The organism is Bradyrhizobium sp. BR 1433 (assembly GCF_051547665.1).
Classification (GTDB): Bacteria; Pseudomonadota; Alphaproteobacteria; order Rhizobiales; family Xanthobacteraceae; genus Bradyrhizobium; species Bradyrhizobium australafricanum.
Genome location: NZ_JBPUGG010000001.1, coordinates 1,238,526 through 1,294,330, shown reverse-complemented (window position 1 = coordinate 1,294,330; position 55,805 = coordinate 1,238,526). Strand labels below are relative to the sequence as shown.

The 55,805-nt window shown below is 64.5% G+C and carries 47 protein-coding genes, 2 tRNA genes, 10 pseudogenes and 1 riboswitch (2 of these 60 cut by a window edge); of the genes and pseudogenes, 32 read left to right on the top strand and 27 right to left on the bottom strand.

The window, feature by feature from the left end; translation table 11 throughout:
* Window positions 1-477, top strand: partial view of a PAS domain S-box protein gene (locus ACSKB9_RS06580; RefSeq protein WP_438072107.1) — the end only. 2,205 nt of this gene lie to the left of the window's left edge; only the last 477 of its 2,682 coding nucleotides appear in the window; its start codon lies off the left edge, out of view; it ends in the stop codon at window positions 475-477.
* Window positions 478-583: 106 nt separating this feature from the next.
* Here the strand turns inward: ACSKB9_RS06580 and ACSKB9_RS06575 are convergent, their stop codons facing one another.
* On the bottom strand, window positions 584-934 hold the full coding sequence (locus ACSKB9_RS06575; RefSeq protein ID WP_057015832.1) for a GrlR family regulatory protein: 351 nt from the start codon (window positions 932-934) through the stop codon (window positions 584-586).
* Between the two features lie 235 nt (window positions 935-1,169).
* Here ACSKB9_RS06575 and ACSKB9_RS06570 point away from each other — a divergent pair, with 235 nt between their 5' ends.
* On the top strand, window positions 1,170-1,601 hold the full coding sequence (locus tag ACSKB9_RS06570; protein WP_076831290.1) for a hypothetical protein: 432 nt from the start codon (window positions 1,170-1,172) through the stop codon (window positions 1,599-1,601).
* Window positions 1,602-1,616: 15 nt separating this feature from the next.
* On the opposite strand, the pseudogene ACSKB9_RS06565 reads toward ACSKB9_RS06570, so the two are convergent.
* A pseudogene (locus ACSKB9_RS06565) lies at window positions 1,617-2,000 on the bottom strand (VOC family protein).
* A 262-nt stretch (window positions 2,001-2,262) separates the two neighbouring features.
* Here ACSKB9_RS06565 and ACSKB9_RS06560 point away from each other — a divergent pair.
* A complete protein-coding gene (locus ACSKB9_RS06560) occupies window positions 2,263-2,898 on the top strand; it encodes a hypothetical protein (protein ID WP_233475693.1) in 636 nt (211 codons plus the stop codon).
* A gap of 215 nt (window positions 2,899-3,113) precedes the next feature.
* A complete protein-coding gene (locus ACSKB9_RS06555; protein ID WP_438072104.1) occupies window positions 3,114-3,638 on the top strand; it encodes a hypothetical protein in 525 nt (174 codons plus the stop codon).
* A 120-nt stretch (window positions 3,639-3,758) separates the two neighbouring features.
* On the opposite strand, the gene ACSKB9_RS06550 is transcribed toward ACSKB9_RS06555, so the two are convergent.
* Entirely contained in the window at window positions 3,759-4,166 is a 408-nt protein-coding gene (locus tag ACSKB9_RS06550; RefSeq protein ID WP_438072102.1) for a hypothetical protein, read from the bottom strand.
* A gap of 217 nt (window positions 4,167-4,383) precedes the next feature.
* Window positions 4,384-4,463: riboswitch (ZMP/ZTP riboswitch) on the top strand.
* A 15-nt stretch (window positions 4,464-4,478) separates the two neighbouring features.
* Here ACSKB9_RS06550 and ACSKB9_RS06545 point away from each other — a divergent pair.
* From ACSKB9_RS06545 to ACSKB9_RS06520, 6 genes are all read left to right on the top strand, one after another.
* Entirely contained in the window at window positions 4,479-5,342 is an 864-nt protein-coding gene (locus tag ACSKB9_RS06545; protein WP_438072100.1) for a bifunctional 5,10-methylenetetrahydrofolate dehydrogenase/5,10-methenyltetrahydrofolate cyclohydrolase, read from the top strand.
* A 129-nt stretch (window positions 5,343-5,471) separates the two neighbouring features.
* Complete coding sequence (locus ACSKB9_RS06540; protein ID WP_076831284.1) at window positions 5,472-5,924, top strand: MaoC/PaaZ C-terminal domain-containing protein; 453 nt, start codon at window positions 5,472-5,474, stop codon at window positions 5,922-5,924.
* A gap of 58 nt (window positions 5,925-5,982) precedes the next feature.
* Window positions 5,983-6,570 carry a zinc-ribbon domain containing protein gene (locus tag ACSKB9_RS06535; RefSeq protein WP_438072098.1) on the top strand — a complete coding sequence of 196 codons (588 nt, stop codon included), beginning with the start codon at window positions 5,983-5,985 and terminating at the stop codon, window positions 6,568-6,570.
* Between the two features lie 224 nt (window positions 6,571-6,794).
* Window positions 6,795-7,088 carry a hypothetical protein gene (locus ACSKB9_RS06530; protein WP_016846480.1) on the top strand — a complete coding sequence of 98 codons (294 nt, stop codon included), beginning with the start codon at window positions 6,795-6,797 and terminating at the stop codon, window positions 7,086-7,088.
* 244 nt (window positions 7,089-7,332) lie between these two features.
* On the top strand, window positions 7,333-7,830 hold the full coding sequence (locus ACSKB9_RS06525) for a hypothetical protein (RefSeq protein ID WP_438072097.1): 498 nt from the start codon (window positions 7,333-7,335) through the stop codon (window positions 7,828-7,830).
* Between the two features lie 53 nt (window positions 7,831-7,883).
* On the top strand, window positions 7,884-8,666 hold the full coding sequence (locus tag ACSKB9_RS06520) for a hypothetical protein (protein ID WP_438072095.1): 783 nt from the start codon (window positions 7,884-7,886) through the stop codon (window positions 8,664-8,666).
* A gap of 26 nt (window positions 8,667-8,692) precedes the next feature.
* Here the strand turns inward: ACSKB9_RS06520 and ACSKB9_RS06515 are convergent, their stop codons facing one another.
* Complete coding sequence (locus ACSKB9_RS06515; protein ID WP_438072093.1) at window positions 8,693-9,838, bottom strand: alkane 1-monooxygenase; 1,146 nt, start codon at window positions 9,836-9,838, stop codon at window positions 8,693-8,695.
* A gap of 161 nt (window positions 9,839-9,999) precedes the next feature.
* On the opposite strand from ACSKB9_RS06515, the gene ACSKB9_RS06510 reads away from it, so the two are divergent.
* Complete coding sequence (locus ACSKB9_RS06510) at window positions 10,000-11,010, top strand: helix-turn-helix domain-containing protein (protein WP_438072091.1); 1,011 nt, start codon at window positions 10,000-10,002, stop codon at window positions 11,008-11,010.
* A gap of 981 nt (window positions 11,011-11,991) precedes the next feature.
* Here ACSKB9_RS06510 and ACSKB9_RS06505 read toward each other — a convergent pair.
* A tRNA-Arg gene (locus ACSKB9_RS06505) sits at window positions 11,992-12,068 on the bottom strand.
* A 102-nt stretch (window positions 12,069-12,170) separates the two neighbouring features.
* Window positions 12,171-12,443 (bottom strand): hypothetical protein, encoded by a 273-nt coding sequence (locus ACSKB9_RS06500; RefSeq protein ID WP_076831273.1) that lies wholly within the window; start codon window positions 12,441-12,443, stop codon window positions 12,171-12,173.
* A gap of 212 nt (window positions 12,444-12,655) precedes the next feature.
* On the opposite strand from ACSKB9_RS06500, the gene ACSKB9_RS06495 reads away from it, so the two are divergent.
* On the top strand, window positions 12,656-13,102 hold the full coding sequence (locus tag ACSKB9_RS06495) for a hypothetical protein (RefSeq protein WP_438072089.1): 447 nt from the start codon (window positions 12,656-12,658) through the stop codon (window positions 13,100-13,102).
* Between the two features lie 76 nt (window positions 13,103-13,178).
* Here the strand turns inward: ACSKB9_RS06495 and ACSKB9_RS06490 are convergent, their stop codons facing one another.
* From ACSKB9_RS06490 to ACSKB9_RS06470, 5 genes are all read right to left on the bottom strand, one after another.
* The gene (locus tag ACSKB9_RS06490; RefSeq protein WP_438072087.1) at window positions 13,179-15,443 is read right to left on the bottom strand and encodes a cation:proton antiporter domain-containing protein; all 2,265 of its coding nucleotides are present in this window, start codon (window positions 15,441-15,443) and stop codon (window positions 13,179-13,181) included.
* A 773-nt stretch (window positions 15,444-16,216) separates the two neighbouring features.
* On the bottom strand, window positions 16,217-16,519 hold the full coding sequence (locus tag ACSKB9_RS06485; RefSeq protein WP_050385697.1) for a hypothetical protein: 303 nt from the start codon (window positions 16,517-16,519) through the stop codon (window positions 16,217-16,219).
* Window positions 16,520-16,532: 13 nt separating this feature from the next.
* A complete protein-coding gene (locus tag ACSKB9_RS06480; protein WP_057015855.1) occupies window positions 16,533-16,751 on the bottom strand; it encodes a hypothetical protein in 219 nt (72 codons plus the stop codon).
* Between the two features lie 85 nt (window positions 16,752-16,836).
* Window positions 16,837-17,052 carry a hypothetical protein gene (locus ACSKB9_RS06475; protein WP_438072085.1) on the bottom strand — a complete coding sequence of 72 codons (216 nt, stop codon included), beginning with the start codon at window positions 17,050-17,052 and terminating at the stop codon, window positions 16,837-16,839.
* 100 nt (window positions 17,053-17,152) lie between these two features.
* A complete protein-coding gene (locus ACSKB9_RS06470; RefSeq protein WP_438072084.1) occupies window positions 17,153-17,974 on the bottom strand; it encodes an AraC family transcriptional regulator in 822 nt (273 codons plus the stop codon).
* A 767-nt stretch (window positions 17,975-18,741) separates the two neighbouring features.
* On the opposite strand from ACSKB9_RS06470, the gene ACSKB9_RS06465 reads away from it, so the two are divergent.
* Together ACSKB9_RS06465 and ACSKB9_RS06460 are read left to right on the top strand one after the other, a co-directional pair.
* Entirely contained in the window at window positions 18,742-19,275 is a 534-nt protein-coding gene (locus ACSKB9_RS06465) for an MFS transporter (RefSeq protein ID WP_438072082.1), read from the top strand.
* 140 nt (window positions 19,276-19,415) lie between these two features.
* Window positions 19,416-19,790, top strand: a complete 375-nt coding sequence (locus tag ACSKB9_RS06460) for a hypothetical protein (RefSeq protein ID WP_438072081.1) — start codon at window positions 19,416-19,418, stop codon at window positions 19,788-19,790.
* Window positions 19,791-19,820: 30 nt separating this feature from the next.
* Here ACSKB9_RS06460 and ACSKB9_RS06455 read toward each other — a convergent pair whose 3' ends face one another.
* The gene (locus ACSKB9_RS06455; RefSeq protein WP_438072079.1) at window positions 19,821-20,648 is read right to left on the bottom strand and encodes a YkgJ family cysteine cluster protein; all 828 of its coding nucleotides are present in this window, start codon (window positions 20,646-20,648) and stop codon (window positions 19,821-19,823) included.
* Window positions 20,649-21,193: 545 nt separating this feature from the next.
* Between ACSKB9_RS06455 and ACSKB9_RS06450 the strand changes: the two genes are divergently transcribed.
* Window positions 21,194-22,066, top strand: coding sequence for a DMT family transporter (locus ACSKB9_RS06450; protein WP_438072077.1), 873 nt, complete (start codon window positions 21,194-21,196; stop codon window positions 22,064-22,066).
* On the opposite strand, the pseudogene ACSKB9_RS06445 reads toward ACSKB9_RS06450, so the two are convergent.
* Both ACSKB9_RS06445 and ACSKB9_RS06440 read right to left on the bottom strand, forming a co-directional pair.
* Window positions 22,063-23,529 (bottom strand): annotated as a pseudogene (locus ACSKB9_RS06445) (cryptochrome/photolyase family protein). The gene ACSKB9_RS06450 and the pseudogene ACSKB9_RS06445 sit on opposite strands and share 4 nt — an antisense overlap.
* A 21-nt stretch (window positions 23,530-23,550) precedes the next feature.
* Window positions 23,551-24,211, bottom strand: a pseudogene (locus ACSKB9_RS06440) (peroxiredoxin).
* Window positions 24,212-24,600: 389 nt separating this feature from the next.
* Between ACSKB9_RS06440 and ACSKB9_RS06435 the strand changes: the two are divergent.
* The gene (locus tag ACSKB9_RS06435) at window positions 24,601-25,182 is read left to right on the top strand and encodes a hypothetical protein (protein ID WP_438072075.1); all 582 of its coding nucleotides are present in this window, start codon (window positions 24,601-24,603) and stop codon (window positions 25,180-25,182) included.
* 78 nt (window positions 25,183-25,260) lie between these two features.
* Here the strand turns inward: ACSKB9_RS06435 and ACSKB9_RS06430 are convergent.
* The 5 genes and pseudogenes from ACSKB9_RS06430 to ACSKB9_RS06410 form a co-directional block, all read right to left on the bottom strand.
* Window positions 25,261-27,103, bottom strand: a pseudogene (locus ACSKB9_RS06430) (alkaline phosphatase family protein).
* A 139-nt stretch (window positions 27,104-27,242) separates the two neighbouring features.
* Complete coding sequence (locus ACSKB9_RS06425; protein WP_438072073.1) at window positions 27,243-30,467, bottom strand: efflux RND transporter permease subunit; 3,225 nt, start codon at window positions 30,465-30,467, stop codon at window positions 27,243-27,245.
* The gene (locus tag ACSKB9_RS06420; protein WP_438072071.1) at window positions 30,460-31,680 is read right to left on the bottom strand and encodes an efflux RND transporter periplasmic adaptor subunit; all 1,221 of its coding nucleotides are present in this window, start codon (window positions 31,678-31,680) and stop codon (window positions 30,460-30,462) included. Before ACSKB9_RS06420 ends, ACSKB9_RS06425 begins: the two co-directional genes overlap by 8 nt.
* A gap of 247 nt (window positions 31,681-31,927) precedes the next feature.
* The gene (locus tag ACSKB9_RS06415; RefSeq protein WP_438072069.1) at window positions 31,928-32,149 is read right to left on the bottom strand and encodes a hypothetical protein; all 222 of its coding nucleotides are present in this window, start codon (window positions 32,147-32,149) and stop codon (window positions 31,928-31,930) included.
* A gap of 92 nt (window positions 32,150-32,241) precedes the next feature.
* Complete coding sequence (locus ACSKB9_RS06410; protein WP_018272058.1) at window positions 32,242-32,469, bottom strand: hypothetical protein; 228 nt, start codon at window positions 32,467-32,469, stop codon at window positions 32,242-32,244.
* A 94-nt stretch (window positions 32,470-32,563) separates the two neighbouring features.
* Here ACSKB9_RS06410 and ACSKB9_RS06405 point away from each other — a divergent pair, with 94 nt between their 5' ends.
* The 4 genes and pseudogenes from ACSKB9_RS06405 to ACSKB9_RS06390 all read left to right on the top strand — a co-directional run bounded on the left by ACSKB9_RS06405 (window position 32,564) and on the right by ACSKB9_RS06390 (window position 36,818).
* The gene (locus ACSKB9_RS06405) at window positions 32,564-33,058 is read left to right on the top strand and encodes an ArsI/CadI family heavy metal resistance metalloenzyme (RefSeq protein WP_438072067.1); all 495 of its coding nucleotides are present in this window, start codon (window positions 32,564-32,566) and stop codon (window positions 33,056-33,058) included.
* A gap of 123 nt (window positions 33,059-33,181) precedes the next feature.
* Window positions 33,182-35,885, top strand: a pseudogene (locus ACSKB9_RS06400) (bifunctional diguanylate cyclase/phosphodiesterase).
* Window positions 35,886-35,966: 81 nt separating this feature from the next.
* Window positions 35,967-36,416: a PPC domain-containing DNA-binding protein gene (locus tag ACSKB9_RS06395; protein WP_438072065.1), complete on the top strand. Its 450-nt coding sequence runs from the start codon at window positions 35,967-35,969 to the stop codon at window positions 36,414-36,416.
* 105 nt (window positions 36,417-36,521) lie between these two features.
* Window positions 36,522-36,818 (top strand): septal ring lytic transglycosylase RlpA family protein, encoded by a 297-nt coding sequence (locus tag ACSKB9_RS06390; protein WP_016840471.1) that lies wholly within the window; start codon window positions 36,522-36,524, stop codon window positions 36,816-36,818.
* 19 nt (window positions 36,819-36,837) lie between these two features.
* On the opposite strand, the pseudogene ACSKB9_RS06385 reads toward ACSKB9_RS06390, so the two are convergent.
* A pseudogene (locus ACSKB9_RS06385) lies at window positions 36,838-39,305 on the bottom strand (PAS domain-containing protein).
* Between the two features lie 80 nt (window positions 39,306-39,385).
* The gene (locus ACSKB9_RS06380) at window positions 39,386-40,165 is read right to left on the bottom strand and encodes a thermonuclease family protein (RefSeq protein ID WP_438072063.1); all 780 of its coding nucleotides are present in this window, start codon (window positions 40,163-40,165) and stop codon (window positions 39,386-39,388) included.
* A 342-nt stretch (window positions 40,166-40,507) separates the two neighbouring features.
* Between ACSKB9_RS06380 and ACSKB9_RS06375 the strand changes: the two are divergent.
* The 4 genes and pseudogenes from ACSKB9_RS06375 (at window position 40,508) to ACSKB9_RS06360 (ending at window position 44,191) form a co-directional block, all read left to right on the top strand.
* Window positions 40,508-40,710: pseudogene (locus tag ACSKB9_RS06375) on the top strand (hypothetical protein).
* A 197-nt stretch (window positions 40,711-40,907) separates the two neighbouring features.
* Window positions 40,908-42,923 (top strand): acetyl-CoA carboxylase biotin carboxylase subunit, encoded by a 2,016-nt coding sequence (locus ACSKB9_RS06370; protein ID WP_438072061.1) that lies wholly within the window; start codon window positions 40,908-40,910, stop codon window positions 42,921-42,923.
* 106 nt (window positions 42,924-43,029) lie between these two features.
* Entirely contained in the window at window positions 43,030-43,896 is an 867-nt protein-coding gene (locus ACSKB9_RS06365; protein WP_438072059.1) for an isocitrate lyase/PEP mutase family protein, read from the top strand.
* A pseudogene (locus tag ACSKB9_RS06360) lies at window positions 43,893-44,191 on the top strand (acylphosphatase). Before ACSKB9_RS06365 ends, ACSKB9_RS06360 begins: the two are co-directional and overlap by 4 nt.
* Window positions 44,192-44,200: 9 nt before the next feature.
* Here ACSKB9_RS06360 and ACSKB9_RS06355 read toward each other — a convergent pair.
* Window positions 44,201-45,013, bottom strand: coding sequence for a class I SAM-dependent methyltransferase (locus tag ACSKB9_RS06355; RefSeq protein ID WP_438072057.1), 813 nt, complete (start codon window positions 45,011-45,013; stop codon window positions 44,201-44,203).
* A 97-nt stretch (window positions 45,014-45,110) separates the two neighbouring features.
* On the opposite strand from ACSKB9_RS06355, the gene ACSKB9_RS06350 reads away from it, so the two are divergent.
* The 4 genes from ACSKB9_RS06350 to ACSKB9_RS06335 are packed head-to-tail and all read left to right on the top strand — an operon-like array spanning window position 45,111 to window position 48,229.
* On the top strand, window positions 45,111-45,668 hold the full coding sequence (locus ACSKB9_RS06350; RefSeq protein WP_092088931.1) for a GbsR/MarR family transcriptional regulator: 558 nt from the start codon (window positions 45,111-45,113) through the stop codon (window positions 45,666-45,668).
* A 26-nt stretch (window positions 45,669-45,694) separates the two neighbouring features.
* Window positions 45,695-46,360: a DUF4166 domain-containing protein gene (locus ACSKB9_RS06345; RefSeq protein ID WP_438072056.1), complete on the top strand. Its 666-nt coding sequence runs from the start codon at window positions 45,695-45,697 to the stop codon at window positions 46,358-46,360.
* Window positions 46,357-47,793, top strand: coding sequence for a TIGR01777 family oxidoreductase (locus ACSKB9_RS06340; RefSeq protein WP_438072055.1), 1,437 nt, complete (start codon window positions 46,357-46,359; stop codon window positions 47,791-47,793). The genes ACSKB9_RS06345 and ACSKB9_RS06340 overlap by 4 nt, the downstream gene beginning before the upstream one ends.
* Before the next feature lie 10 nt (window positions 47,794-47,803).
* Complete coding sequence (locus tag ACSKB9_RS06335; protein ID WP_438072053.1) at window positions 47,804-48,229, top strand: hypothetical protein; 426 nt, start codon at window positions 47,804-47,806, stop codon at window positions 48,227-48,229.
* Between the two features lie 18 nt (window positions 48,230-48,247).
* Here the strand turns inward: ACSKB9_RS06335 and ACSKB9_RS06330 are convergent.
* A pseudogene (locus tag ACSKB9_RS06330) lies at window positions 48,248-49,104 on the bottom strand (LysR family transcriptional regulator).
* Window positions 49,105-49,219: 115 nt separating this feature from the next.
* Between ACSKB9_RS06330 and ACSKB9_RS06325 the strand changes: the two are divergent.
* Window positions 49,220-49,643 (top strand): annotated as a pseudogene (locus ACSKB9_RS06325) (tautomerase family protein).
* A gap of 3 nt (window positions 49,644-49,646) precedes the next feature.
* Here ACSKB9_RS06325 and lipB read toward each other — a convergent pair.
* Window positions 49,647-50,375 carry a lipoyl(octanoyl) transferase LipB gene (gene lipB, locus ACSKB9_RS06320; RefSeq protein ID WP_438072051.1) on the bottom strand — a complete coding sequence of 243 codons (729 nt, stop codon included), beginning with the start codon at window positions 50,373-50,375 and terminating at the stop codon, window positions 49,647-49,649.
* Window positions 50,376-50,435: 60 nt separating this feature from the next.
* Here lipB and ACSKB9_RS06315 point away from each other — a divergent pair, with 60 nt between their 5' ends.
* Window positions 50,436-50,681, top strand: coding sequence for a FliM/FliN family flagellar motor switch protein (locus ACSKB9_RS06315; RefSeq protein WP_021080574.1), 246 nt, complete (start codon window positions 50,436-50,438; stop codon window positions 50,679-50,681).
* A 93-nt stretch (window positions 50,682-50,774) separates the two neighbouring features.
* Window positions 50,775-50,859 (top strand) — tRNA-Leu (locus ACSKB9_RS06310).
* Between the two features lie 220 nt (window positions 50,860-51,079).
* On the opposite strand, the gene ACSKB9_RS06305 is transcribed toward ACSKB9_RS06310, so the two are convergent.
* From ACSKB9_RS06305 to ACSKB9_RS06295, 3 genes are all read right to left on the bottom strand, one after another.
* Window positions 51,080-52,120 carry a DUF354 domain-containing protein gene (locus ACSKB9_RS06305; RefSeq protein WP_080686647.1) on the bottom strand — a complete coding sequence of 347 codons (1,041 nt, stop codon included), beginning with the start codon at window positions 52,118-52,120 and terminating at the stop codon, window positions 51,080-51,082.
* Window positions 52,121-52,198: 78 nt separating this feature from the next.
* Window positions 52,199-53,938 carry a hypothetical protein gene (locus tag ACSKB9_RS06300; RefSeq protein ID WP_438072049.1) on the bottom strand — a complete coding sequence of 580 codons (1,740 nt, stop codon included), beginning with the start codon at window positions 53,936-53,938 and terminating at the stop codon, window positions 52,199-52,201.
* A 248-nt stretch (window positions 53,939-54,186) separates the two neighbouring features.
* Window positions 54,187-55,110 carry a glycosyltransferase family 2 protein gene (locus ACSKB9_RS06295; RefSeq protein WP_438072047.1) on the bottom strand — a complete coding sequence of 308 codons (924 nt, stop codon included), beginning with the start codon at window positions 55,108-55,110 and terminating at the stop codon, window positions 54,187-54,189.
* Between the two features lie 336 nt (window positions 55,111-55,446).
* Here ACSKB9_RS06295 and ACSKB9_RS06290 point away from each other — a divergent pair, with 336 nt between their 5' ends.
* On the top strand, window positions 55,447-55,805 hold the start of the coding sequence (locus ACSKB9_RS06290) for a class I SAM-dependent methyltransferase (protein WP_438072046.1). Its footprint extends 439 nt past the window's final position; 359 of the gene's 798 nt are visible here — the first part of the coding sequence; its start codon is at window positions 55,447-55,449; the stop codon falls past the right edge of the window.

The following is a 55,805-nucleotide window of genomic DNA, read 5'->3' as shown; positions in this document are numbered from 1 at the left end:
ACCTTCGACCTCGGCGATCTCACCGAGCAGGTCGTGATGAGTCTGAGGCCCGGCCTGCGCAAGCACAATCTGACGCTCAATGTCGATTGCGAGCCGAACCTGATCATGAACTCTTATCCGGGACCGTATGGCCAGGTGCTGACCAATCTGTTTCTCAACGCGGTCGCGCATGCGTTCCCGGACGGCAAGGCCGGCGAGGTCGAGATCCAGGTCCACGCCGCCGGCGGCGACAATGTCGAGGTGATCTTCGCCGACAATGGCTGCGGCATGAGCCTCGACGTGCGCCGCCGCGCCTTCGATCCGTTCTTCACGACGCGGCGCGATCAGGGCGGCACCGGGCTCGGCCTGCACATCGTCTACAGCATCGTCACCACGCGGCTCGGCGGCCGGCTCTCGCTGGATTCCGCGCCGGGCAACGGCACACGCATCCAGATGATCCTGCCGCGCGTCGCGCCGCTGGAGCAGGCCGCGGAGTAGCGCGAAGCGTAGTGGCCAACCACGCGTTTGCTCTCGATCCGTCATCCCCGCGCAAAGGCGAAGCCCTTGCGCGGGGGTGACGGATCTAGCAGCGAGTTTCAAACCGCTAATTGATATCCGCGAGCTTGTGCAGCGTGGCGCCGAAGATCAGGCTCGCCTTGCCGACCAGCGCGGTCCCGCTCATGGTGCCGCGGGTGTCGGTGAAGGTGCCGGAGACGCCGATGCCGACGGGCGCGGGCCCGCCGAACAGCGGGTTGTCGGTGTCGCGCGGCGTCGTGTGGCGTTGCACAAGGATTTCGCCCTTGAAGGCATCGCCCTTCACCGTGTAGCTGCCGGTGTAGTAAAGATAGGCGTCGCCGCCCAGTATCTGGCCGTCGCGGAAGAGAATGACGCCGCTGCCCTTGCCGACGCGACCGTCCAGCAGGGTGACGTGAATTGAGTAAAGTCCGTTCTTCATGACGTCCCGATTGCTGGCCGCCACGCCCACGGCAAGCCAGTTGGTTTTTTATGCCAAAGCGAGCAACCTCGTGCAATGCGGCAGGTTGATTCCCGGGTGTCCCGCGTTCGGGTGACCCTCGGTTCCTGCCAGGCAGTGTGACGGCGCAATGACAGCGGACCGTACGCGCGAATCAAAGTGGCCCGCGAAATGCATAGCTCTGGTTGCACTGGCCGGTGAGTGCTGGAGCAAACACATGTCTGACTGGATTGAATCCGGCGGCCATTGGGCACGCCCTCGCAGGCTCAATGGAACTTCGGCCCGTTATGCGGGCCACATGATCGCATCCCTCGTGCTGATAACGCTGGTGTTGGTCGCGGCCATGCGAATCGCGCAGGCGCGCGATCCCGACGGCCGCTACGCCAATTCGCCGCTGAAGGAGTGGTTCGACGGCCTGCGCAGCGGCAAAGGGCCGTGCTGTTCGGATGCCGACGGCACAGCGGTCAGCGATGTCGACTGGGAATCCAAGGACGGGCACTATCGTGTGCGCCTCGACGGGGCGTGGATCGATGTCCCCGACGAGGCCGTGGTCACCGAGCCCAACCGGGTCGGTCGCGCCATGGTCTGGCCGATTCCCAGCTACATGGGCGTGACGATCCGCTGCTTCATGCCTGGCAGCATGACTTAGCGCCGCACGCGTGGCTCAGACGTATTTCTGGTCGCGCTCGAGCAGTTCGATCGAGATGCCCTGCGGGCCACGGATGAAGCAGATCCGCACGCCGGGACGGATCGTGGTCGGCTCCTTGGTGAATTCGACGCCCTTGGCCTTGATCTCGGCCGCGACCGCGTCGATGTCCTTCACCGTGAGCCCGAAATGATCGAGCCCCTGATAGGGCGTCACCGGCGCGGCGTTGACGCCGTCGCCCTGGGTCACCTCCGCAATGAACACCCTGGCGCCGCCGAGCTGGACGTCGATGCGGCCGGGGCCGCGGATGATCTCGCCGCCGAGAATGTCGCGCAGTCAGGTCGCGGTGGCCTCGGGATCGGGACTGCGCAGGTGGACGTGGTCCCAGGTGACGACAGGCATTGCGATCTCCTTGTTGTTGTCGTGCCGCTGTTCGGTGCGCGGCACTCGCTCTCGGGCGGCGCAAATCTAGCGAGCGGTTCGCTGGGATACCATCCCTCGTTATGCCTGCCCAAGATTGTCGTCCCGGAATGAAACCATTGCGGCCGTCAGCGATTGTCTTGGCGTGGCCGCTCGACCTGCGGCCGTCCCGGAAGCCGCGCGGTGCGGCTTCCTCTCTGTGTGGGGGGCGGCCCGATCAGGCTGCCAGGGTGAGGGCACGACGATGCGGATCGGCTTGGCGTCGTTTCGGAGGTTGGCCGCCGGACGTCTCGGTGAAGGGGGCTTCTACGCCAGCCTGCTGCTGCCGCTGATTGCGCTCGCCGGGATCGCCGCATGGTTCATGCTCCCCGAGCCGAGCGACGCCGGGGACCAGGATGTCTGGCCGGTGTCCTCCATGATCCGCACCGCGCAGAATGCCCCGACCGGCGAGCAACCAGCCCAAATCACAAATCAGACCGCGAGGGATGCGCTTGCCGCACCGGCGGACGAGCCGACCACCGTCGGTGTGGCCATCGCTCCACAGGGGGCAGAGGAGGCCAAGCCGTCCGGGCCCGGCGCTGAAAGGTCGCCGCTGGATAAGCTGCGGATCGCCTCGCAATCGTGGCGGCGCGGCGGGCTGGGTTCGAAGGCGCTGGTCACCCTGACGCTGCGCAATGCCAATGATTTCGCCGTCAAGGATATCGAGATCGCCTGCGCCTTCATCCGCCGGGACGGTCGGCCGCTGACCGAGCGCAAGCGGCTGATCTCCGACACCATCGCCATGAAGAGCCGCAAGACCTACTCGCAAATGTTGGTCGGGTTCGTCAACGTGAACGCAAACAAGGCGAAATGTTCGGTCGTGACGGCGAGCCGCCTCTAATTCCCGGCATCTCGAAAAAGTGACCGCGAATTGACTTGTCGGGTGAACCGTAACGGCCGGACAGGAACTAACTAATAAACCAGCCGTTAGCGAATCGACCCGGGAGCGCGGACAGCGTCCGGGTGATCATGCGCAGACGATGAAATCGCCCGCGCGATGACTGATGTCGTCGCGCCGAGATGAACCGCGCCCTGCTGCGCGGGGGAGCTACCAAAATGCCTGTGGCGCGTTATTTCCTGTTCGTTGGTGGAGTGCTGCTCGCGCTGCTCTTCGTCGTCAATGCCATCGTGCCGCAGGAGGCCGTGGTCGCCGGCCAGAACCAGGGACAGTCGTCGCCGGGCGTCGACAAGACCATGGTGCGCATCAAGTCGACCCAGAAATTGCCCGAGCGGGTGGTCTACGACACCAATTTGCCGACCATTGTTCCGGCGCAGGTCAACGCGGTCGCCGCGGCCATCCCGTCGGCTACGGGCGATGCGTCGGCGCAAGCCCGCGTCCGCAATACGTTCGCCCAGTTCATTCCGCCGGAGAAGGCTGATGCGCAGAAGGTCGCGGCTGAGGCAAAATCGGCCGAGCAGCCGGCGCAGGCCCAGCCTCAGGCGCCGAAGAAGCGCAAGGTCGCGCGCTACCATGCCCATCCCCAGCAGCCGATGCGGCTGGCACAGCCCGGCATGTATCAGCCCTACCGCGTCGCGCAGCAGCAGCGCATGGGCTTCTTCGGCGGCTTCGGCACCTGGTAAGAAAGGGCTGCCGCAGCCGGCAATCAATCCGCTGCCGCAAACACTTGCGGCGGCTTTTTCATGTCCGCGATCAGGCGGGTGGCCGGATCCGGGACGGCGTCCGAGCGGCGCTCGCTACCTTTAGCGCGGCAGGCGCGGAATCTTGTCCGCGAAGCCGTTGTAGCAGGTCAGCCGCTCGTCCTCTTCCTTCACGAAGCGGCAATCGTTGACGCCCTTGGCCGGGGCGGCCTTCGGCTTCGGCTGCGGCTTGAAGATCTCGTCGTAGCAGATCAGCCGTTCCTTGGTGGCGTCGTCGATGTCCTGACAGGCCTGAAGCTTCTGGGCGACCGATTGCGGCTTGTCGGGCGCGGCAGGCTTCTCGCCTTTCTTGGCGGCCGACTTCTTGCCGACCTGGACCAGCGGCTTGTCGCCGACCATCGGCTGCGAGGTCGCCGCCGGCTTGTCGGCGTCGGCGGGGGCCGGCGTGGTGCCTTGGGCAAGCGCGGCAGCCGGGCAGAAGAGCGCCAGCGCGAGGATGATATGTCTCATGTCGAAAATGTCCGAAATGGCGTGATGACCGGAAGGGATGCGCCGGGGATCGGAAAAGCCCGGCAAGCGCCGAGACTTAACGCAAGTCTTGCTCAAATCCTACCCCCAGAGGTGACCCGCCCGGCACCGATCCACCGGCAAAAGTGAGGGCAATTCGTCGCCGTTCGACCCGCGGGAGAGCGTGAATTGCCTTTGCCCGGCGGGGCGGCTATGACCACGCCATCTGCGCGACTGGCGCTTGGATGGACCACCATCGGGGAGCGCAGAGACTGAACGCCGCGCGCCTGGGCACCGCTTCGAAACGGAGGTGCCATGACGGCGAACATTCTCGATGGGCATGCACATGCCCAAATTGTCATCGACAAGATTGCTGGCGAACTCGACCGGCTGCCCCGCGCGCCGGGGCTTGCGGTCGTGCTGGTCGGCTGCGACCCGGCGAGCCAGATCTATGTGCAGAGCAAGGTCAGGATGGCCGAGCGGCTCGGCCTGCGCGGCGAGGTCGCACGCCTGCCGGATGATGCCAGCGAGTCCGATCTGCTTGCCGGAGTAGAGGCGCTCAATGCGCGCGACGATATCGACGGCATCCTGGTGCAGCTGCCGTTGCCGGCGCATATCGACGCCTTGCGCGTGATGGCGGCGGTCGATCCCGCAAAGGATGTCGACGGCCTGCACGCCCTGAACGCCGGCCGGCTGTTTCACGGCGATGACGCGCTGGTGCCGTGCACGCCGCTCGGCTGTCTCCGGCTGATCAAGTCGGTCCGATCAGACCTCACCGGCGCCCATGCAGTGGTGATCGGCAGCTCCAACATCGTCGGCAAGCCGATGGCCGCGTTGCTGCTGCAGGAGCACGCGACCGTGACGCAGACCCATATCCACACCCGCGGCATCAGCAGGATCTGCCGCGAGGCCGACATCCTGGTGAGTGCGGTGGGCAAGGCCGGCCTCGTGCGCGGCGACTGGATCAAGCCCCAGGCCATCGTCATCGACGTCGGCACCACGCGCGTCGAGAAGCCGGACGGCGGCTACGCGGTGTGCGGCGACGTCTCGTTCGACGAGGCGGTGCAGGTCGCCGGCGCGATCACGCCGGTGCCGCGCGGCGTCGGCCCGATGACGATCGCCTGCCTGATGGAGAACACGCTGAAGGCCGCAAAGGCGAGGGCGGCCCGGCTGCAATAGCGCGGGATGCCCGTGGCGATATGCGAGCGGCGGGTGTCGCTCGCGTATCGCGCGCGAAGTTCATGACGTCCGGGGTAATGGAAAGCCCGCACCATTCGTCTATCGTCGCGCGACAGATGGAGGCGCGCGATGCTGTATGCGGAAGATCTCACCGAGGGCCAGACGTTCAAGCTTGGCAGCTACACGATCGGCGAGGCCGAGATCCTGGAGTTCGCCGGCAAATATGATCCGGTGCCAATCCATGCCGATCCCGTCGCGGCTGCGGCAGGCCCGTTCGGCGGACTGATCGCAAGCGGTTTCAACACCATTGCGATCTATCAGCGGCTCGTCGTGGAGGCGATCTGGACCAAGGTGGCGGGGATCGTCGGGCGGAGCTTCGAGATCCGCCTGCCGAGCCCGGTTCGGCCCGGCGCCACGCTCACCGGCCAATCCCAGATCCAGAAGATCACCATCAGGCCGGAGCGGCGCGACGCTGTCGTGATCTTCAAGACGGAACTGGTCAACGACGAGCAGCGCCCGGTTCTTGTCCTCGTGCTCGACGCGCTGATCCGCATGCGGCCGGCGGAGCAGGGGCCGGCATAGGCGCGGCCTGAGGGGCATCCCGAAGTCATCCGCCGCGGACGGCCGTCAGCGCCTCTACGTGTTCCCCGCACGCGACCTTGTCGTCGCGCAATGTTGCGGCAATTATGACAAGCTGGCGGCAGGACGGCAGCGCATCAATGACGTCATCATCGACGAGGTCGTGCTGCCCGGTATTTACTTCGTCGATGCGCCGAAGGCATTCGACCCAGACGGATGTGCCGCCGTGAAACGCAGCAAGCAGACGAACGGAGAGATCGAAGCCAGGCGGCGCAAGGCCGAGGAATGGCGCCGCATCCAGGCGCAACGCGCCGCTGAACGGCAACGTCTCCGCGACTACAAGATTGCGCTGGCGCGCGACGAGGTTGCCGTGGATACGACGCGGCTCGCGCCATCGAACAGCTATTCGACTCCCGATTTCGTGCTGCGCGGAACCTATCGACCGGAGCCCTTCATCTGCAAGGACTGCGGCGTTGCCGAGGTCTGGACGCCGTTGCAGCAGAAATGGTGGTACGAGACCGCCAAGGGCGATGTATTTACCGCGGCGGTGCGCTGCCGGGCCTGCCGCACCAGGGAGCGCGCGCGCAAATCCGCCGCACGCCGCGTGCATCTGGAAGGACTCGCAAGGAAGAAGCCTCCCGTCTCGTAGCGATGGGCGTGACTTCAGGGTCGCACTTCACATCTGATACGCGGGGAACCGCTGCGCAGGCGGTCAATGCGTCGCGCGTGCGGAACGTTTCGGTGCCTGATCGGTTCGAGACCTTGAAGCCCCCGATGTGGGGTGCGGGCGGGGAGGAACCAGCCAAGGAAAACTTGTCAAGGAAACCTGTCAAGGAAGCCATCGCGGCCGGAACCAACGAGAAGGAGCAGCGGATGAAACTCAATTCCACGCAAGTCAAGCAGACCATGACGCAACTGAATGCCCAGGTGCTTCCAGACGATCACCCGGCCGTGGCGCAACTGAACAGCGTGTTCGGTGAGCACACATTCTTCGTCGACACCAGCGGGCTCAAGGTGCTCGAACCCGCCCAGACCTCCGACATGCCGGGGCAGACCGGCGAAGTCGTCAGTCTCGCCGAGTGGAGCGATCCGGAACTGACGTCGCTTCGGCCGCACGAGCCCGAGCCGACCGGCGTGCTCATCGCGCTTGAACCCAGCAAGCACTGAAGCGTTTTCGCGCGAAGTGGAGACCGGTTCGCGCCAGCAAAACGCCACCAAGCATGGGGATTGAGAGCATGATCCGATTCAATCGGATCATGCTCTTTGCGCTGCATCGCGCGGCACCCGCGATCGGCCGTCCCGATGGCGACAGCCCCGACGTCGCATCAAGAGGTGCCGAAAGTCACATGGCAAATCAGCGCCGCCTGCGTATGCATCGGTTTGAGATGGGTATCCAGGCGGTGAGGGGCAGATGGGGATCGTGCGGCGCTGGAGCCCTGACGAGGACGAGAAGCTCAGAGAACTCGCCAGGGCCGGCAAGAACGCTCTCGAGATCAGCAACGAACTGACCCGCAGCGCTTCGGCCGTGCGCCGGCGCGCCGAGGTCCTGTCGGTCCTGATTATGGCAAAGGCGTTTCGCGCGCGCCCCTCGCATGTCGCCACCCATCTCGAGCGGGTCGCGATCGACGCGATCCGCAACCGCCGTCCGTTTCCCGCGGGCGTCGGCCCAAGCACCATTGCCGGAATGATCGAGAAGGGCTGGATCGTCCCGGAGATGGGGCGCCGATACAACGTGACCGATGCCGGCGTGGAGGCGGTGCGGCGGAGATTCCGAGCGGGTGAGAGCGGAGCAGGCTGCGGGTTCGAAGCACTGTGCCGAGCGGCTCGCCCGGCGCCGTGCGAACGGGCGGCTATTCGGCACCGAACGCAAGATTTTGCGCCCGAGACGGCTGCCTGGTCCGTTCAATGATTGGAGGCGCGACGACCAGCGGTCTCCCGTCCGCCCTCCGATCTGATTGCCCGATGCTCAACGCCCAGCACACCCAAGCCGACCGATACCAGCGTTTCGCCGATCTTGCGCCTTTCGTCCGCGAGGCGATCGATACCATCGGGTCATTGACCTCGGCCCAGCGGTTGGATGTGGACTTCCTCGAACGCGAATTTATCCCTGCAATGGGGCTCAATGACGAACTGCTTCATGAGCAGCCGCCGGAGCTGGCGCCGAACTTCGGCAAGGGCCTCCACCTCTGGCAATATCCGAACCAGCTTGCGCCATATCTCGCCTGGCTTGCGCGCAATGCGTCCGGCATCTCCTCATACATGGAGATCGGCTGCCGCTGGGGCGGCATGTTCATCCTGGTGACGGAGTGGCTCAGGAACAGCGGCGCCGACCTCAAGACCGTGATTGCACTCGATCTGATCGCGCCGACGCCCTTTATCTCGACTTATTTCGATCTGCAGCAGCAGCAGGCCGCTATCGAGCCGATCTACATGCAGGATTTTTCGACCTCGCCGCTGGTCGGTGCGCATGTCGACCGGCTGAAGCCCGACTTCGTCTTTATCGACGGCGATCACAGCCTGCGCGGTGCGCTACAGGATCATCTGCTGGTGCGTTCCCACGCCCGCATCATCGTGCATCATGACATCCATTCCCAGGCCTGTCCGGATACCACGCTGCTCTGGAAGGCGCTGAAGCAGTTGGAAGCGCCAAGCTTCGATACGTTCGAATTCACCAGCCAGTATCCGTCGGTGAATGGCTCATTCCTCGGCATCGGCGCCATGAAGCGGCGCTCGGCCCAGATGTAGGACCGGGAGCCGGGCAATCGCCGCGATCACGAGCTCGCGGGCCGATCGCGGAGGTTCAGCTTGCTCTTGTCGCCGCCGGCCCAGGCCAGGGTCTTCGGGTCCATCACCCGGAACCAGAGCGGCGGGATTGCCGCCAGCCCGAACATGCCGGTGTAGCCGTTCGGTAGCCGCGGGATGTCGTCGAAATCGCGCAGCGACTGGTAGGGGCGCATCGGGTTGGCGTGGTGGTCGGAGTGACGTTGCAGGTGGAACGTCATCAGGTTCGAGACGATGTGGTTGGTATTCCATGAGTGGCGCGGCTCGACCGCCTGGTAGCGGCCGTTCGGCAGCTTCTCGCGCAGCAGCCCGTAGTGTTCGACATAGTTGGCCTGGGTCAGCGCGTACCAGCCGAGGAAATGGTGCGCGACGATGAACGGCGCGACCTTCCAGCCGAACAGCGCGATCAGGACGGCCGCGACGACGAGCGTCAGCGCAAAGCCCTGCAGGATCTCGTTGTTGATCGACCAGACCGGCTCGCCGCGGCGGGTCAGCCGTTCCGCCTCGTTGCGCCAGCCGCGCTTGAATGCACCCGGCAGCTCGCGCGTTGCGAACGCGTAGATCGATTTACCGAAGCGCGCGCTGGCGGGGTCGTCGGGGGTTGCAACCCAAGTGTGATGGCCGCGATTGTGCTCGACGCGGAAATGCGCGTAGCCCACCGCGCAGTTGGCGAGCATGCCGAACAGGATGTTGAGCCTATCCGGCTTGTGGCCGAGCTCGTGCCCGATCAGGAGCGCGCCGCCATTGATGGTGCCGACGCCGAGCAGCAAGGCGACATAGGACCACCACGGCAGATCCTGGGTGCCGAAGAAGGCGATCAGCGCGACGTAGTTGATCCAGGGAAACACCACGGTGACGCGTGCGAGCCGCAGGTAATAGGGATCGGCCTCCATCGCGGCGACCACTTCCGCCGGCGGATTGTGGGTGTCTTCGCCGAACACGACGTCGAGCAGCGGGATCAGGATGAAGATGAAGACGAACGGGATCAGCGTCACCAGCGGATTGTGCGTCCGCAGGAACAGCCAGTAGGACAACAGCGGGATCAGCGGCGGAATGAACGAGAGCATCCAGAGATAGCGTTTGCCGTCCCGGTAGGTGATCGTTTCGCCAGCAGCATTGGTGCCCGTGAAGATCATCGCATTCCCTCCAGCATCTCTTGCGAGGCGGCGTTCGCCATTGTTGGGCCAAGCATGCCGCCAGGCGGGCCTGCGCCGCCAGTTCACAACAGGCCAATTTTGTGGCATTTTGCGCCAAGCTTGTTCGGCCGGACGTTCGCGAGGGGGAGGTCGCCGACGCCATGCACGGATCGGAATCCGATGCCCTTCGCACGCCAGTCTCCGCGGCCTATGCGCGGGCCCTGGTGCGGGCATTTGGCCAGACGCAAGGCGATCGCGACGAGCTGCTGAAGGGCACCGGAATTCGGCTCGAGACGCTCGACCAGCCCGGCGCTCACATGCCGGTATCCTCGCTGGTGGTGCTGGCGGCCAACATCACCCGCCGGCATGGCGAGCTGTGGCCGTTGTCGGCCGCGGCGGTGTGGTCGACATCGCTGCAAGGCGCGCTCGATGTCGCGACCAGGACGGCGCCGACCATCGCGGATGCGTTGGCGACCGGCGCGCGCTTCGGGTCGACCCGCGCGCCCTTCGTCCGCAACCGGCTGCGCAAGACAGCGCGCGCGATCCAGATCGAAATCTCTCCCGCCGTCGCGATGGACGAAGCGCTGTGGCACGCCGTGGCGCTGGCGGTCAGCCTCAACGTGCACGCCGTGTACGTGCAGCTGCTCGAGGATGCGATCGGTGAGGCGACGCTGCAATTTCCTTGGCCGCCGCCTGCGGGCGCGGCGCGGCTGCTCGAGCATTATTCCTGCGCGGTGAAGTTCAACGCTGCCGCTTTCATCTTCGAGGTGCCGAAAGCGCTTGGCGCGCGGCCGTCGCCGTTTGCCGATCCGCAATTGCACGCCAAGGCCATCGAAGCGCTCGAGGCGATCGAGAATCCGCAGCCCGACACCACGGCGCTGGCGGGGATCGTCGAGCGCCTGATCGCGGCGCGCCTGCCGCAGCGTCTCGGTGAGGAGGAGGCCGCGCGCCTCATCGGCACCTCGCGGCGAACGCTGGTGCGGCGGCTCGCCGAGACCGGCAGCGCCTTCCGCCCGCTGCTCGACGGCGTGCTTCGCGAGCGCGCTAGGATCATGCTCGCGGCCGGCACCCAATCGCGTGACGAAATGGCGGCCGCGCTCGGCTACACCGATGCGACGAGCTTCAGCCGGGCGTGCCGGCGGTGGTTCGGGGAGAAGAACGGGCGGGGTTAGGGCGCGGTCGATGGCTCGCGCAAGTCCACAGACCCTGGTGGACGGTACGCACACTTAAATGATGCCGATCCCGTCAATGCGTATGCAGGGCGTTGTAGGCGTGGGCAAAAAACACGGCGGCGCTGAGGAGCAGCAGCGCGACAATGGTTGCTTCCATCATGACACTTCCCCATTATTGTTTGGGACAAGTGGTACCGGTCAATTGTTTCCGCCCGGTTTCGTCCGCTGATGAAAATGGTTTCGCGGCAGGATCGCTGCAACGATCGGCTGCCGGATCGAGCTCGCGCGGTGCTCGGATCGCTCGGCATCGATACTGTGACGCCGACCTAAAAGCTACGCCGCCGGGCCCGAAATGGTTTGTCCCGGCGGCGCCCTGTCATTCCCAGCGCTAGGGCCCTGAAATTCCCAGTGTCATTTCCTTAGCAGATCCGCGGAGAGACGGCTGTTGCCGAACCCACACAAGCTTCTAAGAGAGGAGCCGACGCCAGGGCCTACACGTCAGCTCCTCCGAAACGTGACCGTGCTGCGTCCCCAACGGTCCCGTCCCTCAGAGAAGCCTGCGCCGATCTAGTTGCCGATTTGCTAACCGTCCCTCTCGTCGGCAGGGCGGCCGATACCATCACTCCAATTCTGATATCGTTTTTCGGCGAGCCTGGCCGGGAGGTAATCCCTATTGGTGCTATTTGCGGCAGGAACGAGCGGTGGTTTGGGAAGTAGTGTCTTCCGGCTCCCGGCTCTCATACCCCCAAACCCGGCTGGGAGCCACAAGGGCGGCCTCGGCGCGCGGCGTCGGGGCCGTTCTCATCTTGCAGCATCGCTTTCCAGAGCAGACGCTAAACCGTCGTGTTGCGCGGAGTGATTTGTAGCGGCTGGTGGCGCGTTGATTTTACTTGCAGCGAGTTGAGCTGGCTCGCAACGCGAAAACGCTCACTCAGAACGAAATGAGCGCGGCTTAAATTATTGATCTATCGGTAAAATCGCTGGCGCGCTCGGAGAGATTCGAACTCCCGACCCTCGGAATCGAAATCCGATGCTCTATCCAGCTGAGCTACGAGCGCGTTGCGGGTCGATTATCAGACTTGGGCGGGGAGGGCCAGCAGGCAGGCACGGAGCGCGGCACCCAGCGGTGCCGGCACGTCCCGCCGTCTCCCTTATAGCCGTCAGAAGCAGGGATGCCGGCGGTGGTCCTGGCCGATATAGGCGGCCGCGCTCTGGTAGCACTTGTTGCGCGGGGAGCCGTCGTAATAGGCGAAGCTGCCGGCAGTCGGGCCGGGGCCGTAATTGTGCAGATAGCTGATGTGGTAGGGCAGGCCCCAATGGGCGTGGTGGTGATGCCGGTGGTGGCGCGGATGGGCCGTGAGGTCGGCCGCAGCCGCCGGGGTCAGGGCCATCACGGCCAGAGCGAGGGCGGCGAAAAGCTTGGTCTTGGTCATGAGCGGCCTCCGGTCATTTACGGGAATCGGCATTGTGGGCCGCCCCGGGGTCCATTTAACCCGGAATCGGGGCCAAAAGCTGCGGGAAATCAGTCACAGCGCGCCAAATTTTGCCTTTTTGCGGATGCTTAACGGATTGCCAACACAGTCCGGCCAGAGTCTTGCGGTCAGGTCCGCCCGGGCCCGGCCTTTCCCGCGGTTTCGAACGATCCATGCGCATCACGCCCCTTGTCGCCTTGCTGCTCTCGGTTCTGGCCGCGACGCCCGCGCAGGCGGTGCTGCACATCACGCGCGACCATGGCGGCTATGTCGAGGAGTACAAGGCCAAGTACAAGCAGATCCGCGAGCGCCGCGAGCGCGTCGTGATCGACGGCATCTGCAACTCGGCCTGCACGCTGGTGTTCGGCATCGTGCCGCTGAACAAGATCTGCGTCACGCCGCGGGCCAGCATCGGCTTCCACCAGGCCTATTACGACAAGGCCTTCACCTTCGGCATCAAGGTCACCAGCCTCGAGGGCACCTCCGACCTGATGTCCTACTACCCCGATACGGTGAAGGACTGGATCCGCCGCAATGGCGGGCTCACCACCGAGATGAAGAAGATCAAGAACGGGATCGATCTCTGGAAGATCGTCGATCCCTGTCCGGAAGAGTGGTAGGCGCGGACGCGCTCACGCTTCGAACCTCCTTCCTCAGGTCCTTGTTCTAGGTCTTCGGGCTTCAAGTCTTCGGGTTTCAGGTCTTGGGCCTGACGTCGCCATCCGACACCAGCAGCACGGACGCCTTCGACTTGCCGAGCACGGCCGCTGCGATGCTGCCGAAATTCAGGCTGTCGCCCTGGATGCGGTCGACGCCGATCACGACGAGGTCGGCCCGGCTTGACGCGATTTCCTGCAGGATCGCGACCTCAGGTGCGGTGTTGGCACGTAGCCGCGTCGTTACGTTGATGTCGTAGCGCGCCGCGGTCGCCGCGATGTCCTTTAGGATGGCTTCCTCATGCGCCAGCGACATGCTGGGGCTGGTGCGGCGGGCGCCCTTGTCGCGCGTGGTCGAGACGTAGACCACCTGCAGCGGCTCGCTCGAAAGGCGCGCCAGCGCGATCGCGACCTCGGCGCCGCGCCGCGACACGTTGCTGCCCGAGACCGGCACCAGGATCTTCCGCGCATTCGCCGTCGGCTCCTTCTCGTGCACGCCCTTGGCGGCCGCGATCGCCAGCGGGCCGTCGAAGCCGGAGGTCAGGTCGTCGAGCCGCCGGTCGAAGCCGCCATCGGGGCCGGCGACCGCGTCCATGCCGACCACCAGCAGGTCGAAACCTTTTTTGGCTTCCTCGGCGATCGCCTCCGCCGCCGTCTCCTCGCGGGCGCGGCTGATGACGTCGACATTGCCGCCGCCGTCGGCCTCGGCTTCGGCGCTCGCCTTGGCCGCGTTGATGACCGCCGCCTCGGGGCTCTCCTCATCGGCACGGTTCTTCTCCTGCAGCTTGGCGTTGGCGCCGACATGCAGCACCGTGATCGGCAGACCGCGCCCGCCGGCGAGCTGGCCGGCGAGATGCGCGGCGAATGTCGCATTGCTGCTCTCGTCGACCGCGAGCAGCAGCCGCTCGAGATTGGCGACGAAGCCGCGCTGCTCATACTCCTCGCGCTCCAGCCGCTCCTTCTCGTCCCGGCCGAGCGGCAGCCGCGCCAGCGCGCTGCGCAGCATCGGCGGCATCGCCATCGTGGTCAGGATCGCCATGGTCACGATCATCGAGAACATGGTCTGGCTCAGCACCCCCATCGACAGGCCGATGGTGGCGATGATCACCTCGGTCGAGCCGCGCGCATTCATGCCGCTCGCCAGCGCATAGGATTCCTGCCGGGTCAGCCCGCCGAGCGCACCGCCGACAAAGGCGCCGCCGAATTTACCGATGCTCGCAATCAGCACCAGCGCCGCGGTCAGCCCCAGCAGCGACGGATCCTTCAGCACCGTGAGGTCGGCGCTGAGGCCGGCAAGCCCGAAGAATACCGGCATGAACAGGCTCGAGATCAGCCCGCGCAGCCGCTCGTCGGTCTGCCGGGTCAGGATCGGGGATTCCCCGACCAGCACGCCGGCGATGAAGGCGCCGAGCACGGTGTGCACGCCGATCAGATGCGTGATCATCGCCATCCCGCTCATCAACAGCAGGATCACGGTGATCACCGCCGCCGAAGAGACCAGATTGTCGTTGGCCCAGCGGATCAGCCGGAACACCAGCCGCCGGCCGATCGTGAAGCTGACCGCGAGGAAGGCGAGGGTGCCGAACAGCGCCTGCGCGACCGAGAGGATGTCGAGGCTGCCGCGCGAGGCAAGGCTGAAGATGACAGCGATGATGATCCAGCCGAGGGTGTCGTCGATGATCGCGCTGGCGACGATGATCTGGCCGACATTGCGGCGCATGAAGTTCATTTCGCGCACCACGACGGCGACGATCTTCACCGAGGAGATCGACAGCGCCGTGCCGAGAAACAGCGATGCGATCAGCCGCGCTTCGGGATACGGCAGCAGGCCGTCGGTAAGGAATTCGCCGAGCACGAAGCCGCAGACAAACGGCACCGCGATGCCCGCCACCGAGATCGTGATCGCGGCGCGGCCGACCTTTCGCACCAGCTTGAGGTCGGTGTCCATGCCCGTCAGCAGCAACAGGAGCAGGATGCCGAACTGCGCAATGCCATCGATCAGCGCCTTCTGCTCGCCGGACGGCGGAAAGATCACGCCGTGCGCCGACGGCCACAACCAGCCGAACAGCGATGGTCCGAGCAACAGGCCGCCGAGCAGTTCGCCGATCACGGAGGGCTGGCCGATCCGCTGCATCAATTCGCCGAGACCGCGCCCGACCGCGATCAGGAGCGCGATCTGGACGAGCAGGATGAACTCGGATGGCTTGCTCGCCTTGTCGCCGGCAGCGTCGGCTGCCGTGATGCTCACGAGCAGGATGACGGTCGCCCAAATCGCCGGTTGAAGCCGCCCCCAGCGGATCACCATGGCATCTCCGATTTCCAATTCCGGCGCGGCTCGGCCGGCTTGCCGCATGCGGTCAACGCCCGGGTTCCGAAAGCGATCCACTGGGTCAGATTTTGGAACAGAGGCGCCGGCGGTTCGTTTTGCTCATGATGCGTTCATCCTGGTGATGCGAATGTCTCCATGAGCGAGCCTGACCGCCGGAGCGGCTGTGGCTCAGCTCGCGCGAACGGGAGGCTGCAATGGCAACCAGATCCAATCTTTCGAAGGCTGAACTCGCGCGTAGCGTTGCCGGCGCTACATCGGCATTGGTGCTTAGTGCGCTCGTCCTGTTCGTCGCCGCGCATCACTTGAGCGGCGGGTAGGAAGGCGGCGCGTGCCGCGCTGATCCATCAAAGCAGGAAGGTCCCGATCAGGAGGCCGGCCGCAAATGCCCAAAGCCCGAGGGTGCAGGCCGATATGACCCGGACGAGATTGCGCAGATCCACGTCCTGCCAACTGCTATGGGACCGATACGTCAATTGCAGGCACCCCCTGCGGTGGCCGCCTTTGCTTCGCTTTTGCTTCCTGGGCCGACAGCCTGTTCCCGATAGGTGCCGAAATGAAGGCAACCGGTGGTGGCGCCCGATCACGCATTTGCGAGCCGTCGCCTAACGCGCGATGAGATCGGGTGCCGTCGTCATCGCGTTCTAGCTCATTGTTTGAGCATGATTTTTTCGAAAAATCGCTGCGCACTTCCCGGATCATGCTCGGGCGTGGGGTATTGTCTTGCTGTCTGTGGGGGCGCCCGCGGCCGGTCAGGCGGCCCGGCGCTTGCGGGTACGTGCCGCCTTTTTCGCCGAGCGCGACCGCTCCGCCGCGGGGCGGCTCGCGGCCGCCTTGCCGCCGAGCTTGCCGCCCTTGCGCGACGGGGAATGATCCTCGCGCGTGCCTCGGCCGGAGCCGCTCTTCTTGCCGCCGTGGGTCTCCTTGTTGACGGTCGCCCATGCGCGCCGCTCGGCCTCGCGATCCGGAACGCCACGCGTCTCGTAGCCTTCCTCGATGTGCTCGGCCTGCCGTTTCTGCTTGTCGGTATAGCTCGACTTGTCGCCTCTGGGCATCGCGCTCTCCTGTCTATTTTGATCGAGACGTCCGCCGGACTTCGGCCGTGTCGTCGTTCGGCTCGACGACCTCGAATCTGGACCGGCTGAAGCGGCCCAATCCGCTGAGCTCGTAATAGCCGTCACGTTCGATATCCTTTGTCACCTCGTAGACGCGTCCGAGCGAGAGCGTGTCCCGCTGCAACGTGTTGTCGACGCAGCGAACGTGAAAAATCTTGCCGGTTTCGGCCATGCGCTCATCCTGAATTGTTGGTCTGGTTCGGCGTTACTTATCGCGCAACGTCACGATCGCAACCGGCAACCCTGCCGCGGGCCGATCACGAAATTTCGTTCGGTAACTTCCATTCGGGCGCCGGTTCGAAGACTTCGCTGTCGCCGGGAATTCGCTTCATGTGATAGCCGGCCGGCAGCACCTGGCCCGGCGCTTCATCCGCGACCGGAACGTCGAAGATTAGTCCGCAGATCAGTGCGTGTTCCCACGCTTGCTTCTCCGTCGGAAAAGCCTTGTCGATCTGTCTGTCGCGATCGAACAACGCGTAGGGCATCTGGCATCCTCGATGCATTGGCTTGGCGCGGGCGGCTCGCCTGTCGTTCGCCCGATATGTCGAAAACGTCCGTTGCCGGCCGGTGTTCCTAAATTCGCCCGCCGGCCGCGAACGCCGAGCCGCTACCTTGCATGATATCGCTGAGATATTTCGCCGGTGGCTTGCCGAGTGCCTTCTTGAACATGGTGATGAAGGCTGTGACGGATTCATAACCGAGTTCGGATGAGACCTGCTGAACGCTCGCGCCGGCGGAGAGCTCGCGCAACGCGACGATCAAATGCAGTTGCTGGCGCCAGCGTCCGAATGTCAGGCCGGTTTCCCTCAGGATGAGCCGCGCGAGACTGCTCTCGCTCAGCGCCACGCATTCGGCCCATTCGGCCATCGTGCGGCGATCGGCCGGATCGTCGGCGAGCGCTGCCGCGATCCGTCGCAAGCGTGGCTCGGGCGAGATCGGCAGATGCAGCTGCTGCAGCGGCATGCGCGGCAATTCGCTCAGCAGCAATTGCGCAACGAGGATTTCACTGCCGCGGTCCTGCTGCATACGGTCGGAAAGCTCGATGATCAGCTCACGCAGCAAGGGTGAGATCGACAATGTGCAGCAGCGGTCGGGCAGGTCGGCGGCACTGGGCTCGATGAAGACGAAAAAGATGCGCGCATTGGCGGTCGCGATATTGGTGTGGCGCGTGCCGCCGGGAAGCCAGACGCCGCAATGCGGCGGCACCATCCACAACCCGTTCGGAACGCGGCACATCACGCCGCCGCCGAGCGCAAAGACGAGCTGCCCCTTCCGGTGCGCATGCTCGGCCGCCTCGACCTTGTTTTCGGTGACGTCGAGGCGCACGGCGATGGCCGCTGCCGCGACGTCATCCGGATCAAGGTCCGGCCAGGGATAGCGAAGTTGAAAGCCCATAAGGGAGCCGGAAACCTGTCGAGTGACCGAATTTGGCGATTGATAGAACAGATATGTAAATTCTTCCGGCAGCCAAGTCGATAACCTGGCGATGCAAATGGCCAGGAGCATGCGATGACGATGATTGCGCCGATGCGCACGCTGGGCGGGCAGGGGTTGTTGTTGACGGGGATCCTGCTGATCGCCTCGACGCTCCGCGCGCCCATTACCGGCGTCGCGCCGATGCTCGGCATGATCGGTGAGACCAGCGGGATCAGCGCGGCGGAGGCCGGAAATCCTGACGACGCTGCCCTTGCTGGCGTTCGCCGCGATCTCACCGGTTGCAGCTGTGCTCGGGCGCGAATGGGGCATCGAGCGGTCGCTGTTCGGTGCGCTGCTTGTCATCGCGGCCGGGATCGCGCTGCGCTCGTCCGGTCCGGTCTGGGCGCTGTTCGCGGGCACCGCCACCATTGGTGCCGGAATCGCCGTTGGAAATGTGCTGCTGCCGAGCCTGCTCAAGCGGGACTTTCCGACTCGCATCGCCAGCCTGACCGGCGCTTACGCGATCACGTCCGCATTGGCCCAGGCGCTCGCATCGGTCGTGGCCATCCCACTCGCGCAATTGCTGGGATCGAACTGGCATCTCTCGCTTGCCAGCACGCTGATCTTTCCGTTGGTGGCGCTGATGGCCTGGGCACCCCGAGCTGGGGGCGCACTCGGCCCCGACAGTCGAGCCGGCCTCCTCGCCGCATCGCGGGCGCATCTGGCACTCGCTGCTCGCCTGGCAGGTGACCGGCTTCCTCGGCCTGACCTCGCTGGTGTTCTACATCATCGTCGGATGGCTGCCCGCCATCCTCGTGGAGGCAGGCTACCCGGCGGCGACGGCGGGTACGCTGCACGGTGTGCTGCAATTGGCGACCGCGGTCCCCGGCCTGATCCTCGGGCCGATGGTCCGGCGCATGAAGGACCAGCGCGGGATTGCGATCGCCGTGTCGCTTGCGACCTGCCTCTCGCTGCTGGGATTGTGGCAGTGTCCGTCGCTCGCAATGCTGTGGGTCGCGCTGTTCGGCTTCGGGGCGGGTGCAGCCTTCATCCTCGGCTTGACATTCGTCAGCCTGCGAACCTCGCACAGCCAGCAGGCGGCCGCGCTGTCGGGCATGGCGCAGTGCCTCGGCTACTCGCTCGCCGCTGCGGGCCCGCCGCTCGCGGGACTTGCCCATGATGCGACCGGAGGCTGGGAGGTTGCGCTCGCGTGCTGCGCCGTCGCGACGGTGCTGATGGCAGTCCTGGGCCGATCAGCCGGCCGTGCGGCGACAATCTGATTGTCGTTCGATGCGGAAATATCGCGAGCCAGATCCCACTCGCCACAAGGCGTGGCGGCGGGCGGTCGGTTGTCTGCGCCGCAGGCGCGCGCTACAGAAGGCGGGATGCTTCGCAAGCAAGAGCCAAGGGAAAAGTATCGTTGAGGACATCTGCCAGCACGCGCATCGTGATCGGATCGACGCTCTTTGCCTTGGCGTCGAGCGCATTCCTTTTTCTGGTTCCTCCGAGTCCGATCGACAGGAACCTGCTGCGTGGCGCCTTCCGTCTTTACAAGGGATATGCGTATCTCATCCCCGTCAAATACGTGGACGGCACGCTCGAGACTGCCCGATTGTACGAAGACGACCGGCTGCTCGGCCCCGCGAACACCGCCCAGCAAGAGATCATCGACAAGGGTGCCGGCCGCTTCGCATTTTACCGGGACACCTGGAATTACTTCGGCCCGGCCTTGATGTTCTCGACAAGCGACAACACCGACCCGAATACCAACGGCAGGAAGTATCACCTCAGATGACGAACTGACCTGCGCTGTGTCCGGCTGTCGTCACGTCGTGCGTATCACGCCCAGTTCCTTCGACCGTTGGAGAAGAGCCGGCCGGTAAGGCGGGGAGGGATCGTCGTCGTCAGGGATGGCGCAATGGCCGAACTCCTGCTGGATGCGCTGGATCTCCATGACCCGATCGTTCAATCGCTGCAGATGCTCAAGCGATGTTGCCTTCCAGTAGCGGAAGGTGTCGAGCGTAATCGGCACGAAGGCGGTGCCGAACAGCGTTGGATCGGGCACGATGGTCCGCCCGAGCAGCAGGTAGCGGTCCTGACCGACGATGATGAGGGTGGCATACGGCCGCCCTTCACTTACCCTGAGGCCCTTCAACGAAAGTTCGCACAGCTTGCTGAAATAAGGTTCCTCGCGCCAGCGGTCGGGATCATCGAGGTCGACCTGCACATTCAGCGCGTCGAGCCCGAAATGCGGCACCATGCCCGCGGTCTCGGGAAACCAATCATCATCGAGGTGGCCTTGCAGCCAGGCACAGCTGAATGAGCGGCACTGCCGGGGACGCTCGTGGTAGATCTCGCATCCGCCGCCCGCCAGGATGTGGCTGCAGACCGTATTCACCGGCTTGCTGAGATCGGTCACCTCAAGCACCTTGCAGCAGAGGGTGCATGATCCACATTGCCTGACCGTCGGAGCCACGGGAAAGCCGAGGGCCCACGAGCCCTGCCGTTCGCGGAGGAGCAGCTTCTGCTTCTCCAGCGTGCTCAGTGCACGCTCGACCTTGAGACGCGACAATCTGGTCACGCCGATAATATCTTTCGTCGTCGTCGCGCCGCTCTCGACCGCCCGAACGACGACCAACGCCACTTGATCCATTGTTTTTCTTCTTGTCCGGCTCGTGGCCGGCTCTTCTTGTGCAGTGTTTTTGGCCGCCGGTATTCGGCGACATCAGATTCCGGTGCAATCCGGAAACGTGCCGCGACCGACGGCTGCAGATTCTACCGAAGCGTATCGGTGAGGGCGGCATGTCGCATCCGATAAACGCGCATGGCATCCCTGAGGACAAATCGTCGTGATTGGCAGCGACAGGCGTTGGGTCCGCGAGCGTCTGCAAGGTCAGAGTGGTCTCGTATCATCGGCAATGTCGCGAGAATGCGAATGTGTGGCTAGCAGACCGTGCAACACGTTCAGTGTCGTCCCTGCGAAAGCAGGGACCCATAACCACCGATGGTTATCGTTGAAGGCCGCTGGGACGATGAGTCCCTTTCACAACATCCGCTGCAGAGGATGGATCCCTGCTTTCGTTCGCAGGGACGACACTGTGGGTGAGGCGCCACCTGCTTACAGCCGCGGGCTCGCCCGCCACCCTCGTTAAATTCACGATTGCTGGCTGCCTCATCTTCGGGCAATGACAGCCTGCAATGAACAAGAGCTTCGAGGAAACTGCCGCTCGTCTGGCGCCGGCGATCTTTGTGGTGCTGTGGAGCACCGGATTCATCGGCACCAAATACGTCATCAACAATGCGGAGCCGCTGACCTATCTGGCAATCCGGATGGCGTTCGTGGTGGTGGTGATGGCGGTCATCGCCGCGATCGCGCGGCCGAACTGGCCGGACCGGACTGGTATTTTCCACAGCGCGGTCGCCGGCATCCTGGTGCACGGCTTCTATCTCGGCGGCACCGCGATTGCGATCGCGCATTCGGTTCCGGCGGGGCTCTCGGCCTTGATCCCGGGCCTGCAGCCGATCCTGACCTCGACCATTGCCAACCGCTGGCTGGGCGAGCGCGTCACGCCGCTGCAATGGGGCGGACTGGTGCTCGGCCTCGCCGGCGTCGTCTTGATCCTGCACAACCGGCCGATGACGAGCGAGGCGGGGTGGGGCTGGCTCGCCTCCGGCGTCTCGCTGATCAGCATCACCTTGGGCACGCTCTATCAACGGCGCTATTGCAACCGGATCGACTGGCGCGCCGGCAATCTGGTGCAGTACATCGCGGTGACGATCTTCTTCGGTATCGGCGCCTTCGTGTTCGAGACCAATGTGGTGCATTGGACCGGCGAGTTCGTGCTGGCGCTGGCCTGGCTCGTGTTCGCGCTGTCGATCGGTTCGATCGGGCTGTTGTACTGGCTGATCCGCCACCATGCCGCAACCTCGGTCGCGAGCCTGTTCTATCTGGTGCCGGCGGTGACCGCGCTGATGGCCTACGTCCTGTTCGACGAGCGGCTGGATCAGGTCGCCATTGCCGGCATGGCCGCCTGCGCCGCGGCGGTGCTGCTGGTCAATCGCCGCGCTTAGTCTTTGCGACGGATCTTCGCGTAAGCTGCAAGCGCGCGTTCGCGTCCCTGCTTGTGATCAACGATCGGCGGCGGGTAGGTCTTGCCGAGTTCGATGCCGGCGCTCGCCAGCTCGATCGGTGTCGCGGTCCAGGGCTGGTGGATCAGCTCGTTGGAGAGCTGCGCGAGCTCCGGCACCCAGCGCCTGACATAGCCGCCGTCGGGATCGAATTTCTCGCCTTGCAGGACCGGATTGAAGACGCGGAAATAGGGCGCGGCGTCAGCGCCGCAGCCGGCGACCCATCGCCAGTTCGCCGGGTTGGAGCCGGCATCGGCATCGACCAGCGTATCCCAGAACCATTGTTCGCCTGTGCGCCAGTCGATCAGGAGGTGCTTGACCAGGAACGAGGCCGCCACCATTCGCACCCGGTTGTGCATCACGCCCGTGTGCCAGAGCTCGCGCATGCCGGCATCGACGATCGGATAGCCGGTGAGGCCGCGTTGCCACGCCTCCAAGGCAAGAGCGTTGCGCCTCCATCGAAAAGCATGGAACCGCTCCTGCAAGTTCCGATCCGCCAAATCGGGGACGTCGAACAGCAGATGGCGGCAGAATTCGCGCCAGACGAGCTCGCTGAGGAACTTGTCGATGTCGCCGGCAAGGCGCGAGTCTTCCGCGGCGGCGAAGCGGGCCGCGTGCCAGACCTGTCGCGGGCTGATCTCGCCGAAGCGCAGATGCGGCGACAGGCGCGAGGTGCCGTCGCGGATCGGGCCGATCGCGGTCGTCGGCGTAACCGCTGATCCCCTCATCGAGGAATCGCTTCAGCCGCGCCTGCGCCGCGGCTTCACCCGGTGTCCAGGTCTCGCGCAGGCCGCCGGCCCAATCGGGCCGTGTCGGTTCGAGACTCCAGTCATCAAGCGCTTCGCTCGCGACGCCGCTGACGGGATGTGAGCTTCTTCGGAGCCGGCAACGGCTTTGGCGGGTCGCCGAGGCCTTGGACGCGCCGCCAGAACGGCGTGAACACGCGCAAGGCCCGGTTGTCCTTGTTGCGGATCGCCTTCGGTTCGACGAGCAGATCGCCGCGGAAAATTTGCGAAGTCGATGCTGTCATTTGCGAGCGCGGCTTCGACTTCTCTGGCAACGGCCTGATGCGGCGCATGTATGATGTCGTTCCAGAATACGGCGCGTGCGCCGATTTCGCGCGCCACCGTGGCGATCACCGACGCGGCCGGTCCGGTGCGCAGCACCAGCGATCCGCCTGCCATGGTGAGGCTCTCGCCGAGTGCGCGCAACGACTGCGCTAGCCACCAGCGCGTCGCACCCCCGAGCCGACGTACGGCCGGCGGCATCAATGCACGGCTCTCTTCGTCACGCACATAGAGGCCAACCACGGGCGCACCGCGGCTGGCTGCTTCGTGGAGGGCCGGGTGATCCGACAGCCGCAGATCGTCGCGAAACCAGACGATGATCGGCTGTGCGCGGGTCACCCGGACGCAGTGAGCGTGCCGTTACTTCGGCTGCGGCACGATGCGGATGTAAGGCTTCGGCGCCTTCCAGCCCTGCGGGTAGATCGTCTTGGCCTCGTCGTCGCTGACCGAGCCCGCGATGATCACGTCTTCACCTTGCTTCCAGTCGGCAGGGGTGGCGACGCGGTGCTTGGCGGTCATCTGCCAGCGAGTTCGATCGAGCGCAGGATCTCCTCGAAATCCCGGCCGGTGGTCATCGGATAGACCATCACCAGCTTGATCTTCTTGTCCGGTCCGATCACGAACACGTTGCGGACGGTCTGGTTGTCGGCGGCGGTGCGGGTGAGGGGATCGCCCGAGGTCGAGGCCGGCAGCATGTTGAGAGCTTCGACACGTTGAAATCGGTGTCGCCGATCATCGGATAGTTCGGCGCCGCGCCCTGGGTTTCCTTGATGTCGTCGGACCATTTGGCGTGACGGTCCACCGGATCGACCGACAAGCCCATCAGCTTGACGCCGCGCTTGTCGAACTCGGGCTTCAGGCGGGCGAGCGCACCGAGCTCGGTGGTGCAGACCGGGGTGAAGTCCTTGGGATGGGAGAACAAAAGCGCCCAGCTGTTGCCGATCCAGTCATGGAACTTGATCTTTCCTTCGGTGGTCTCGGCTTCGAAGTCGGGGGCGACGGCGCCAATCTGAAGTGCCATGATTTTACCTCATCTCTTTGAAGTTGCGATTGAATTTGTATTTGAGGCTGTCTGTTCCAGTATAGGACGGGATAAGGCTTAAGTGAACGGGTTCTGAAAAAAGGTGAAACATTTCTCCTTGAGGGTGGAATTCCAAGCAACTTGTTTTTGATCCGGATCCCTGCGGCGAAATATCAGCTGCGGCACAAAGGCTTGGAAATGCCCAGATAATGCCGCTTATCGCCGTCATCACGCCGGCCCTGGCTGCTATAGGACTGAACCGTGACGACGTTTAAAGCGACCAAATAGCAACCATCTAAAAATCTCGGAACGCAAGTTCCGAATCATTAACCACTCGTTTACGCCCGCATGGAAAAGCTGGCCTGAGATAGGAATTGAAAGCTCCCACAATGTCTACCCCAAGTACCAAGACCGCTGAGCCTCTCAGCGGTGCGTTGCATCCGTCCTGCCGCAAGACTGCCGCCCATGCGCTCACCATCGTGCGCGACGGCGTGATCACCGGCGAAGGCCCGACCACCAAGGGCCGCATCCATTTCTCCCGGTCGCTCGATGCCGATGACGCTGCCTGGTGCGCGCGCATCCTGACGGCGGCCGCGGTCGAGCATCAGCCGGTCAGCCGGGCCGAGATCGAGGCGCTGTTCGCGATCAACGAGGCCGCTGCCGAGCGCAGCGATGGCGGCCGGTTCGACGATCTGCTCGCCAAGGCGATCGCCCATCATGCTGCCTCCGAGTTCGGCCTGCCGGTGCCGCCGCGCACGGTGGCGCTGTCGCCCGACACCGAGATCGATCGCTGGGCGCCGAGACAAGGCGCCAAGATGGACACCAAGGTTCTGGAGTGGATCGCGGGCCAGATGCGCGGTCAGCGCCGCACCGGTCGTGCGCTGGCGGCGATGGTGGCGACGCTGGTCGGCGCGACCGCGCTGCCGCTCGCGGCGCAGCTCCCCAACGTGTTCGACATCGGGATGATGTGATCGTCCAAGGTGATGTCATCACCCGGGATGATGCGCACATCATCCCGAACGAACGGCTTCAAGCGAGAGCGGCGGGGATTACTTCCCCGCCGTTTTCTGTTTGCCGCCGGTTTCCTCGAGCCCGAGCGTCCGTCCCGGAAACCCGGCGACGTCGAAATAGCGGGTCGAGAGCACGCGCTGGAATTTCAGCACGGTGCGCAGGCCGTTGGCCGACGGCTTCTTCGACATGATGGTGCCCTCGGCCATCTTCGGCACGATGCCGTTCGGCAGCGCCTCCGACATCACCCGGCCGATCAGCCCGCCATTGTTCGGCGCGCGCAGGCCGAGCAACTGGGCCGCGGTCATGCCGACATCGGCGTTGCTGACCGGCAGCGGATCGACATAGCCCGCCTTGAAGTCGGGGCCGATCGCCGCGGTGAAGTTGAAGGTGTCGCCGCGGCTGAAGCTGCCATGCATGCCCTGGCCCTGGCGAAGCACGGTGTCGGCGACCTGCACCGAACAGTTGGTCGGGATTTCGCAACCGCTCGACCAGGAACGGAAATTGACCACGATCGACGGGTTCGGCGTCACCGCCTTGCCCTTCAGATTGAGGTTCGACATCGGCAGCGTGCCGGGGAAGGTGCCGAGCTTGTCGTCGACAAACAGGCCGCTGACATAGTCCTGCTCGAGCAGCGCCTTGATGACGCGGTCGGCGAGCTTCTTGTCGCGGTTCGGCAGATAGATCAGGTCCGAGCCGCCATTGGTCGCGATCACGACCTCGGGCTTGGCCGGGTCCTGGCCGAGCACGCCGTTGCCGGCCTTCGGGTGGGCATTGTCGGCGACCTTCGCGTTCTTGTCGTTGGGGTCGAACAGCGGCAGGTCCAGCGCCTTGGCGAGGTCGATCGCCACAAAGCCCATCGGCACGAAATCCTGCGGCGTGTCGCTATAGGCGATCTTGGCCGAGGGGCTGGTCTTGCTCTCCTTCGAGATCGTTGAGAAGCCGTGGTCGGAGGAGACCACGATGTTGGTGTCGGCGGAAAGCCCGAGCTCGCTCGAGCGCCTTGCGCAACTGCGCAAGGTTGTTGTCGGCATTCTTGATGCCGGCCATCGAGGTCGGCCCGTTGATGCCGGGGGTGATGGTGTTGAGGCTGTCGCCGGTGTTGTGCTGGCTGCCGTCCGGATCGCGCGACCAGAACACCAGCACGAACGGCTTGTTGCGCGCCTTGAACATCGGAAGCACCACCTTGGTCGCGACGTCGGCCATGTAGGCCTGCTGCGCGACGTTGGCGACCGTGGTGCCGGGTGTCTTGGCGTCGCCCGCCTTGGCATTGTCGCCGCGGCTCGGGGTGGCGAGCGGCAGGCCGGCCTTGGTCAGCGCCTCCTTCATCTCGTCGGAGAGCGGCACGCCGGTCTTGCCGCCGGTGGAATCGTCGATCACGATCGTGTTCTTGCCGCGATCGGTGTGGTCGAACAGCAGGGTCGGGCCGACCTTGCCGATGGCGGCGGTGCTGAAACCCTGGCCGCGAGCCATCTTCAGCAGCGTCTCCTCGTTGAGGTAGTCGCCGTTGAAGTGATCGTCGACATCGGCGAGCACCGCGTCGTTCTCGATGAAGGGGACCACGGTGTCGCCCGCCGGCGCCGAGGTGTAGCCGGTATAGATCGTGTTGGAGAAGGTGCCGGTGTCGCCGAGGTAGTGGCCGGTCGACAGCGCCGAGCTGTTCGCCATCGTGAAGGTCGGAAACAGCGAGTGCGAATTCTTGAAGTCGACACCCTTGTCGCGGATCTCGGCCATCGCAGGCGCCGTCTGCGGCGTCACGATGGCGCCGCGCAGGCCATCGGGGACGAACAGGATGAGGTTGCGGGGCTTGGCGTTCTGCGCCGAGGCGGCGCCCGCCGAAAGCGCGATCATGCTCGCGGACAGTAAGGTAATGGCACGACGCATATTGCTGTTCCCCCTGATGAAGCCCCGCGGCAGCCCGCCGCAGCCTTCGTTTAGTTTTGCCATATGACAGAAATGTTACAGCGCTTGCTCGGCGCTGTAACGGCCGGATTTTTCCCGCAGGACGCCGGTCAACACACCGTCATTCCGCAGGCTGAATCGCGGTTCTCTCATTGCGCGCAGCGCTGCCGGCATGCCCGTACCGGGCATAGAGCGCCGGCAGCACGGCGAGCGTCAGCAGGGTCGCGCTGATCAGGCCGCCGATCACGACGGTGGCGAGCGGCTTCTGCACCTCAGCACCGGTGCCGGTGGCGAACGCCATCGGCACGAAGCCGAGCGAGGCCACCAAGGCGGTCATCACCACGGGGCGGAAGCGGGTGAGGGCGCCTTGCTCGATGGCTTCCCGCATCGGCACGCCGCGCTCGCGCAACTGCCGGATGAAGCTCAGCATCACGAGCCCGTTCAGCACCGCAACGCCCGACAGCGCGATGAAGCCGACCGCCGCTGAGATCGAGAACGGCATGCCGCGCAGCCAAAGTGCGGCGATGCCGCCGGTGAGCGCCAGCGGCACCGCGCTGAACACCAGCAGGGCATCGCGGGCCGAGCCCATCGCCGCCAGCAGCAACAGGAAGATCATCGCAAAACACGCCGGCACCACGACGGCCAGGCGCTGGCGCGCCGCGGCGAGGTTCTCGGATTGGCCGCCCCAGGTCATCCAATAGCCCGGCGGCAGCTGCACCGATTGCGTGACTCTTGCCTGGGCTTCCTCGACCACCGAGCCGAGATCGCGGCCGCGAACATTGGCTGTCACCACGATGCGGCGCTTGCCGTTCTCGCGGCTGATCTGGTTCGGCCCCTCGGTGAAGGAGAACTGGGCGACGCGGTTGAGCGGCAGGCTCTGCACCGGCGAACTCGGCGTTGCCTTCGGCAATGCGACCGGCAAATTGCTCAGCGCCTCGAGATCGGAGCGCACGCTCTCCGGCAATCGCACCACGATGTCGAAGCTGCGATCGCCTTCGTACACAACACCGGCATCCTGACCGCCGACCGCGGCACCGATCACGTCCTGCACGGCCGAAACGCTGAGGCCGCGCCGGGCGATCGCCGCCTTATCGACCTTGATCTCGAGCACGGGCAGGCCGCCGGCCTGTTCGACCTTGACGTCGGTCGCGCCGCGCACGCTGCGCAGCGCCGAGGCAATCTGGTTGGCAGCTTTCTGCATCGGCCCGAACTCGTCGCCGAACACCTTGACCGCGATGTCGCCGCGAACACCGGCGAGCAGTTCGTTGAAGCGCATCTGGATCGGCTGGGTGAATTCATAGACGTTGCCGGGCAGCCGGCCGACCGCCTTCGAGATGTCCTCGATCAGTTGCTCCTTGGTCAGCGATGGGTCCGGCCACTGCCCGCGCGGTTTCAGGATAATGAAGGTGTCGGACGCGTTCGGCGGCATCGGATCGCTCGCCACCTCCGCGGTGCCGGTCTTGGAGAAGACGAACGACACCTGCGGAAAGCGGCTGACGGCCTTCTCGACCGACAGCTGCATCGCCTGCGACTGCGACAGTGCCGTGCTCGGAATCCTGAGCGCGTGCATGGCGATGTTCTTCTCGTCGAGCGAGGGGATGAACTCCTGGCCGAGGCGGAAGAACCCGAACAGGGCGGTCGCGAACAGCACGACCGCCACCGCGATGACCGGGATAGGCGTTGCAACCGCGCGCCGGAGCAGCGGGCTGTAGCAGCGCTTCAGGGCGGCAACGAGCCGGTTTTCCTGCTCCTGCACGTGGCCGGTGATGCCGATCGCGATCAGCGCCGGAACCAATGTCAGCGACAGCACGAAGGCGGCCGCGAGCGCAAGGATCACGGTCAGCGCCATCGGCTCGAACATCTTGCCTTCGACGCCGGTGAAGGTCAGCAGTGGCACATAGACCAAGAGGATGATGGCCTGGCCGTAGAGGCTCGGCTGCACCATTTCCACCGCGGAGGCCCGCACCGTCGCCAGCCGTTCATCGCGCGTCAGCACGCGGCCGAGCGCATGCTGCTTCTCGGCGAGGTGACGCAGGCTGTTTTCGGTGATGATCACGGCGCCGTCGACGATCAGGCCGAAATCCAGCGCGCCAAGGCTCATCAGATTGGCGCTGATCCGGCCTTGCCACATACCGATCGCGGTCATCAGCATCGCGACTGGGATCACCAGCGCCGTGATCAATGCCGCGCGGAAATTGCCGAGCAGCACGAACAGCACGGCGATCACGAGCAATGCGCCTTCGCTGAGGTTGCGCGCTACGGTGCCGATCGTTGCATCAACCAGCTGGGTCCGATCCAGCACCGTCTTGACCTCGATGCCGGCCGGCAGGGACGGCATGATTGTCCGCAGTTTGGCGTCGACCGCGGCCGACACGGTGCGGCTGTTGGCGCCGATCAGCATCAGCGCGGTGCCGACCACGACCTCGCGGCCGTTCTCGCTGGCGCTGCCGGTGCGCGTCTCACCGCCGATCGAAAGCGTGGCGAGGTCGCGGATCCGAACCGGGACGCCGCCGCGGGTGGTGACGACGACGGCGCCGAGCTCGTCGATGTTCTCGAGCCGGCCGCCGGAGCGCACGACGAAGCCTTCGCCGTTGCGCTCGATATAGCGCGCACCGCGGCTGACATTGTTGGTCTCGATCGCCTTGGCAACGTCGGCGAAGGTGAGACCGAGCGCAATCAGCTTCGCCGCATCGGGATGGACCTGATACTGCTTGAGGTATCCGCCGATCGTATCGACGCCGGCGACACCAGGCACCATCTTGATCTGCGGCTTGATGATCCAGTCCTGCACGGTACGCAGATAGGCGTCCTTCTCGACCTCGCTTTGCAGCATCTGGCCGTCCGCCGTCAGGAAGCGGCCGTCGCTTTGCAGGCCCGGCGCGCCGTCGGTCTGCACCTTCTGGCCGGAGTAATGGACGGTCCACATGTAGATTTCGCCAAGGCCGGTCGAGGTCGGGCCGATCCGCGGCTCGATGCCTTGCGGCAGGCGCGCGCGGACCTCGGTCAGGCGCTCGCCGACCTGCTGGCGGGCAAAATAGATGTCGGTGGCCTCGCTGAACACCGCCGTGATCTGCGAGAAGCCGTTGCGGGAGAGCGAGCGCGTGCTCTCGAGCCCCGGCGCGCCGGCCAGGGCCGTCTCGATCGGGAAGGTGATCTGCTTCTCGATTTCCGCCGGCGACAGCGCCGGGGCCACGGTGTTGATCTGGACTTGCTTGTTGGTGATGTCGGGCACCGCGTCGATCGGCAGCTTCGTCAGCGCAAGGCCGCCGAGGAACATCGCGATCGCCGCCAGGGTGACGACCACCCAGCGCCGCTGGATCGCAAGACCAATGATGCGCTCAATCATGGTCGTGCTCCGCCTCGTCCTTCTCGAACTCCGCCTTCAGCGTGAAGGTGTTCTGCACCGCGATGGTCTCGCCGGCCGCGAGGCCGGCAACGATCTCGATATCGTCGTCGTCCTCGCGGCCGGTCCGCACCGATCTCGCCTCGAAGCCGTCGGCATCGCGCACGAACACGGTCGGCGTTCCCTTGATGGTTTGAAGCGCCTTCTTCGAGACGATCACGGTCGACGGCGCGCCTGACAGCGGGACCTCGGCGGTGACAAAGGTACCCGGCTTCCAGCGGTGGTCCTTGTTGGGCATGGTCGCGATCACGCGCGCGTTGCGGGTCTCGCGGTCGAGCAGGGGGCTGACGAAGATCACACCGGCATTGGCTTCATCTTCGGTGCCGATGGCGCGGATTTTCACCGAAACACCTTCGCGGACCGCGCCGATGTCTTCGGGTGAGACCGCGAGGTCGACCCAGATGTCGTCGAGATTGACGATGACATAGAGCTCGCTCTCCTGGCCCTCGCGCCCAATCAATCCGCCGAGATCGACGCGCCGCTCGGACACCCGGCCGCTGATCGGCGCGCGCAAGAACTGCGTCCGCAGGCTCTCCGGGGGCTGGTTCGGCAGGTCGGCGATCTCGCTTTCCGAGAGACCAAGCGCAAACAGCTTCTGCCGGGCGCCGTCGAGCTTGATCTGGGCATCGTTCGCGGTCAGCTGCGTGCGCAGGAACTCGTTTTCCGACACAATGCGGGTCTCGACCAGCGTCTTCTGCCGCACGTAGAGGGTCTGCTGCAGATCGTTGGTGAGCCGTGCGGCGAGGTATTCGCTCTTGGCGTCGGCCACCTCGCGGCTTTCGATCGCGGCGACGATCTCGCCCTTCTCGACGACATCGCCGAGGCGCTTGCGCAGTTCCGTGACCGTCGCGAGCACGCGCACCGAGACCCGGCCGATGTGATCCGCATCGGGGATCAGCGATCCCGGCGCGAGGAAATGCCGCTTCAGCATGCCGCCGCTGGCTTGCGCGAACGTGATGCCGGCTTCGCGAACCTGGTCTTCGCTCAGCTCGATATGCCTGGGGGCCTCGTGCCGGGCCTCGGTCTTAGTGTCTGTCGTCGCAGTCTCCTGCGTCGCGGCCGGGAACCTGACCGGCCAGCCGATCCATCCGGCCGCCACAACGACCAGTGCAATGCCGGCGGCCACGCCGGCGAAAAATAGAACAACCCGTTTCATATGCGCCTCTCCGCAGCGCAGGCCGATGGCCCTGCGCCGTCGCGACATCGATCTGTGCGGAAGGGTGCGCGCTGCCGAATGGCAGCAGCGCACGGCCGGTCATGTCGACCGGATCAGGCGCGGGGTGGCTTGAAGGGCGAGCGGCGATCGGCCGAAGCCGGCAGCCCGATGTTGGTGTCGCCGTAGCTATGCGGCGCATAGGCGATCGGGAACGCGGTCTCCTGCGGAGCCACGGAGGCGACGTGCGTCAGGCAATGGTCGCTGTGAGGCGAGGCGGATGCGCCGGAGTCTTGCCGCCGGCGCCGGCGTCGTTGATCGACTGCGCGATCGAGAAGCCGGGAGCCGCGTCGGCATCGCCGTCGGAGGTCCAGCCGTGGAAGAACGACAGCACCAGCGCAAGCGAAATCAGTCCCGCAAGCAGGCTGCGCCAGCGGCGCGATCCCGTTGCGTGAGGAGAAGACTGAATCATGGTGCACGAAGCGTCCATGGGGCCTACTTAGCGCCGTGCTAGCGCGCATTCAAGTTCGGGTCCGCGACAGATTGGCCGTGGATACTATAACGTTACGCGCTGTCTGCGGTTCGGCGCAGCAGCCATCGGCGCGCCGCGACGACCGCCCAGATCGCTTCGACGAGGCCGAACGGCCAGGCGCCCTGCAGGAAACCGTAGGCCGAGCCGAGCGCGCAGGAGACAGCGAAGGCCAGGATGAACCAGGGGCTGCGATCTTCGGCCGCATAGCAGACGAGCATCATGGTCACGGCGAATAAGCCGAACAGCGTCAGCGCATCCATTCCGCAGCAGAACTCCTGTTGTAACGCTGTTGATATCTGAGCATGCTTGGGATGGAATATCCATCCAGCGTCGCCGCCCTGAAAGGACTGCCCCATGAAGCGCATGCATGTTCACGTCGCGGTCAAGGATATCCCGCAATCGGTCGGCTTCTACTCGGCGCTGTTCGGGGCCGAGCCGACAGTCGTGAAATCAGACTATGCCAAATGGATGCTCGACGATCCCCGCGTCAACTTCGCGATCTCGAGCCGCGGCCGCGACCCGGGCCTCGATCATCTTGGCATTCAGGTCGAGAGCGCTGAAGAACTCGGCGAGGTGTACGGACGGCTGCGCAAGGCCGGCGGCGAGGTCATCGAGCAGGGCCAGACGGTGTGCTGTTATGCCAAGTCGGAGAAGTCGTGGATCGACGATCCCGCGGGAATCGCGTGGAGACTGTTCCACACGACCGGTGAGAGCATCGTCTATGGCGACGGCACCGGCGAGCGGACCGCGCGTATCGCGCACGAGAAGCGGGAAGACAAACAGAGCGCGTGTTGCGCCCCACAGCCCAAGGCCGCGCCGCCCGGGGCTTCGGCTTGCTGCAGCCAGTGAGCACGGAGCGGCCGAGGGGCCAGTTGCGCGCGAGTCCACGCTGGCCTTAACCCTCCGATAACTGATTTTCCTAACCACCCCTTGGGTTGTGTTCCCGTACAAGGCATCCACAGGGGCAGGAAAATGTCGGTTGTCTCAGCGAGCAGCGTGCCGGAATACCGGCGGCTGTCGATCAAGGGTGTGTTGCGCGCCAGCAGGATGGGCGCGATTCAGTGGCTCGTCTTGAGCGCCGCGCTGCTGGTGCTCGCCATCACGCTTGGCACCGGCTATCTCGCGCTGCAGTTTCGCGAGCGCGCGCTGGAGATGTCCGAGCGCGAGCTCAACAACACTGCGCTGCTGCTGTCGCGGCATTTCGACCAGCAGCTTACAGATCTCCAGCATGTCCACGACGACATCGTGAATTACCTGCGGGCCGAGCAGGTCGAGACCGCCGATCAGTTCGAAAAGAACATGTCACTCCTGAGCGCGCACGAGATGCTGCGCACGCGGCTGGCGGCGCTGCCGCATGTCGGCGGGCTCAATCTGTTCAACGCCAAGGGATGGCTGATCAACTCATCCGAGATGTGGCCGGTGCCCGACATCAGCGTTGCGGACCGGCGCTATTTCCAGGAGTTCACTTCGGGACGGCCAACGTCTCCTGTCATCGTCGAGCCCGCAATGAGCAAGGTGACCGGCAACTGGACCACGATCTTTGCGCGCAAGATCACCGGGCGCAACGGCGACATCATCGGCTTCGCGAGCCGCGGCGTCGAGCCGAGCCATTTCGAGGATTTCGTCGCCTCGCTGGCGCTGAGCGGCGACACCGTGATTTCGATGATCCACCGCGACGGCACCATCATCGCACGCTATCCGCAGGATGCCAGCGTGATCGGCCGCAATATCATCAACCTGCCGGTGTTCCAGAAGGTCATCAGCTTTGGCGGCAACACGTCGGGACGGTTCGTTGGCGCTTCAGGCGAGGAGAACGTCGGTGCGGTCAGATCGCTGTCGCATTTTCCGATCCTGATCCTCGCTACCACGAAGACATCGAGCGCGCTGGAGGACTGGCGCACCCAGACCAAACTGCAATTCTGCGCTGCCGTACTGGCGGTCCTGATCATCAGCTTCGCGGTCTTCCTGATCGTCCGCCAGCTGCAGCGGCAGCACGATGCGGCAAGCCGCAGGCTGTCCGAGAAGAGCCAGCACCTCGACACCGCCATCAACACCATGACGCAGGGGCTGCTGCTGTTCGACGCCTCGGCGCGGCTCGTGATCTGCAACCAGCAATATATCGACATGTTCGGCCTCTCGCCTGATGTCGCGAGGCCGGGCTGCCATCTGCGCGAGCTGATCCTGCATCGCCAGGCGATCGGCTCGTTTGTCGGCGACGTCGACGAGTACTGCGCCCGCTTCACCAACCCGAGGGGCGATGAGGTTCGGGACTCCGTGATCATGACGCCTGACGGTCGCAGCATCCGCCTGATCTATAAGCGTGCGCCCGACGGCGGCTGGGCCACCACTCTCGAGGACGTCACCGACGGGCGGCGTGCGCAGGCGCGGATCGAGTATCTCGCGCATTACGATGCGCTGACCAATCTGCCGAACCGGACGCTGTTCCAGCGCCACGCGGAGGGGCTGCTGCTCGAGGCCGCCACGCGCGAGTTCGCCATCCATTACATCGATATCGACGAGTTCAAGCGGATCAACGACACGCTGGGCCATCTGATCGGCGATGAGTTTCTGCGGCGCGTCGCCGAGAAGTTGCGCCAGTCGGTCGGGTCGAACGACTTCATCGCGCGGCTCGGCGGCGACGAGTTCGCGATCGTCCAGCACGACATCACCTCGGACGACGACGTCGGCGACCTGGTCGCACGCATCTATCAGTCGCTGCGCACGCCGTTCGACTGCCTCGGCCACCATTTGTCGAGCGACGCCAGCATCGGCATTGCGATCGCCCCGCGCCACGGCTCCGATCTGTTCCGCCTGCTCAAATGTGCCGACCTTGCGATGTACGCCGCCAAGGCGGCGGGCCGCAGGACCCATCGCTTCTTCGATCCGGCGATGGAGGCGCAGGCCAATCTGCGCCGCGCGCTGGAGGCCGATTTGCGTATCGCGCTGGCCGAGGGCGGCTTCGAGCTGCACTACCAGCCGCTGGTCGACCTGCGCAGCGACGAGGTGACCGGCTGGCGAGGCGTTGCTGCGCTGGCGGCATCCCGTGCGCGGCATGATCTCGCCGGCGGAGTTCATACCGGTTGCCGAGGAGACCGGGCTGATCGAGGAGATCGGGCAGTGGGTGCTGCGCACCGCCTGCACCGAGGCGGCAGCCTGGCCGGCGCATGTGCGCGTCGCGGTCAACGTCTCGCCGATCCAGTTCAAGTCGGAGACGCTGGCGCTGAAGGTTGCGAATGCGCTTGCCGACAGCGGGCTCGACCCGCGCCGGCTCGAGCTCGAGATCACCGAGGCGGTGCTGATCGCCGACGACGATGCGGCGCTGGTCACGCTCGGCCAGGTCCGCGCGCTCGGTGTCCACATCGCGCTCGACGATTTCGGCACCGGATACTCGTCGCTGCAATATCTGCAACGCTTCCCGTTCGACAAGATCAAGATCGACCGCAGCTTCGTCAAGGAAGTGACCCGCAACAGCGGCTCGGCCTCGATCATCCGCGCCGTGGTTTCGATCGCAGCCGACCGCAACATGATCACCACTGCCGAGGGCGTCGAGACCGATCAGCAGCGCGACACCGTGCAAATGCTCGGCTGCACGCAGATGCAGGGCTACCTGTTCAGCAGGCCGGTTCCTGCGCGGGACCTGCGGACACTGCTCGCGGCCGATTGCGTCGCCGCCTGAGCGGCCGCCGATCCGGTCCGTCAGGAACAATCGTCGCCGTCTCCGATTGAGAGTGGAAGCTCTTGAGAGGCGAGGCGGTCCATGAAAAGCAAGCTCGTGTCCGATGCGCCTAGCGCGCAGGTTCACGTGGTCGTGCTCGATAGCGGCGAGGAAGCGTTCGGCGCGCTGACGAAATTCGCCAATGATGCGAAGGTGACGGCGGCATCGCTCACCGCGATCGGCGCGTTCGAGCGGGCAACCGTCGGCTGGTTCGACTTCGCATCGAAGAGCTATCGGAAGATCGAAATCAAGGAGCAGTGCGAGGTGCTGTGCGCGATCGGCGATATCGCGACCGGCGACGACGGCAAGGCCAGCCTGCATATTCACATCGTGCTCGGACTGTCGGATGGATCGACGCGCGGCGGCCATCTGCTTGCCGGCATCGTTCGGCCGACACTGGAGGTTGTGGTCACCGAAGCCCCTGCCAGGCTTCGCCGGCGGAAGCGGCCCGAGTTCGGCATTGCCCTGATCGATCCAGCCGCGACCGCCTGACGCTTTCCTCCGAAAAGTTCCTAAAAATCGACCTGCCGACGCCGAGGCGCGGAACAGAACCCGTGGAACCGCGTTCCCTTGCGGGGCTCGACCGGCAGGCGATCAATGAAAACCGCAGCAACGTCCGCGGCCATGCTGCTGTTTGCCTCGTGCATGGCAAACGCAGAGAGTGGCCTTGCGTCCTATTATCGTGGCATCGGCAGGAGTGGCGAGATGACCTGCGCGCATCGCAAGCGGCCATTCGGCAGCATGATCACCGTCTCGTATCTGGGAAAATCGATCCGGTGCCGCGTCAACGACCGGGGCCCGTTCGTTCGTGGACGGATCATCGATGTGTCGACCACGGCGGCCCGCGCGCTCGGCATCCTTCAGCTCGGCGTCGCGCATGTCGTGATCCAGTAGACCGCGGCCGGCGGCAGGATCAGGGCCTGGAAGCAGTCGCCCGCTGTTCGGCGATCGCCTTGCGGAGCGTCCGTGACAGCGCCTCGACCGAATAGGGTTTCTGGATCAGCTCGAAGCCGCTGTGCGCGTTCTCGGCAAGCACGTTGCTGTAGCCGCTGGTCAGCACCACCGGCAGTCCAGGAAAGCGATCGCGGATGATTCCGGCGAGCTCGACGCCGTTCATGCCCGGCATGATCACGTCGGAGAACACCAAGTCGGCGGAGAACTCGTTCTCCGAGAGGATCGAGAGCGCGGCATTGGCATTGGCCGCGCGCTTGACCGAATAGCCGAGATCCTCGAGCAGCTCGGTGGAGAACTGGCCGACATCGTCGTTGTCCTCCACCACGAGGACGCGATAGCCGCGGCCGATCGAAGCCTGCTCGGTGCCCGCGCTGGCGGCGACCTTGGCGTCCGCCGGGCGCATCGCGTGCGGCAGATAGATGGTGAAGGTCGCACCGTGCCCGGGCGTAGAGGTGACCTCGATGTCTCCATCGGATTGCTTGACGAAGCCGAAGGCCTGGCTCAATCCGAGACCCGTTCCCTTGCCGACCTCCTTGGTCGTGAAGAACGGCTCGAAGATCGCGTCGAGGTTTTCCGGCGAGATGCCGGTGCCGGTGTCCTGGATCGAGACCGTGACGAAATCGCCGCTGCGCGAGGCCTGGGCGCGCAGGGCAGGGATACTCTTGACCTTCCGGACGCCGATCGTCAGCTGGCCTTCGCCGCTCATGGCATCGCGGGCGTTGACCGCGAGATTGAGTAGCGCGGTCTCGAACTGGCCGATGTCGGCGATCGCAAAGCAGTCGGGATCCTCGATCCTGACCTCGATGTGGATCCGCGCGCCGACCAGCGGGCGGATCAGCTGCGTCACGCTGTCGACCTGCGTGCCGACATTGAACACTTCCGGATTGAGCGGTTGCCTGCGCGCAAATGCCAATAGCTGGGCGGTGAGCTTGGAGGCCCGCTCCACGGTCTCGGAGATCGCATCGATATAGCGGCGGCGCCGGTCATCCGGCAGATCGCGGCGGCGCAGGAAGTCGGTCGCGGAGCGGATGATGGTGAGCAGGTTGTTGAAATCGTGCGCGACGCCGCCGGTGAGTTGGCCGACGGCTTCCATCTTCTGCGATTGCCGCAGGGCTTCCTCGCCGCGGCGCCGTTCGGTGATGTCGACAGCCTCCGGCACGGCGCCGACGATGGTGCCGTGCTGGTCCTGCAGCGGCCGCATCGCGAAATCGAAATAGCGTTCGCCGATCGGCAGGCGCAGCTGCATCTCGATCTTGACTTCCTCGCCGCGCATCACGGTCGCAAAGGCATTCCGGATCACGCGCGGCATGCCCTCGGTCGCGGCGAACCACGGCGTGTCCCAGAACGGCTTGCCGACGACGTCGGCGGCATCGGTACAGATGCCGGCCAGCGCCGTCTGGTCGGTGTAGAGCAAGCCGCCATCGCGGTTGAGCAGCATCTGGTATTGATGGCTGGTTTCCAGGATCGCGCGCGTCTGCGCTTCACGGGATTCGAGCTGCGCGGTGCGCTCCAGGATGCGCCGCTCCAGCGACTCGTCGAGCTTGCGAAGCTCGATCTCGGCTTCCTTGGCCGCCGTGATGTCGTGGGCGACGCCGATGAAGCCGATGTGCTTGCCGTTCGGGTCCCAGCGCGGCTGCGATTCCGAGCGCAGCCAGCGCCAATCGCCTGCGGCGTTCCGATAGCGGGCCTCGAGCACGAATGGCTTCAGCGAGAGCTCGCCGGTGATCTGCTCCTGCAAAATTTGCGGCAGGTCATCCGGATGCAGCGCCTTGCGCCAGTCGAACACGATCGCTTCCTCGAACGGCAGTCCAAGGAAGTCGAGATAGGCCTGGTTGGCAAAGGAGCGGGTGCGGTCGAGCTTGGTCACCCAGATCGGCACCGGCGCGCTGTCGGCGATCAGGCGGAAGCGCTCTTCGCTCTCGCGCAGGGTCTCCTGCGCCAGCATCTGATCGGTGACGTCGAGATCGGCGCCGACCAGCCGCAGCGCACGGCCGCTGCGGTCGCGCTCGATCTTGGCGACGACGCGGATCCAGCGGCTCTCGCCGTCGTTCGGGCGGATGATGCGGTATTCGGCCGTGTAGTCTTCGCCGCCGGCCTTGAGCACGCCGAACAGGTGCCGGATCGTGCGCTCGCGATCCTCGGGGTGGATGCGCGCGACCCAGTTCTCATAGGTCTCGTTGACCTCTTCGGCGGCAGCCCATGCACCAGGAGATATTCGGGAGAGCGGCGGTTGCGCACGCCGTCACGGAAATCGATTTCGAGTTCGCCGACCCGCGCGATGCGCTGGATCCGCGCCAGCTCCGCCTCGCGCTCCTGGAGCTCGCGATGGGCGCGATCGCGTTCGCGCGCGATCTCCTCGAGATGCTGCCGCAGCCGTTCGGCTGCCGCAGCTTCGGGAAGCACATCAGCGGGATCGGATGGGGTCATACGCGCCGGCAACCTCTCGGTGCAGTCTCACACAGGACGAGGCGGCTTTGCCAGCTTGATTTATCGCGATCACTTGCCCTTCACTTGCTCTTGGGCGGACGGCAATTATAGGCCCGGCGGAACCCGGCCGCCTGTGCATCCTCCTCGGAGCAGAACCAGCGATCCGGATTGCCGAGGCCCGGGTAACTGCGGCACGCCTGCAGATGATAGATGCCGACATTGCCGGTGACGCGGGCGCGCACGGCGTATTTGCCCTTGATGTTGCAGCTGGCCGGCATCGGCAGGTCGTCGGGGAAGAGCACATTGCGGATCTGCGTGTCACGGTCGGCGGGGCAAGCGTTGCCGAGCAGGGCGCCATCCTTCCTGGCCGTACGAAAATCGCGCGGCGCCACGAAGCAGCCCTTCCAGAGCCCGGCGCGATTGTCCTTGGCGGTGGCTTCATCCGGCTTGAATTGGCCAGTGGCCGACCCCTCGACATTGAGAGCATAGCCGTTCTGGACCAGCACCTGGCTGAGGCTGGTCGGGTCGCCCTCGATCTTGCAGACGCCGAGGCGGCGCTTCTTGAAGGTCGGATCGACGCCGATATCGTCGCAATGAATTGGCTTGCCGCCGATCAGCCTGGTCAGCTGGTCGCGCGCCTCGATCCCGCAAGTCCAGGCGTCGGCGTGCTCGTCGATGCAGAGCTGATCGACCGCCGGCGCGTCGATGCCGTCGAGCCGATAGGTCGTGTTGCCGAGCTGAACGGTGCCGGCGTCCTTGATGACCGCAGTGGCCGTGGGGCCTGCGGTTGCAGTCGGGCTGGTGGTTGCAGACAGGAAGGCCAGGAGAAGCGTCGTGGCGACCGGATTTCGAAACCGCATTTTCTCAACTTCAGATATTTGGCGGGCAGCCGAACTTCTAGCACAAGCCGGTACGATCCAACCAAGGACTGTTCGCGAGCGGGGCGTGCGAACCGTCACATCCGGGATCGGCATTCCGTGGCGCAGAACGGCCGGACATTGCCATTGAAGGGATGCGCATGGCCGAGTTTCGTCATCAACGTCCTCGCCGAATCGTCACCGACATTTGGAGCCTGCAATGACTCGCGCGCTGGCGGCGGAAGAGAAAGGCGGCCGAGGAGACCGCGTCCGATTAAAGATCCGATTGACTTGATGAGAACAAAATAAGAACATGGCGCGCCACCTGAAGCCCGGATACCCATCATGTCTGCACGGCCCGAATCTGACGACGATGACGGGCTGGAAGCCGCTGTCGATCAGGCCATTTCCGCCTGCGGCGGGAATTGCGTGCCACTATCCGGGCGCTGATCGTGGCCAATGAATTCCTGGAGAACGAGGTCAGCGAGCTGATGAAGGCCGTCGCGAAGGCTCATTCGCGTGGCCGCTTCAAGACCTATTCGGGCTGAAATACCGATCGGGCTACCGCCAAGGACTGACCATGGACTGGCCGGGCAGCGGGCAGAGTCTGCATTAGACCGTTGCCTCCGGGGCAATTTGCTGTACCAACGGAGTGGTTACGCCCAATCGCCCGTGCCAGATTGCGCGGGGAGGAATCCTGCCAAATGGACAATTCGAAGTCCGAAAAAGCCCAAGCAAGAAGAGCATGTTCAAACGAATCCTGATCGCCAACCGCGGCGAGATCGCCTGCCGGGTCATCAAGACTGCGCGCCGTATGGGGATTGAGACGGTCGCCGTCTACTCCGAGGTCGACCGCGACGCACTGCATGTCGAGATGGCCGATGAGGCCGTGTTGATCGGACCGCCCGCCGCGGCCGAGAGCTATCTTTTGATCGACAAGATCGTCGAGGCCTGCCGCAAGACCGGCGCGCAGGCGGTGCATCCCGGCTACGGCTTCCTGTCCGAGCGCGAGGCGTTTCCGCGCGCGCTGGAAGCCGCCGGCATCGTCTTCATCGGTCCGAACCCCGGCGCCATCGCCGCGATGGGCGACAAGATCGAATCCAAGAAGGCCGCGGCGAAGGCCAAGGTCTCGACCGTGCCGGGTCATCTCGGCGTCATCGAGGACGACAAGCACGCCGTCCAGATCGCCGACGAGATCGGCTACCCCGTGATGATCAAGGCCTCCGCCGGCGGCGGCGGCAAGGGCATGCGCATCGCGCATTCGAAGGCGGAGGTCGCCGAAGGCTTCAACCTCGCCAAGGCCGAGGCGAAGTCGTCGTTCGGCGACGACCGCGTCTTCATCGAGAAATTCATCGTCGATCCCCGGCACATCGAGATCCAGGTGCTCGGCGACAAGCATGGCAATGTGATCTATCTCGGCGAGCGCGAGTGCTCGATCCAGCGCCGCAACCAGAAGGTCATCGAGGAGGCGCCGTCGCCGCTGCTCGACGAGACCACCCGCCGCAAGATGGGCGAGCAGGCCGTCGCGCTGGCGAAGGCCGTGAACTACGATTCGGCCGGCACCGTGGAATTCGTCGCCGGCCAGGACAAGAGCTTCTACTTCCTGGAGATGAACACCCGCCTGCAGGTCGAGCATCCCGTCACCGAATTGATCACCGGCATCGACCTCGTCGAGCAGATGATCCGCGTCGCCGCCGGCGAGAAACTCGCGATCGCGCAGAAGGACGTGACGCTGACCGGCTGGGCGGTGGAATCCCGCGTCTATGCCGAGGATCCGTTCCGCAACTTCCTGCCGTCGATCGGGCGCCTGGTGAAATACCGTCCGCCGGCCGAGGCCAGCCATGACGGCATCACGATCCGCAACGACACCGGCGTGCAGGAAGGCGGCGAGATTTCGATCCATTACGATCCGATGATCGCCAAGCTCGTCACCCACGCCCCGTCGCGCGCCGCGGCGATCGAGGCGCAGGCGACCGCGCTCGACGCCTTCTATGTCGACGGCATCCGGCACAACATTCCGTTCCTGTCGGCCTTGATGAACCATCCGCGCTGGCGCGAGGGCCGGCTGTCGACCGGCTTCATTGCGGAGGAATTCCCGAAAGGGTTTTCGGCGCGCGCGCCCGAGGGCGAGATCGCGCGGCGGCTGGCCGCGGTCGGTGCCGCCATCGATCACGTGCTGGGCGAGCGCAAGCGGCAGATCTCCGGCCAGATGGGCGGCCGCGTGGTGCTGCGCGAGCGCCGCCGCGCGGTGTGGCTCGACCGCGCCGAGATCGCGCTCGACGTGGCGCGCGAGGGTGACGCGATTGCAGTGCGCTTCATCGGCGCCGACGGGCTGCCGGGCAACCCTCATAACCTCGTATCGAGCTGGGTCCCGGGCGATCCGGTTTGGCAGGGCACCATCGACGGCAACTTCGTCGCCGTGCAGGTGCGGGCGATCAACAACGGCTTCCGCCTCGCGCATCAGGGTTTTGAGATCCCGGTCTATGTTTTCACCGAGACCGAGGCGACCTCGGCGCGGTTGATGCCGGTGGTCTCGGCCGCCGACACCGGCAAGAAGTTGCTGTGCCCGATGCCTGGTCTCGTGGTGTCGATCGCGGTGACCGAGGGGCAGGAGATCAAGGCCGGCGAGACCCTGGCGGTGGTCGAAGCCATGAAGATGCAAAACGTGCTGCGCGCCGAGCGTGACGGCACGGTCAAGAAGATCCACGCCGCCGCCGGCGCCACGCTCGCGGTCGACGCGCTGATCCTGGAGTTCGCTTAGCACCGTCATTGCGAGCGCCAGCGAAGCAATCCATCTAGCCTCATATGATGAGAGATGGATTGCTTCGTCGCTTTGCTCCTCGCAATGACGTGGATGGAGACACATCATGGCCTTCCGCAAACGCCGCGAAGCCCTGCGATCGATACTCACCGGATCGATCTGCATCCGCCCGGGCTCGGTCTATGACGCGACCTCGATCCGGATTGCGGAAGATCTCGGCTTCGAGCTCGGCATGTTCGGCGGCTCGGTGGCGTCGCTCGCCGTGCTCGGCGATCCCGATATTGCGCTGATCACGCTGACCGAATTCGCCGAGCAGATACGCCGCATGTCGCGTGCGTCGACGCTGCCGGTGCTGGTCGATGCCGACCACGGTTACGGCAACGCGCTCAATGTCCGCCGCACGGTTCAGGAGGTGGAGGCCGCCGGTGCCGCTGGCCTCACCATCGAGGACACGCTGCTGCCGCAGGCGTTCGGCCAGGCCAAGACCCAGCTGATCTCGCTGGAGGAAGGCGTCGGCAAGATGAAGGCGGCGCTTGACGGCCGCAGCGATCCGTCGCTCGTCATCCTGGGCCGGACCGGTGCCGTCTCGATCACCGGTCTCGACGATGCGATCGCACGCGCCAGGGCCTATGAGGCGGTCGGCGTCGATGGCTTGTTCTTCACCGGCATCAAATCGCGTGGCGAGTTGGAGGCGCTCTCGGCCGCGACGACGCTGCCGATCGTGCTCGGCGGCGCGCCGGAGGAGATGACCGCGCTCGACTATCTGGCAAGCCGGCGCGTCAGGATCGCGCTGCAAGGCCACGCGCCATTCGCGGCCGCAACCCAGGCCGTCTACGAGACGCTGAAGGCGCTGCGCGAAGGCACCTCGCCGAAGAACCTCAAGGGTATCGCCTCGTCCGAACTGACCGGCCGCGTCATGCGCGAGGCGGAGACCAAGGCGCGCAGCGGCGAGTTCCTCGGTCTGAAGAAATGAGCGGCGTGATCCGCCACGTCACCATCAGCGGCCGCGTCCAGGGTGTCGGCTATCGCGCCTGGGTCGACGAGCAGGCAAACGCACGCGGCCTCGAAGGCTGGGTCCGCAACCGCCGCGACGGCAGCGTCGAGGCGGTATTCGCCGGTCCCGACGACGTCGTCACTGAAATGATCACGGCATGTGGCCGCGGTCCGTTCTCGGCGCGCGTCGCTGCCGTGCACGCCGCATCTGGCAATTCCGATCTTTTGAACCAGCGCCGGGCAGGGGAGCGGTCTCGGTCCTGCCCACGATCTGAAGCGCGTCGTTACGCGGCCGCTGAGATCACCAGCGCCTGAATCCGGCCTTCGATCGCGCCGCTGCCGAAGCGGCGCGCAACGGCCGATGCGGCGTGCTCGGTCGCCGCATCAAGGCCGATACCGCCGCGCGCCTCGATCTCGCCACGCAACGGTGATCCCTGGCAAAAGCCGATCGCAGGATCATGAGGCGCATTGGCCCGGCTTGGCAGCCGGACGTCATCGATCTCGATCTTGCTGAAGCCCGCGGCTGCAAGGTCGGCCCGGATCGGGTCGGCCGCGTAGTGGCCATAAGGCGTGCGCGCCAGGAAGCGCGGCGGATCGGCCGGAAAGACCTCCGCCAATGCCCGGGTCACCACGTCGGCAAACTCGTTGTCTTCGATGCGACCCCACATGCTGAACAGGAAACGGCCGCCCGGCTTCAGCACGCGGCGCGCCTCCGAATAACCCTTGGGCTTGTCGGGGAAGAACATCGCGCCGAATTGGCAGGCGACGACGTCGAAGCTCGCATTGTCGAACGGCAGGTTCAGTGCATCGGCCTGCCGCCAGGTGATTGCGGTCCCGCTTGGCATCTGTGACTTCGCTCGTTCGAGCATCGGCTCATTCAGGTCGGTCGCCACGATCCTGGTGTCGCTGCCGAGCGCGGACGACAGCGCACGGGTGACGGCGCCGGTGCCAGCTGCCGTCTCAAGCAGGTCGCGCGGGCCAAGAGCCTTGGCACGTTGCGCCAGATCGCGTGCGTAGGGTTCGAAAATCATCGGCACGAGGAGCCGGTCGTAAATCTCTGGAATGGATCCAACGAACTCCTTGTCGGACGCTGGCATGCGCCGGATAGGTCAGGAGACCTGCCATGTCTCGTGCGCCGTCGTGGACAGCACGGCCAGCCTTGACTTCTGCTCCGAACCGTCTGATATTTCTGTCATGACAGAAATAACCGCCAAGAAAAAACTTCCCGCCGTCGTCGAGCGCTTCATCCTGCATTGGGGCGACATGGGCGACGAATGGGGCGTCAACCGTTCGGTCAGCCAGATCCACGGGTTGCTCTACCTTGCCGAAGCGCCGATGACAGCGGAAGACATCGCCGACACCCTCGGCATGGCGCGCTCCAACGTTTCCAACTCGATCAAGGAGCTGTTGTCCTGGGGATTGATCCGGCGGGTGCCGATCCTTGGCGATCGCCGCGACCACTTCGAGGCCGAGACCGACATCTGGGAGGTCGCGGCCAGGATCGCGGCGGGACGCAAGGAGCGCGAGATCGATCCCGCGCTCGCAGCGCTGCGCGCCTGCGTCTCCGACGCGGCCGACGATCCCGCGATCAGCCCGCTCGCGAGCAAGCGGCTGAAGGAGATGCTGACATTCACCGAGCTGGTCGACCGCTGGTACACGCAGATGCTGAACGTGCCGCGGCCGCGCCTGGTCGCGCTGATCAAGCTCGGCGAGAAGATCGTGAGTTTCCTGCCCACGGGCAGGGCCAAATAAAGGCGGCGGCGTAACGGGAGCGTGCGATGGCGTCAGCAAGGATATCCACCTTAAAGACAGCGCCGGCTTCCGATACCAAGCTGCTCGACGACCATCGCTTCCGCGCATTGTTGTCGGACGAGGATTGGGGCCGCCTGCCGGTTGCGATCTGGCGACGCTTCTCGAAACGGTTTGAAGACGGCAACACCGTCGTCTATGTCGGCGAGGTCGAGGAGGCGGCGTGCAGCCGCATCGGCTGGTGGCTGGCGCAGGCCGCACGGCTGATCGGCGGACCATTCCCGACCGGCACCGAAACGCGCGTGCCGATGATCGTCACCGTCACCGAGGACACGGCAAGCGGCGGCCAGGTCTGGACCCGCATCTGCGCGCGCCGCGACGGCTTCCCGCAGGTGATTCATTCCGCCAAGCGCTTTGCCGGTTCGACCGGGCTCGAGGAATATGTCGGCTTCGGCGTCAGCATGGCGCTGCGGATCGCGGTCGAGCACGAGGCGCTGGTGTTTCGCAGCGTCGGCTATTCGCTGCAACTCGGTCCGTTTCGCCTGCCGCTGCCCGAGTGGCTTACGCCGGGCGATCTCACCGTGACCCATGCCGATCTCGGTTGCGGTGACTTCCGCTTCACGCTGGAGATCATCCACCCGCGTTTCGGCCGGCTGATCCGTCAGTCCGCCGTGTTCAGGGAGGCCACGCCATGACGCCGCTGCTTTGGACGCTTGTCGCCATCCAGATTGCAATGGGCGCATTCGATACGTTCTATCACCACGAATTCACCGAGCGGCTGGCCTGGCGTCCCTCGCAGCGCCACGAGCTCCAGCTGCACAGCGTGCGCAACATGCTCTATGCGCTGCTGTTCCTCGTTCTCGGCTGGCTGCAAGTGCACGGCATTCTTGCGATCGCCATCATGGCCGTCCTCGTCGTCGAGGTCGTCATCACCTTGATGGATTTCGTCGAGGAGGATCTGAGCCGAAAGCTGCCGCCGAGCGAGCGGGTCAATCACACTCTGCTGGCGATCAATTACGGCGCCATCCTCGTGCTGCTGGTGCCGGTCCTGATCGGCTGGGCGATGCTGCCGACCGCCGTCGCGCCGGCCTATGCGGGTTCGTTAAGTCTGTTCGCGACGGCTGCGGCCTTCGGCGCCGCGCTGTTCGGCGCGCGCGACTTTGCCGCGGCCAGACGCCTCGGACGGATGGCCAGCGTGCCGACCGCGACGCTGGTCGAGAAATTGCCGGCGCGGCAGACCGTGCTCGTCACCGGCGCCACCGGCTTCATCGGCAGCCGGCTGGTCGCGAGCCTCACCGCATCCGGCCATCAGGTGATTGCGTTGATCCGCAATCCGGCAAAGGCCGACATGCTGCCGCCGCCGGTGACGCTGATCACGAGCCTCGACCAATTGCCCGCCGACTCCGGGATCGACGCCATCGTCAATCTCGCGGGCGAGCCGATCGGTAACGGCCTGTGGACCGAGGCCAAGCGCCGCAAGATCATCGCTTCACGTATCGACATGACGTCTGACGTGATCAAGCTGATCGCGCGCCTCGAACGTAAGCCGTCGGTACTCGTGAGCGGCTCCGCGATCGGCTGGTACGGGCTCTGGCAGGACCAGGTGCTGACGGAGTCGGCGAAATCACACGCCTGCTTCAGTCACGAATTGTGCGAGGCCTGGGAGAATGCGGCGAAGCCGGCCGCGGATCACGGCGTGCGCGTGGCATATTTGCGCATCGGTCTCGTGGTCGGCACCGATGGCGGCTTCATCACGCGGATGCTGACGCCGTTCGAGTTCGGCCTCGGCGGCCCGCTCGGCTCGGGCAAGCAGTGGATGTCGTGGATCGAGCGCGACGACCTCGTGCGTCTGATCGCGCATGTGATTGCGAGACCTGAACTGTCCGGTCCTGTCAACGCGACCGCGCCGATCCCGGTGACCAACATGAAATTCACCGAGGAGCTCGGACGCCGTCTGCACCGGCCGGCGATCTTCCGCGTGCCGGCGGCGCTGCTCCGCGCCGTCGGCGGTGATTTCGCCGACGAGCTCTTGCTCGGCGGCCAACGCGTACTGCCGAACAAGGCGCTGAGCAACGGCTTTGTGTTCCGCCACGAAACCTTGCGCAGCGCGTTCGATGCGATCCTGTGAGGAGGCCTCGATGTGCAGCACCTGTTCCCGTGCATTCGGAGGCTGGCTTGCGGGCTGTGGCGCCGCGACCGCGGTGATTTCCGCCGTCGGTCAGACCATTCTGATGATGACGTCGCACGGCGATGTCGCGCGGCTGCTCTACGGCATCGTCGTGATGCTGCTTCCATCGGCCGCGGTCTTCATCATCACTTGTCTGCTCACAGCAATTCCCGCTGCGATCGTCGTCTGGTTCACTGAGGAGTTCCATATCAGGGCCGCGGGATTTTTCGCCTGCGCAGGCGCGGCGATCGGCGCGTTGAGCATCACTGTCCTTCTACGATCCCCGGCTGTCTGGACATCCGGACTGGTTTGCCTGTGCGTCGTGGCCGGGTTTGTCGCCGGCCTGACCTACTGGTTCGTCATGTGCGAACTGGTGACAGGCGAAGACTCGATGTGAACGGCTGCGATGTTCAACCTATGCCGCAGACGCCACGCTCCGAAACGTCGCAGCCAGCGTCCTGAGTGCCGCGAGCTTGGTGGGATCGCTGACTTTCGAATGCAGCATCACCTTCGACGTGCCGAGCCGCGGCAGCTTGTGGGCAGGGCCGATATCGACCAGGCCCGGCGGCGCGATGCGGCGGACGAGGGGCGCGACGGCAAGCCCTGCAAGCGCGGCCGCCACCACCGCGGTGACGCCGCCGCCGACGAAGCTTTCGGTCCAGGCGATGCCGGCCTTGTCAAGCGCGCGCACGGCGAGGGCGCGCACGCCGCAGGGCGGCGCCAGGGTCGCGAGCGGCAGCGCATCGCCGCGCGGCCAGACGAAGCGTTTGGCGGCGAACCAGCCGAATTCGTCCTCGGTCAGCTTCTCGCCGCCGCGCCGGCTGCCTTCCTGGCGCACGATCACGGCGTCGAGCTCGCCGCCATCATAAGCGTCGAGCATTTCGCGCGAGAAGCCGATGGTCACGGAGAGGGCAAGCTGGGAGGCCATCGCGTGCAGCCGCTCCAGCAGCGGCACCAGCTCCGGGCCCGCGGCGTGATCGCTGATCCCGAGCGTGAGTTGCTGCCGCGCCGGTTTCTCGCCGGCCAGCGCGCGATCATGCACCTCGATCAGCGCGCGGGCGTGCTGCAGGAAGGCCGCGCCGTCGGCGGTCAGCCGCACCGCGCGCGGCGAGCGCTCGACCAGCCGCTTGCCCAGCACCGTTTCGAGCCGCTGCAACTTCATGCTGATCGCCGCTTGCGTGGTGCCAAGCGCCTCGGCGGCGCGGGTGAAGCCTTCAGCTCGGCGACGAGGAGGAAGGCCTGCACGGTGTCGATATCGAGCGTGGTGGTCATGATCAGCGATCGTTATCATTGCTATCAATATAGATAAGATACCAAGATGATGCGCGCAGGTCTAGCTAGAGGAGGCGCGATTGACCCGCGCCAACCTAATTCAAGGAGACCGATCATGCCGCTCATCACCGTCACCTACGCGACCCCGCGAGAGTCCGTCGCTGAAATCCGACATCGCCGCCGCCGTGTCGGACCTGACCGCCGCGATTCTGCACAAGGATCCCAAGGTCACCGCGATCATTGTGAAGTCCGCCGATGCGGCCGACTGGTTCGCGGGCGGCAAGTCGCTCGCTGAGCAGGGGCTCGCGAGCTACTGGCTCGACATCCACGTCACCGAGGGCACCAACACCAAGGACGAGAAGGCGGCCTATCTCGCCGCACTGTTCAAGCGGATGGGAGAACTGCTCGCGCCGCTCCACACCGAGAGCTACGCCCATGTCGATGAGGTGAAGGGCGACGCCTACGGGTTCGGCGGCCTCACCCAGGAGCGCCGCTACATCGCCGGCAAGCTCGAGGTCGCGCCGCAGAAGGCGGCATGAAGCCTATGACGTCGCTTCCGGCAGGCGCACTGCGGTGTCGCCGAACACCTCGGAAAAGGCCTGCCGGAGCGCGACGTCGACATCGGCCATGGTGACCGGCAATCCGAGATCGACCAGCGAGGTGACGCCGTAGCGTGGATCGACCACGCCGCAGGGCACGATGGCCTGGAAGTGCGACAGATCAGGCTCGACATTGATCGCGATGCCGTGGAACGAGACCCAGCGGCGCAGCCGCACGCCGATCGCGGCGATCTTGTCCTCATGGTCCGGTCCCTTCTCCGGGCGCCGCACCCAGACCCCGACGCGGTCTTCGCGGCGCTCGCCGCGGACATTGAAGGCGGCGAGGGTGCGGATGATCCATTCTTCCAGCGAAGCGACATAGGCGCGCACATCGGGCCGGCGCCGCTTGAGATCGAGCATCACATAGGCGACCCGCTGGCCCGGGCCGTGATAGGTGACCTGGCCGCCGCGTCCGCTCTGGAAGGTCGGAAAGTGCGGCGCGAGCAAATCGTCGGCCTTGCCGCTGGTGCCGGAGGTATACAGTGGCGGGTGCTCCAGCAGCCATACCAGTTCGGGGGCCGAGCCCGCCGCGATCTTCGCCACCCGATCGTCCATTGCGGCGAGCGAATTGGGGTAGGGCACCGCGCGGTCTGAAAGCCGCCATTCGACCGCTTCGCCGCCTGAAGGGCGCGCAAAGGTCGTCAAATCGAGGCTTTGGCGGTCGTTAACCATTAGCTAACCCTAACGTGGTCAGTTGAACCCACAATCTAGTTCCCGTTCGGCGGTTCAGAAGTGCCCACCCTCGATAAAGTCAGCGTTGATCTCATGGTGGTCCTCGGCACCACCACGATGCCGATTCACCAGGTCATGCGGCTGTCCCGCGGCGCCATCATCGAACTGGATGCCACCGAGGCCGACGAGGTCAAGATCCTCGCCAACAACCTGCCGGTGGCCAGCGGCGTGGTCCTGGTCGACCGCAACCGGATTGCGGTCGAGGTCAAGCAAATGCTGCCGAAATCTCCCGGGGTTCGCAGTTAATTCCCGCATTAATCGCCTTGTCCCTGCATCCGTGATTTGTTACATGGCCCCGTCGATCCGGCGGTGCCTTCGGGGTTCCATCCGGTATCCCAAGCGCTCGTGGCGGAATTGGTAGACGCGCTGCCTTGAGGTGGCAGTGGGTAACACCGTGGGGGTTCAAGTCCCTCCGAGCGCACCATAAACCCAAGTTTCCATCTGAAATCATTAAGCTTTTTCCGGGTGTTGCCCGGGAGTGCCACTGTGCGCGTGTGGCCCGGGCAAGGTGCTGTCGAATGGCTGGTCGCGCGGTTGGGGCGATGACAGTTGGAGGCGCCGATCGAATCGCGGGACCTCAGCTGCCGCTTTCGGCGAAACTAAGCTAGGCCTCGACGCGTGACCTCAACACGCGCGACCGGCCATCATGCAAAGCCATTATCAAACTGCTTGAGCAGCCAGTCGGTGAGGTCGACCTTCTCGGCCAGTACCCGCGCGTGCCGCTGCGCCATCGTCGCTTCCAATGCTGGATCAGCGACCATACCCGACACGAGCGTCACCAGTTCCTCAAACTGCTGGGGCTTGAAGCCCCAGGCCAACCGATACCGCTGTTCCAGTTCAGCAATCACGGAGCAGCGCCCGACGAAGCTATTGCAGCGGATCGCGGGGCGCCCGAGCAAAGCCGCCTCCATCGTCATCGTCTGGCTGTCGCTGATCAGTATCTTCGCGTGAGCCAGAAGATCGTGCATGGTCTCGGGCGGAGCCTTCAGAGCGTATGGCTGAAGGCGCGGAGCGATGGAGCTTTCTGCGTTGATGAAGACGCGGCCATGCGGTTCGAGCAACGCAATCAATCGTAGAACCTGAGCTTCGGAAAGCCCGCTCTCGCCGGCGTCATGATGAGCCGTCAGCGAAACCAGCCGTATGATGAAGTATGGCTCGCGAGGCTCTATTCCTAACAGGCGGACCACGTCCTGGTCGGGCTTGAAATGGTTCGGATGGAGGTAGGCCAGTTCATGATAGCTGTCGTGAGTCCGCACCTTTGCGGTCTTCTTGTCCCGCAAGACCGCCGGTATGACGATGCGATTTGCGAAAGGATAGGTAATCTTCGCGAACAGCGGCACGTAATCGGCGTCGTCCTCGTTCAGGACGATCGAGGGCCTGCCAATGACGCGACCGACGTGAGCAACCGATACAGACGTGCCGACAAGGAAATCCGGTCTGTCTGGAAGCGCGGCTTTCAGGACCTGCCAGTTGTGGATCGCAAGTTCGATGGCGCTGCCGACAAGGCCCCGGCGCGGCTTCGAGGCGACGGTATAGGGCAGGCCGTAGTGATCGAGCAATCCACCGATAATGCCGCGATCACGGATTGTGACCGTGATCTTGTCGCCGCGCGCCTGCATGCGCTGCGCCACGTTTCGGAAAAGGTGAACGTGCGCGGGATGGCCGATATCAAAGAGAACGTGCATCGCTCTTGTGAATTTTGCTGGGATAGAGCGTTGGGATCTGAGTGATGCGCTCAAGCACCTCGGTGGGATCGAGACCGATTACGCCGCAATACCACGCGATCGATTCGAAGCGCGGGATGTTCTCCATTTCGACGAGACGAAGCGCGCTCGCTCGATCGAGCACGCCCTCTCGAATCTGGTCGAGCGGAAGGTGTCGTTCTCGCTGAAGCCCGCGACCCGCGTATAAATGTAGTTATAGAAAGCAGCCGTCCCATCTCCGATGCGCCAGGTCGAGCGCGTATCGTTGGCGGTCTCCCAGTCGTATTGATCGATCAGCGTGTCGTTTACTTCGCTCTCGACCCAGGGAATGTAGTCGAACAGTCGGAGATATTCGTGCTTGATCGAATAGTAGCTGAAAAAGGCGCCGGCGGTATCGAGAAGCGACTTGTTGATGTAGCGCGGGTTGAGCAGGAATTCCTTGCCATAGTAGCTCGCCATCTGAAGCTGCGCGAATTGTGACGGCCGGTGTCCAAGCGTGGGCGGCACACCACAAAAGCCGGCCTTGAAATGTGTTTTCTCCAACGGATTGGAAGCAAGCACCGTAGCTTCAAGGTGAAGCTTTTTCGCGAGGTCGTTGGCGTAGTAGAAATACTGCTTGTCGCCGGCCATGAAGAGGGGAACCATTCCAAGTGACGGCCGCTTGAGCCAAGCAGAGACGTTGCGACGAATGTTTGCTCGCTTTTCGGCAATGTCGGCCGAGACGAGAATATGCTCGACCTCGAGCGCCCCGCACATCCGCGCCTGGTTGCGGCGCGCCAAGTCCGTAATCATTCCCCAGTCGTAGGTGTAGGCGATCGGCTTTAGGCCGAGCTCGCGCACCGCATAGTGAAGGCCAAAGCTGCTGTCGCGTCCTCCGCTCAGCGTGATGAGGCAGTCGGCGGAGGCGCCGTTGCGCCGTGCGTTCAGCTTGTTGGCTTCGGCCTCCAGGGCAGGACGCCCCAGATAGGTCTTCGGTTGGTGGCTCTGGCAGAAGTTGCGAACTCCGCTTGCATCGAAAGCGATGAAAGGGACCGTTTCCGGCAAAATACAGCGGGTGCACCGGCGCAATGCCTTGATCGGTTGCGGATCGATTTCGAAACGCGAGAAGTTGCCAAGCCTGACTGCGGGCCTCGAATTGAAGGTCGTGGCATTGCGGACCTTGGCGGGTGTGTCGTCCCGGATCTCGCGCCGCCGCGGGGCAATCGCCGGCACCTCCTCGGTGTCGGCCCCAAGGTCGATCTCGTGGCTGACCAGCGTATCGAGCCTGATCAGCAATGCGCTGCCAGCCCTGATCTGTCGGATAGCGTCCGGACGCGCAGGCCAGGCCAGGCCTGGCGTGGTCAGGAGTTCCTCCAGAATGTAGCGCTCGGAGGCGAAGACGATCGTGCCGTCGGCCGCGCTCGGCGCCACATAAAGAGAGCCGTTATTCGTTGCGAGGACCATGCAGTTGAGGTCGTCGGACACGAGTGCGGTCGAAACCGTCCCAAGCAACCTGCGGAACGTCGAACGCATCGCGTCGGCGAGGGATTCGCCCCGATCGAGATGCTGGCGGAGCAACTGGAGCATCACTTCGGTGTCGACCTCGGCCTTCCGCTCGGCCGTGTTTATGGTTCGCCACAGATCTTCGTCATTGACGATGATGCCGTTGTGAACGCCCAGGATGCCGCCGGCAAGAACCGGCTGGTTGTTCGCGTGCAGGTTTTGAGTGCCGTTCGTGACAGAGTCTCGAATGTCCGAAGACAGCGATAGGCTCGCGAGACCGGTAGAGCGTGTCCAGAGCGCCCTTGAGGAAGGGAGCAAAGTCCGTCGAGGCGAGAAAATCGCGCGGACGCTGCGCACTCTTGCGAAAGGTGACGGTGGTCGGCCCAATGATGGCGAGCCCGGAGGATTCCTTGCCGCGCGTTTCCGACAGGAGGAACAGCCGTGAGACCGCGCGTTCCACGATCTCGCGATCAAGCGCGCCCGGGCTCGTAATCACTCCGAAAATGCCGCACATCGCAACCGCTCGCCGTCGCTCGATCTATTTCAGGTGCTTGTTCATTTCCATGTCAAGCCACATGGCAAACATGACGGATTGCCAGCCCATCAAGACAAGGAATGTCGTGAAAAGCGGTGTGTTGTCTGCCACGAATCCGATGAAGAGCCGATGCATCACAACGTAGAAGTCCGACGAGCATGCCGAGCGACAGCAAAACAGCGCCCGTGAAGTAGAACAGCACCAACGGATGAAAGTCGCGGATGATATATTTCTGCAGCATGCGATAGGCAAACAATCGCACGAGCAACAGTGACAGCCTCGGCACGAGGCGAATTGGCTTGATGCCCGATTGTTCGCCGATACCGTAGATCGGCTTGATCGGGATGTCGCGTACCCTGAAATCAAAGATATTCAGTTTCACGAGCATGTCGTTCGGCATCCCGTACCGCTTGTAGATGTCGTCCAAATTCAGCGTCTTGAGCACCTTCCGGTTGGCCACGGTGTAACCGGTCTGCGAGTCCGCCACGTGCCAATAGCCCGAGGCGATCTTGGTCAACATCGAAAGCAATCCGTTACCGATGTAGCGAACGCGCGGAATCAGGTTCCACGCCTCGCCGGTGAAGAGCCGGTTTCCCTTGGCGTAATCGGTTTCATCGGCAATGACGGGCTCAAGCAGTGCGTGCAGGTCGCCGGGATCCATTTGCGCGTCGCCGGCCATGACGGCCGTCGCATCGATGTCGTGGTCGCGCGCCCAGCGATAACCGGCGGCGATCGCCCCACCGACACCTTCGTTTTTGGGCAGCCGAATCAGTATGACGCGTTCGGGCTGCGCGGCAGAATATCGCTCGACGATCTCGCCGGTGCGGTCGCGGCTCTGGTCGTCCACGCAGACGATGTGGTCGACAAACTCCGGCATGGTCTCGATGACGCGGCCGATCAGTTTTTCCTCGTTGTAACAAGGCACCACAACCGCGACAGTCTTCGATTTATACATGCGCATTTCCCGCCGCGGCGCGGCTTCGTAAGTCGTAGGCCGGTTCGGGAACCTGCTTAAGCCTCTGTTCCAGGTTGAACCACCCTGCTTGAATGCGGTATCTGCAGTTTCGTCAATAGGCTGTCCACCGACGCGCCGGTCCGGAGATCGCGTTCGGCTCCAAATTTTTCTGGCTCTCGTGTCTGAATTTGTTGCAGTTTCGACTTTGGTGCCGGCGAAGGGGCAGCAGGCCAAGCCCGTCGATACGCGTCTTCAAACGGGTTGCGCCATATTATCCAGTAAGATCAATAAGATGCGTCAAAATCAATTTCGGCGGGCAGGCGCGGATCGCACTCCATGAACGAGGAAACGCTCCGCTTCTACAACCTGCAGGCGAAAAACTACACTGCGCTCAGAGCCCGCCCCATTCAGGTTTACACCGATAGGCTTGAGCAGGAGGCCATGGCCCCGCTCGTCGCGGCGGCGACAAATATCCTCGACCTTGGCTGCGGCGAGGGACGTTTGACGCGATGGCTTGCGCAAAGCAAGCGAGATCAGGGCGGAGATTTCACCGTGCACGGTGCGGACTTCAGCCCCGAAATGATCGCCCATGCCCGGGCCCTGAATGGCGACCTCCCGGCAACCTACGGTATTGGCGATGCGATGGCGTTGCCGTTTCCGGACAACAGCTTTGATCTGGTCGTATCGTGCACGGC

Bases quoted from the DNA above. Each gene is read 5' to 3' on its own strand.
- ACSKB9_RS06575 (WP_057015832.1), bottom strand. From the start codon at position 934: ATGAAGAACGGACTTTACTCAATTCACGTCACCCTGCTGGACGGTCGC.
- ACSKB9_RS06570 (WP_076831290.1), top strand. From the start codon at position 1,170: ATGTCTGACTGGATTGAATCCGGCGGCCATTGGGCACGCCCTCGCAGG.
- ACSKB9_RS06560 (WP_233475693.1), top strand. From the start codon at position 2,263: ATGCGGATCGGCTTGGCGTCGTTTCGGAGGTTGGCCGCCGGACGTCTC.
- ACSKB9_RS06555 (WP_438072104.1), top strand. From the start codon at position 3,114: ATGCCTGTGGCGCGTTATTTCCTGTTCGTTGGTGGAGTGCTGCTCGCG.
- ACSKB9_RS06550 (WP_438072102.1), bottom strand. From the start codon at position 4,166: ATGAGACATATCATCCTCGCGCTGGCGCTCTTCTGCCCGGCTGCCGCG.
- ACSKB9_RS06545 (WP_438072100.1), top strand. From the start codon at position 4,479: ATGACGGCGAACATTCTCGATGGGCATGCACATGCCCAAATTGTCATC.
- ACSKB9_RS06540 (WP_076831284.1), top strand. From the start codon at position 5,472: ATGCTGTATGCGGAAGATCTCACCGAGGGCCAGACGTTCAAGCTTGGC.
- ACSKB9_RS06530 (WP_016846480.1), top strand. From the start codon at position 6,795: ATGAAACTCAATTCCACGCAAGTCAAGCAGACCATGACGCAACTGAAT.
- ACSKB9_RS06525 (WP_438072097.1), top strand. From the start codon at position 7,333: ATGGGGATCGTGCGGCGCTGGAGCCCTGACGAGGACGAGAAGCTCAGA.
- ACSKB9_RS06520 (WP_438072095.1), top strand. From the start codon at position 7,884: ATGCTCAACGCCCAGCACACCCAAGCCGACCGATACCAGCGTTTCGCC.
- ACSKB9_RS06515 (WP_438072093.1), bottom strand. From the start codon at position 9,838: ATGATCTTCACGGGCACCAATGCTGCTGGCGAAACGATCACCTACCGG.
- ACSKB9_RS06510 (WP_438072091.1), top strand. From the start codon at position 10,000: ATGCACGGATCGGAATCCGATGCCCTTCGCACGCCAGTCTCCGCGGCC.
- ACSKB9_RS06500 (WP_076831273.1), bottom strand. From the start codon at position 12,443: ATGACCAAGACCAAGCTTTTCGCCGCCCTCGCTCTGGCCGTGATGGCC.
- ACSKB9_RS06495 (WP_438072089.1), top strand. From the start codon at position 12,656: ATGCGCATCACGCCCCTTGTCGCCTTGCTGCTCTCGGTTCTGGCCGCG.
- ACSKB9_RS06490 (WP_438072087.1), bottom strand. From the start codon at position 15,443: ATGGTGATCCGCTGGGGGCGGCTTCAACCGGCGATTTGGGCGACCGTC.
- ACSKB9_RS06485 (WP_050385697.1), bottom strand. From the start codon at position 16,519: ATGCCCAGAGGCGACAAGTCGAGCTATACCGACAAGCAGAAACGGCAG.
- ACSKB9_RS06480 (WP_057015855.1), bottom strand. From the start codon at position 16,751: ATGGCCGAAACCGGCAAGATTTTTCACGTTCGCTGCGTCGACAACACG.
- ACSKB9_RS06470 (WP_438072084.1), bottom strand. From the start codon at position 17,974: ATGGGCTTTCAACTTCGCTATCCCTGGCCGGACCTTGATCCGGATGAC.
- ACSKB9_RS06455 (WP_438072079.1), bottom strand. From the start codon at position 20,648: ATGGATCAAGTGGCGTTGGTCGTCGTTCGGGCGGTCGAGAGCGGCGCG.
- ACSKB9_RS06450 (WP_438072077.1), top strand. From the start codon at position 21,194: ATGAACAAGAGCTTCGAGGAAACTGCCGCTCGTCTGGCGCCGGCGATC.
- ACSKB9_RS06435 (WP_438072075.1), top strand. From the start codon at position 24,601: ATGTCTACCCCAAGTACCAAGACCGCTGAGCCTCTCAGCGGTGCGTTG.
- ACSKB9_RS06425 (WP_438072073.1), bottom strand. From the start codon at position 30,467: ATGATTGAGCGCATCATTGGTCTTGCGATCCAGCGGCGCTGGGTGGTC.
- ACSKB9_RS06420 (WP_438072071.1), bottom strand. From the start codon at position 31,680: ATGAAACGGGTTGTTCTATTTTTCGCCGGCGTGGCCGCCGGCATTGCA.
- ACSKB9_RS06415 (WP_438072069.1), bottom strand. From the start codon at position 32,149: ATGATTCAGTCTTCTCCTCACGCAACGGGATCGCGCCGCTGGCGCAGC.
- ACSKB9_RS06410 (WP_018272058.1), bottom strand. From the start codon at position 32,469: ATGGATGCGCTGACGCTGTTCGGCTTATTCGCCGTGACCATGATGCTC.
- ACSKB9_RS06405 (WP_438072067.1), top strand. From the start codon at position 32,564: ATGAAGCGCATGCATGTTCACGTCGCGGTCAAGGATATCCCGCAATCG.
- ACSKB9_RS06395 (WP_438072065.1), top strand. From the start codon at position 35,967: ATGAAAAGCAAGCTCGTGTCCGATGCGCCTAGCGCGCAGGTTCACGTG.
- ACSKB9_RS06390 (WP_016840471.1), top strand. From the start codon at position 36,522: ATGAAAACCGCAGCAACGTCCGCGGCCATGCTGCTGTTTGCCTCGTGC.
- ACSKB9_RS06380 (WP_438072063.1), bottom strand. From the start codon at position 40,165: ATGCGGTTTCGAAATCCGGTCGCCACGACGCTTCTCCTGGCCTTCCTG.
- ACSKB9_RS06370 (WP_438072061.1), top strand. From the start codon at position 40,908: ATGTTCAAACGAATCCTGATCGCCAACCGCGGCGAGATCGCCTGCCGG.
- ACSKB9_RS06365 (WP_438072059.1), top strand. From the start codon at position 43,030: ATGGCCTTCCGCAAACGCCGCGAAGCCCTGCGATCGATACTCACCGGA.
- ACSKB9_RS06355 (WP_438072057.1), bottom strand. From the start codon at position 45,013: ATGCCAGCGTCCGACAAGGAGTTCGTTGGATCCATTCCAGAGATTTAC.
- ACSKB9_RS06350 (WP_092088931.1), top strand. From the start codon at position 45,111: ATGACAGAAATAACCGCCAAGAAAAAACTTCCCGCCGTCGTCGAGCGC.
- ACSKB9_RS06345 (WP_438072056.1), top strand. From the start codon at position 45,695: ATGGCGTCAGCAAGGATATCCACCTTAAAGACAGCGCCGGCTTCCGAT.
- ACSKB9_RS06340 (WP_438072055.1), top strand. From the start codon at position 46,357: ATGACGCCGCTGCTTTGGACGCTTGTCGCCATCCAGATTGCAATGGGC.
- ACSKB9_RS06335 (WP_438072053.1), top strand. From the start codon at position 47,804: ATGTGCAGCACCTGTTCCCGTGCATTCGGAGGCTGGCTTGCGGGCTGT.
- lipB (WP_438072051.1), bottom strand. From the start codon at position 50,375: ATGGTTAACGACCGCCAAAGCCTCGATTTGACGACCTTTGCGCGCCCT.
- ACSKB9_RS06305 (WP_080686647.1), bottom strand. From the start codon at position 52,120: ATGCACGTTCTCTTTGATATCGGCCATCCCGCGCACGTTCACCTTTTC.
- ACSKB9_RS06295 (WP_438072047.1), bottom strand. From the start codon at position 55,110: ATGTATAAATCGAAGACTGTCGCGGTTGTGGTGCCTTGTTACAACGAG.